46 protein-coding genes (2 of these 46 only partly in view) are annotated in these 57,671 nt (G+C 60.4%); 19 read left to right on the top strand and 27 right to left on the bottom strand.

Features of this window, described 5'->3' with window-relative positions:
* Nucleotides 1-4,131: the beginning of a non-ribosomal peptide synthetase gene (locus tag LCH65_RS14390; protein ID WP_226439568.1), read on the bottom strand. It extends 5,367 nt beyond the left edge of the window; only the first 4,131 of its 9,498 coding nucleotides appear in the window; it begins with the start codon at nucleotides 4,129-4,131; its stop codon lies beyond the left edge, outside the window.
* Between the two features lie 289 nt (nucleotides 4,132-4,420).
* On the opposite strand from LCH65_RS14390, the gene LCH65_RS14385 reads away from it, so the two are divergent.
* Nucleotides 4,421-5,194, top strand: coding sequence for a helix-turn-helix transcriptional regulator (locus tag LCH65_RS14385; RefSeq protein WP_003369600.1), 774 nt, complete (start codon nucleotides 4,421-4,423; stop codon nucleotides 5,192-5,194).
* Nucleotides 5,195-5,283: 89 nt separating this feature from the next.
* Here LCH65_RS14385 and LCH65_RS14380 read toward each other — a convergent pair whose 3' ends face one another.
* From LCH65_RS14380 to rpiB, 3 genes are all read right to left on the bottom strand, one after another.
* Complete coding sequence (locus LCH65_RS14380) at nucleotides 5,284-7,659, bottom strand: glucose/quinate/shikimate family membrane-bound PQQ-dependent dehydrogenase (RefSeq protein WP_226439567.1); 2,376 nt, start codon at nucleotides 7,657-7,659, stop codon at nucleotides 5,284-5,286.
* A 69-nt stretch (nucleotides 7,660-7,728) separates the two neighbouring features.
* Nucleotides 7,729-8,709 (bottom strand): sugar-binding transcriptional regulator, encoded by a 981-nt coding sequence (locus LCH65_RS14375; RefSeq protein ID WP_003369595.1) that lies wholly within the window; start codon nucleotides 8,707-8,709, stop codon nucleotides 7,729-7,731.
* A 67-nt stretch (nucleotides 8,710-8,776) separates the two neighbouring features.
* The gene (gene rpiB, locus LCH65_RS14370; protein ID WP_003434010.1) at nucleotides 8,777-9,238 is read right to left on the bottom strand and encodes a ribose 5-phosphate isomerase B; all 462 of its coding nucleotides are present in this window, start codon (nucleotides 9,236-9,238) and stop codon (nucleotides 8,777-8,779) included.
* Between the two features lie 278 nt (nucleotides 9,239-9,516).
* Between rpiB and LCH65_RS14365 the strand changes: the two genes are divergently transcribed.
* The 7 genes from LCH65_RS14365 to dhaL all read left to right on the top strand — a co-directional run bounded on the left by LCH65_RS14365 (nucleotide 9,517) and on the right by dhaL (nucleotide 16,836).
* The gene (locus LCH65_RS14365) at nucleotides 9,517-11,004 is read left to right on the top strand and encodes a sugar ABC transporter ATP-binding protein (RefSeq protein WP_003434011.1); all 1,488 of its coding nucleotides are present in this window, start codon (nucleotides 9,517-9,519) and stop codon (nucleotides 11,002-11,004) included.
* Entirely contained in the window at nucleotides 11,001-11,978 is a 978-nt protein-coding gene (locus LCH65_RS14360; RefSeq protein ID WP_003369589.1) for an ABC transporter permease, read from the top strand. The genes LCH65_RS14365 and LCH65_RS14360 overlap by 4 nt, the downstream gene beginning before the upstream one ends.
* Before the next feature lie 43 nt (nucleotides 11,979-12,021).
* Nucleotides 12,022-13,032, top strand: coding sequence for a substrate-binding domain-containing protein (locus tag LCH65_RS14355; RefSeq protein ID WP_003434012.1), 1,011 nt, complete (start codon nucleotides 12,022-12,024; stop codon nucleotides 13,030-13,032).
* Nucleotides 13,033-13,240: 208 nt separating this feature from the next.
* Nucleotides 13,241-13,996 carry an SDR family oxidoreductase gene (locus LCH65_RS14350; RefSeq protein ID WP_226439566.1) on the top strand — a complete coding sequence of 252 codons (756 nt, stop codon included), beginning with the start codon at nucleotides 13,241-13,243 and terminating at the stop codon, nucleotides 13,994-13,996.
* A 28-nt stretch (nucleotides 13,997-14,024) separates the two neighbouring features.
* The gene (locus tag LCH65_RS14345; protein WP_003369582.1) at nucleotides 14,025-15,140 is read left to right on the top strand and encodes an erythritol/L-threitol dehydrogenase; all 1,116 of its coding nucleotides are present in this window, start codon (nucleotides 14,025-14,027) and stop codon (nucleotides 15,138-15,140) included.
* Between the two features lie 40 nt (nucleotides 15,141-15,180).
* Nucleotides 15,181-16,182, top strand: a complete 1,002-nt coding sequence (locus LCH65_RS14340; RefSeq protein WP_010202455.1) for a dihydroxyacetone kinase subunit DhaK — start codon at nucleotides 15,181-15,183, stop codon at nucleotides 16,180-16,182.
* Nucleotides 16,183-16,185: 3 nt separating this feature from the next.
* The gene (gene dhaL, locus LCH65_RS14335) at nucleotides 16,186-16,836 is read left to right on the top strand and encodes a dihydroxyacetone kinase subunit DhaL (RefSeq protein ID WP_003434015.1); all 651 of its coding nucleotides are present in this window, start codon (nucleotides 16,186-16,188) and stop codon (nucleotides 16,834-16,836) included.
* A gap of 12 nt (nucleotides 16,837-16,848) precedes the next feature.
* Here the strand turns inward: dhaL and LCH65_RS14330 are convergent, their stop codons facing one another.
* The 3 genes from LCH65_RS14330 to LCH65_RS14320 are packed head-to-tail and all read right to left on the bottom strand — an operon-like array spanning nucleotide 16,849 to nucleotide 20,452.
* Entirely contained in the window at nucleotides 16,849-17,934 is a 1,086-nt protein-coding gene (locus LCH65_RS14330; protein ID WP_003434017.1) for an aromatic ring-hydroxylating dioxygenase subunit alpha, read from the bottom strand.
* On the bottom strand, nucleotides 17,919-19,535 hold the full coding sequence (locus LCH65_RS14325; RefSeq protein ID WP_003434019.1) for a GH3 auxin-responsive promoter family protein: 1,617 nt from the start codon (nucleotides 19,533-19,535) through the stop codon (nucleotides 17,919-17,921). Before LCH65_RS14325 ends, LCH65_RS14330 begins: the two co-directional genes overlap by 16 nt.
* Complete coding sequence (locus LCH65_RS14320) at nucleotides 19,535-20,452, bottom strand: fatty acid desaturase (RefSeq protein ID WP_003434020.1); 918 nt, start codon at nucleotides 20,450-20,452, stop codon at nucleotides 19,535-19,537. The genes LCH65_RS14325 and LCH65_RS14320 overlap by 1 nt, the downstream gene beginning before the upstream one ends.
* A 137-nt stretch (nucleotides 20,453-20,589) precedes the next feature.
* Here LCH65_RS14320 and LCH65_RS14315 point away from each other — a divergent pair, with 137 nt between their 5' ends.
* On the top strand, nucleotides 20,590-21,456 hold the full coding sequence (locus LCH65_RS14315) for a metal-dependent hydrolase (protein ID WP_003434022.1): 867 nt from the start codon (nucleotides 20,590-20,592) through the stop codon (nucleotides 21,454-21,456).
* A 24-nt stretch (nucleotides 21,457-21,480) separates the two neighbouring features.
* Nucleotides 21,481-22,428 carry a hypothetical protein gene (locus LCH65_RS14310; protein ID WP_003434024.1) on the top strand — a complete coding sequence of 316 codons (948 nt, stop codon included), beginning with the start codon at nucleotides 21,481-21,483 and terminating at the stop codon, nucleotides 22,426-22,428.
* Here the strand turns inward: LCH65_RS14310 and LCH65_RS14305 are convergent.
* Both LCH65_RS14305 and LCH65_RS14300 read right to left on the bottom strand, forming a co-directional pair.
* Entirely contained in the window at nucleotides 22,376-23,491 is a 1,116-nt protein-coding gene (locus LCH65_RS14305; RefSeq protein ID WP_003434026.1) for a hypothetical protein, read from the bottom strand. The genes LCH65_RS14310 and LCH65_RS14305 overlap by 53 nt on opposite strands.
* The gene (locus LCH65_RS14300; RefSeq protein ID WP_003434027.1) at nucleotides 23,485-24,150 is read right to left on the bottom strand and encodes a hypothetical protein; all 666 of its coding nucleotides are present in this window, start codon (nucleotides 24,148-24,150) and stop codon (nucleotides 23,485-23,487) included. The genes LCH65_RS14305 and LCH65_RS14300 overlap by 7 nt, the downstream gene beginning before the upstream one ends.
* Before the next feature lie 232 nt (nucleotides 24,151-24,382).
* On the opposite strand from LCH65_RS14300, the gene LCH65_RS14295 reads away from it, so the two are divergent.
* A complete protein-coding gene (locus LCH65_RS14295) occupies nucleotides 24,383-25,831 on the top strand; it encodes a fatty acid desaturase (protein ID WP_003434029.1) in 1,449 nt (482 codons plus the stop codon).
* Nucleotides 25,832-26,151: 320 nt separating this feature from the next.
* Here LCH65_RS14295 and LCH65_RS14290 read toward each other — a convergent pair whose 3' ends face one another.
* Nucleotides 26,152-26,565, bottom strand: coding sequence for a cupin domain-containing protein (locus tag LCH65_RS14290; RefSeq protein ID WP_226439565.1), 414 nt, complete (start codon nucleotides 26,563-26,565; stop codon nucleotides 26,152-26,154).
* A gap of 102 nt (nucleotides 26,566-26,667) precedes the next feature.
* Between LCH65_RS14290 and LCH65_RS14285 the strand changes: the two genes are divergently transcribed.
* Nucleotides 26,668-27,558, top strand: a complete 891-nt coding sequence (locus tag LCH65_RS14285; protein ID WP_054081437.1) for a LysR family transcriptional regulator — start codon at nucleotides 26,668-26,670, stop codon at nucleotides 27,556-27,558.
* A gap of 82 nt (nucleotides 27,559-27,640) precedes the next feature.
* Here LCH65_RS14285 and LCH65_RS14280 read toward each other — a convergent pair whose 3' ends face one another.
* The 11 genes from LCH65_RS14280 to LCH65_RS14230 form a co-directional block, all read right to left on the bottom strand.
* Nucleotides 27,641-28,438, bottom strand: coding sequence for a phosphodiesterase (locus tag LCH65_RS14280; protein ID WP_054081438.1), 798 nt, complete (start codon nucleotides 28,436-28,438; stop codon nucleotides 27,641-27,643).
* A 120-nt stretch (nucleotides 28,439-28,558) separates the two neighbouring features.
* Nucleotides 28,559-29,146 (bottom strand): peroxidase-related enzyme, encoded by a 588-nt coding sequence (locus LCH65_RS14275; protein WP_005743666.1) that lies wholly within the window; start codon nucleotides 29,144-29,146, stop codon nucleotides 28,559-28,561.
* Nucleotides 29,146-29,673: a CMD domain protein gene (locus LCH65_RS14270; protein WP_074807657.1), complete on the bottom strand. Its 528-nt coding sequence runs from the start codon at nucleotides 29,671-29,673 to the stop codon at nucleotides 29,146-29,148. The genes LCH65_RS14275 and LCH65_RS14270 overlap by 1 nt, the downstream gene beginning before the upstream one ends.
* Before the next feature lie 70 nt (nucleotides 29,674-29,743).
* On the bottom strand, nucleotides 29,744-31,309 hold the full coding sequence (locus tag LCH65_RS14265) for an ABC transporter substrate-binding protein (protein ID WP_054081440.1): 1,566 nt from the start codon (nucleotides 31,307-31,309) through the stop codon (nucleotides 29,744-29,746).
* A gap of 51 nt (nucleotides 31,310-31,360) precedes the next feature.
* Nucleotides 31,361-32,374, bottom strand: a complete 1,014-nt coding sequence (locus LCH65_RS14260; protein WP_003434043.1) for an oligopeptide/dipeptide ABC transporter ATP-binding protein — start codon at nucleotides 32,372-32,374, stop codon at nucleotides 31,361-31,363.
* On the bottom strand, nucleotides 32,364-33,377 hold the full coding sequence (locus LCH65_RS14255; RefSeq protein ID WP_058396947.1) for an ABC transporter ATP-binding protein: 1,014 nt from the start codon (nucleotides 33,375-33,377) through the stop codon (nucleotides 32,364-32,366). Before LCH65_RS14255 ends, LCH65_RS14260 begins: the two co-directional genes overlap by 11 nt.
* A complete protein-coding gene (locus LCH65_RS14250) occupies nucleotides 33,374-34,294 on the bottom strand; it encodes an ABC transporter permease (RefSeq protein ID WP_226439564.1) in 921 nt (306 codons plus the stop codon). Before LCH65_RS14250 ends, LCH65_RS14255 begins: the two co-directional genes overlap by 4 nt.
* Nucleotides 34,291-35,265 carry an ABC transporter permease gene (locus LCH65_RS14245; RefSeq protein WP_226439563.1) on the bottom strand — a complete coding sequence of 325 codons (975 nt, stop codon included), beginning with the start codon at nucleotides 35,263-35,265 and terminating at the stop codon, nucleotides 34,291-34,293. Before LCH65_RS14245 ends, LCH65_RS14250 begins: the two co-directional genes overlap by 4 nt.
* The gene (locus LCH65_RS14240) at nucleotides 35,262-36,722 is read right to left on the bottom strand and encodes an NAD(P)/FAD-dependent oxidoreductase (protein WP_058396949.1); all 1,461 of its coding nucleotides are present in this window, start codon (nucleotides 36,720-36,722) and stop codon (nucleotides 35,262-35,264) included. Before LCH65_RS14240 ends, LCH65_RS14245 begins: the two co-directional genes overlap by 4 nt.
* Before the next feature lie 316 nt (nucleotides 36,723-37,038).
* On the bottom strand, nucleotides 37,039-37,989 hold the full coding sequence (locus LCH65_RS14235) for a LysR family transcriptional regulator (protein WP_046235611.1): 951 nt from the start codon (nucleotides 37,987-37,989) through the stop codon (nucleotides 37,039-37,041).
* A gap of 107 nt (nucleotides 37,990-38,096) precedes the next feature.
* On the bottom strand, nucleotides 38,097-39,152 hold the full coding sequence (locus LCH65_RS14230) for a GGDEF domain-containing protein (RefSeq protein ID WP_060707738.1): 1,056 nt from the start codon (nucleotides 39,150-39,152) through the stop codon (nucleotides 38,097-38,099).
* Between the two features lie 404 nt (nucleotides 39,153-39,556).
* On the opposite strand from LCH65_RS14230, the gene yghX reads away from it, so the two are divergent.
* Complete coding sequence (gene yghX / locus LCH65_RS14225; protein ID WP_060707737.1) at nucleotides 39,557-40,444, top strand: YghX family hydrolase; 888 nt, start codon at nucleotides 39,557-39,559, stop codon at nucleotides 40,442-40,444.
* A gap of 145 nt (nucleotides 40,445-40,589) precedes the next feature.
* Here the strand turns inward: yghX and LCH65_RS14220 are convergent, their stop codons facing one another.
* On the bottom strand, nucleotides 40,590-43,637 hold the full coding sequence (locus LCH65_RS14220) for an FAD-binding and (Fe-S)-binding domain-containing protein (RefSeq protein WP_060707736.1): 3,048 nt from the start codon (nucleotides 43,635-43,637) through the stop codon (nucleotides 40,590-40,592).
* Nucleotides 43,638-43,788: 151 nt separating this feature from the next.
* Here LCH65_RS14220 and LCH65_RS14215 point away from each other — a divergent pair, with 151 nt between their 5' ends.
* From LCH65_RS14215 to LCH65_RS14200, 4 genes are all read left to right on the top strand, one after another.
* A complete protein-coding gene (locus LCH65_RS14215) occupies nucleotides 43,789-44,694 on the top strand; it encodes a LysR substrate-binding domain-containing protein (protein ID WP_096107143.1) in 906 nt (301 codons plus the stop codon).
* Nucleotides 44,695-44,718: 24 nt separating this feature from the next.
* Nucleotides 44,719-45,630 (top strand): LysR substrate-binding domain-containing protein, encoded by a 912-nt coding sequence (locus tag LCH65_RS14210; protein ID WP_003434056.1) that lies wholly within the window; start codon nucleotides 44,719-44,721, stop codon nucleotides 45,628-45,630.
* 188 nt (nucleotides 45,631-45,818) lie between these two features.
* On the top strand, nucleotides 45,819-47,129 hold the full coding sequence (locus LCH65_RS14205; protein ID WP_226439562.1) for an MFS transporter: 1,311 nt from the start codon (nucleotides 45,819-45,821) through the stop codon (nucleotides 47,127-47,129).
* On the top strand, nucleotides 47,126-48,385 hold the full coding sequence (locus LCH65_RS14200; RefSeq protein WP_096107145.1) for an amidohydrolase family protein: 1,260 nt from the start codon (nucleotides 47,126-47,128) through the stop codon (nucleotides 48,383-48,385). Before LCH65_RS14205 ends, LCH65_RS14200 begins: the two co-directional genes overlap by 4 nt.
* 7 nt (nucleotides 48,386-48,392) lie before the next feature.
* Here LCH65_RS14200 and LCH65_RS14195 read toward each other — a convergent pair whose 3' ends face one another.
* Both LCH65_RS14195 and LCH65_RS14190 read right to left on the bottom strand, forming a co-directional pair.
* A complete protein-coding gene (locus LCH65_RS14195; RefSeq protein ID WP_003434061.1) occupies nucleotides 48,393-49,295 on the bottom strand; it encodes a polysaccharide deacetylase family protein in 903 nt (300 codons plus the stop codon).
* Nucleotides 49,292-50,440, bottom strand: coding sequence for a GNAT family N-acetyltransferase/peptidase C39 family protein (locus tag LCH65_RS14190; RefSeq protein WP_226439561.1), 1,149 nt, complete (start codon nucleotides 50,438-50,440; stop codon nucleotides 49,292-49,294). The genes LCH65_RS14195 and LCH65_RS14190 overlap by 4 nt, the downstream gene beginning before the upstream one ends.
* A gap of 93 nt (nucleotides 50,441-50,533) precedes the next feature.
* On the opposite strand from LCH65_RS14190, the gene LCH65_RS14185 reads away from it, so the two are divergent.
* Both LCH65_RS14185 and LCH65_RS14180 read left to right on the top strand, forming a co-directional pair.
* On the top strand, nucleotides 50,534-52,120 hold the full coding sequence (locus tag LCH65_RS14185) for a RimK family alpha-L-glutamate ligase (protein ID WP_003369538.1): 1,587 nt from the start codon (nucleotides 50,534-50,536) through the stop codon (nucleotides 52,118-52,120).
* A 4-nt stretch (nucleotides 52,121-52,124) separates the two neighbouring features.
* Nucleotides 52,125-53,054: a magnesium transporter CorA family protein gene (locus tag LCH65_RS14180; protein WP_003434064.1), complete on the top strand. Its 930-nt coding sequence runs from the start codon at nucleotides 52,125-52,127 to the stop codon at nucleotides 53,052-53,054.
* Between the two features lie 4 nt (nucleotides 53,055-53,058).
* Here the strand turns inward: LCH65_RS14180 and LCH65_RS14175 are convergent, their stop codons facing one another.
* The 3 genes in view from LCH65_RS14175 to LCH65_RS14165 are tightly spaced (at most 55 nt apart) and all read right to left on the bottom strand, a layout consistent with a single transcriptional unit that may run on beyond the window.
* On the bottom strand, nucleotides 53,059-53,910 hold the full coding sequence (locus LCH65_RS14175; protein ID WP_003410362.1) for a DUF1989 domain-containing protein: 852 nt from the start codon (nucleotides 53,908-53,910) through the stop codon (nucleotides 53,059-53,061).
* A gap of 55 nt (nucleotides 53,911-53,965) precedes the next feature.
* The gene (locus tag LCH65_RS14170) at nucleotides 53,966-57,061 is read right to left on the bottom strand and encodes an error-prone DNA polymerase (RefSeq protein WP_226439560.1); all 3,096 of its coding nucleotides are present in this window, start codon (nucleotides 57,059-57,061) and stop codon (nucleotides 53,966-53,968) included.
* Nucleotides 57,058-57,671, bottom strand: the 3' portion of a protein-coding gene (locus tag LCH65_RS14165) for a DNA polymerase Y family protein (RefSeq protein WP_072366573.1). 802 nt of this gene lie beyond the right edge of the window; the window shows 614 of its 1,416 coding nt (coding positions 803-1,416); its start codon lies beyond the right edge, outside the window; the stop codon is at nucleotides 57,058-57,060. The genes LCH65_RS14170 and LCH65_RS14165 overlap by 4 nt, the downstream gene beginning before the upstream one ends.

The following is a 57,671-nucleotide window of genomic DNA, read 5'->3' as shown; positions in this document are numbered from 1 at the left end:
ACGAGTGTCCTGCGCCGTATCCACGCGCAGCGGCAAGGTATTGATAAACACACCGAGTGCCCGATCAGCGCCCTCACCGCCCATGCGTCCCAGCAACACAGTGCCGAACACCACGTCGCGACGATTGGCGAGCACGCCCAGAACCCGCGCCCATACGACGTGCATCAGACTTGCAGCGCTCACCCCGAGCTGGCGTGCCTGTTCGCGCAGCCGCAGCGCCAGCTCAGGGTCGAGGGCCCGTCGCTCCTCCTCGATGCCACTGCCATCGGCGTGTACGTCCTGTATGCCAAAAGGCAGGGTTGGCTCATCGACATCACCGAGCATTTCAGTGAAAAACGCTGTGTGGCTTGCCTCATCATTGGCCAGGCGTACTTGCGCGACGTAGTTGCGATACGGCACTGGCGTTTTCAAGTCATAGCGGTGGCCGAACAGCAACGCTTGCATCTCGCGGCTGACGATCTCCATCGCCGTGTTATCCAGCACCAGGTGGTGGAAGAGCAGAATGGCGACGGTTTCGCCGCTCGACGATTGCTGGGCATGCACCAGACGCATCAAGGGGGCCTGGGCCAGATCCAGTCGATGATGACGAGCGTCGAACTGGCGTTGCAGACGGTCGATGACAGCCGTTTCGGGGTCTTCGGCCTCGAACTCGATGGCTTGTACTGTAAGCTCGGCATTGCGCCAGACCACCTGTTGCGGGCTTTCCAGGCCTTGCCATACCACTGAGGTGCGCAGGATATCGTGGCGGTCGATAACCTCCTGCAAGGCCGCGGCCCAACTGTACAGGCGCTCCGGCGTGTCGAACGCCAGGCGCCATTGCAGCAGATAGGTATCGCCGTGCTCTGCGATCAGGTGGTGATAGAGAATGCCTTCCTGCAGCGGTGCCAGCGGGTAGATATCCTGCACATTGGCAGCACCGCCCGGTACGCTGGCGACGATGCGGTCAATGGCTGACTGTTCGAGCGCCACCAGACTCAACATGCCCGGAGTGATCTGCTTGCAGCCTGCCGGAATAAGGTTTGCCGGCACTTTGAAGGTGCTGACGTCCGTCTGAGATGCCGCCAGAGCGGCCAGTGTCGGCTGGCTGAGCAGCACATGCACATCCGCCTTGAGTCCAGCCTTGCGCAGTTGCTCTACCAGACTGACGGCCAGCAGTGAATGGCCGCCCAGTTCGAAAAAGTTGTCGTGCCGCCCTACGCGCTCGATGCCCAGCACTTGTGCCCAGATGGCCGCCATGGCAATTTCCACTTCGCCCTGTGGTGCTTCATAAGCGTTGCCGAGCAGGTACGCCGGGGCGGGATCGGGCAGCGCACGACGGTCAAGTTTGCCGTTGGCCGTCAATGGCAGCGACGCCAGCCGGGTGAAGGCGCGCGGCACCATGTAGCCCGGCAGACGTGCGCGCATTGCCGCTGACAGCGTGTCGGTGTCGACCGTGGCGGTTTCGGTGAACCAGGCAAGCAGATGGAGATCGCGAACCAGCACGACTGCGTCTTTCACACCGTCCAGACTGGCCAGCACCGACTCGATTTCGCCCAGCTCGATGCGCATGCCTCGAATCTTCACCTGGTCGTCGTTACGGCCCAGGTAATCCAGAGTCCCGTCGCCGTTCCAGCGTACAAGATCGCCACTACGGTACATGCGTGCCTGCGCGACATCGCTGAAAGGGTCGGCAACAAAGCGCTCGTCGGTGAGTTGCGGCTGGTTCAGATAGCCCCGCGCAACACCCTCACCGCCAATGTAAAGCTCACCGGGTACTCCGACGGGCATCGCTTGCAAGTGCTTGTCGAGTACGTAAACACGGGTGTTGGCGATGGGGCCGCCAATGTGCAGCGCGCCATTGGCCTGCACCTGACCGGAGGTGGCGACAACGGTGGTTTCGGTCGGACCATAGTTGTTGACCACGGCATAACGGCGGTTGTGAGTGAACTGGCGCAGACGATCGCCGCCGATCAGCAGCGTACGCAAGGTCGGATGGTCGTGATTCTGGCTGAAGGCGTACTCGGCCACCGGGGTGGGAAGAAAGCTCACGTCCAGCGGTTGCGCGCGCCACCAGTCGAGCATGGCTTCAATGTCCTCACCACCGTCCTGGACCGGCGCCAGATGCAGGGTTGCACCAGCACACAGGGTCGGCCAGACCTCCCAGGCCATCGCGTCAAAACCGAAGCCGGCCAGGCAAGAAGTATGACTGCCCGCCTTCACATCGAAAGCCTGACAGTGCCAGTCAACCAGATTGGCCAGGGTTCGATGCTCTACCATCACGCCTTTGGGCTGGCCTGTGGAGCCGGATGTGTAAATGACGTAGACCAGATTGTCGCTGCCCAGCCCCGCTACCTGCGGATTATTCTCGGCGCCCTGGCCGCCGGTGCAATGGTCCAGCTCGATCAGCGGCATTGCCAGCGGCGGCAGACGCTCGATCAGCGAAGACAGGGTCAGCACCACCACCGGCGCGCTGTCACTGAGCAGATAATGCAGGCGTTCACGCGGGTGCGACGGGTCGATGGGCACATAAGCCGCCCCCGCCTTGAGGATGGCCAACAGCCCTACCAGGGTTTCCAGGCCACGGCGCGAAACGATTGCCACGCGATCGTCAGGGCGTACGCCCTGGTAGATCAGACGCTGAGCCAGGGCATTGGCCTGCCGGTTGAGTTGCGCGTAGGTCAGGTGTTGCCCCTGGAATATCGCCGCCACGGCATAGGGGCGAGTACGGGCCTGCTGTTCGATGCGTCGATGAATCAGTTGCTCGTCGCCCACAGCCGTTTCAGTCTGATTCCAGGTCTGCAGTTGCAATTGCTCGGCACGTGCAGACAGGTGGAAGTCCTGAATCTTCAAAGCCGGGTTTTCCAGCCCCTGTTCCAGAACGTGCAGCAAACGTCCGGCAATCGACGAGGCCTCGTCGTCATCGATCCAGGCACGGTGGTGAACCAGGTGCAGCGAGGCATCGTCGTTGCAACTGTTGCTGCGCAAGTGGATGGCCAGCGGCGTCGCCTCGTAACCATTGGACACTTTTACCGTCCGCGCCTGCGCATCGGTGTAGCAATAACCGTGGTCCTCCAGCTCGTAGGACACCGAAACTTCGAACAGTTGCGCCCGTCCCTCACGCGACAATTCGAGGCTGCGATTGAGCTCGCTCAAGGGGAAGCGCTGATGACGGAAGTCACGTTTCAGTGCGTCACGCACCTCGACCACCAAGGCAGCGAAGTCCAGCCCGTCGTCGAAAGCCATGCGCACGGCACTGACCTGAGCGAAGTGACCCAGCGTCGCCTTGAAGCGCGCGCCGCTGCGGTTGAGCAGCGGCAGCCCGACAATCCACTCGTCGCGTTGCGCAGTGCGCGTGAAATAGACATGCAGAACCGCCAGCAGTACATGAAACGCAGAGGCGTTGTGGTGCTCGGCAAATTGTTTCATGCGCGCATGTAAGGTGCCGGGAAGCGGCTGCACCCAGGCATGGGACGGCGCCGGGTCAGTCGCCCGGCGGTTGTGATAGCGCGACACCAGCAACGGCTCCGGCAAATCGCGGTATTTCTCCAGCCAATAGGCCCTGTCCAGCGAATAGCGTTCTGACGCCTGATACCGGGCATCGTCTGCAATGAAGTCGCTGTACCCCGGTGCAACCAGTTCGAGGTCTTTACCTGCCATCAATGCGCTGTAAAGCTCACCCAGGGACTTGAACAACTGTGCGAAACCCCAGCCATCGAGAATCAGGTGGTGGGCCTGGCCTGCCAGCCAGTGGCGATCATCCGCCAGACGGATGAGGCAAAAGTCGAGTAGCGGGCTGCCGTCGAGCACGTACGGGCGGCGCATGTTGTCGTTGATCAGTGCTCGCGCTGCCTGCTCCGGCTCGGGGTGGCTGCCGAGGTCGTAAAATGGCAGTGACACCGGCATGGAGGCCGCATAAGTCTGAAGCGGCACGCCATCCGCTCCGGCACCCGGCATCAGCACCGTGCGCAGCGCCTCATGTGCACCAACCAGTTGCTCCAGCGCCTTGTGCAGGGTTGCCGGGTCAACTGCTCCGGACAGTTGCAGATAGCCGCCAATGTTATAAAGCGGAGAGTCACCGCGGCTGATCTGATCAAGCCAGACGTCGCGCTGAGCAGCGGTCAATGGGAATGTTGCGGCGCTGGAGGCGAGCATGACTCAAGGTCCTTCTTGGCAGGTAGGCAGCGGATTAAGCACTGCCGTCCCAGCTGTGTATGGCCCCTTAAACCCGGACAGTGCCGTACGGCCAAATGCCAGCGCAGATACACTTTCGGCGGATTGCAATCCTGTCCCTGTTTTTTGTTACAGACGCAGGATGAAAGCTTAGGCTGAATACCCAAAGACCAAGTGCCATCATCAGGCTTATCAGTAAGTGCAATCAGTAGTTGCCGCGCAGCAGTCGACATGGTCCGTCTTTGCGCGGTCGGAATCAGGAAAGCTCAAGATGAACACGGCGCAACATTTCGAGTACAACGACGACCCACGCTTTTATCTGCAACTGGCCAAGCTGGTCTCCAGTACAGGCGACGACACTTTTGCCGGGCACATGCTGCAATTGGTGGATTCGCTGGTGCCCATTCACGGGCTTGGCCTCAGTGAATGGACGCTGGACCTGCGCGAGAGCAGTATCAGTCGTATCAATCTGCTGGGCAGCGCGGGCCTGCAGCATGATCCTCCCCACAGCGAGGACACCGGCCATCCTCTGCTCTCGAGCATTCTGAACATGCAGGACCCGCTGCTTGTCCAGCTCAGGACCCCGCTGAGCGCGCAACACCCTCAGCACAACACCCACCAGTGCAATCTGGTGTCCAGCCACGGTGAACGTCGACTGATCATCTGCTTTTATCGGCTGACCGCGCTGCGGGCGTTTTCCCTGACTGAGCTGTCCTTGCTCAAGAGTCTCTCCGACACGCTGCTGCCACTGGTCGAGCATCACGCACAGAGTCTTGCTCAGTCCAGCAGCAACGCCGCGCGGCTCGAGCCGGAACCTGGTTCGCTGGATCAGGCCTTCAGTGGCAGGCTGGCACAGGACTCGGTCACACTTTCAGCACGCGAGCAGGAAGTCTGCCTGGGCTTGCTGACCGGCGGCACCGTGGCTGAAATGGCACAGCGCCTCAAGGTCAAGAACAGTTCGGTGGAGACCTACCTCAAGCGCGCTACCGCCAAACTGGGCGTCAGCGGACGACATGGTCTGGCACGCTGGATGGCGGGTGATTGAAGCTCGCATGTTCTGGTGCCTGACGGGCAGCGATACGCCCCACGAAAAAAGGGCCATTAGAGGCCCTTCTCGCGCATACGCCTCTGCCTTCAATCAATCCGAAAGGCAATCACGCTGTCGCCCAATGTCGTACCGAGCGATCCGTGACCGCCGGCAGCAATGACCACGTACTGCTTGCCGTCGTTGCCGGTATACGTCGAAGGAATGGATTGTCCGCCTGCGGGCAACTCATGCTCCCAGAGCATTTCGCCATTATTGACGTCATAGGCGCGGAAAAAGTTATCCGCCGTTGCACCGTGAAAGGCCAATCCGCCTGCTGTCACCATCGGACCGCCATGGGCGACCATGCCCATTGGAAAGCCAACCGGGAAACGCTCCTGCATGAAGCTGGTCTTGAGGTTTTTGGTCGTGCCGACCCGGCGCATCCATTGGGTCTTGCCGGTCGTGAGATCGACCCCGGCCATGGTTCCCCACGGTGGCGCTGTGCACGGGATGCCAAGGCTTGAGGCGAATCTGGAAATACGGATGGCATAGTCCCCGTCGAAGTTCTCGTTCCAGTAGGGTTTGCCTTCCTGAGTGAACAGACGTTTTTCCTGGGCCTGCTCGGGGCGCTTGATCAGGTTGTAGACATACGCCAGACGTACCGGTGCGGCGATCAGCACCTGGCGGTCAGGATCGACGGCCACCGAGCCCCAGTTGAACACGCCTATGTTGCCGGGATAGATCAATGATCCCGACTCGGTGGCCGGTGTCCACGGATTGCCGTCATAACGAAGTCTGTTGTAGGCGATCCGGCAAGCCATCTGGTCAAAAGGCGTAACCCCCCACATGGACTTCTCGGTCAGTACGGGAGGAATGAAGTTAAGTCGCGAGACCGGCTGGGTGGGTGCAAAGCGCTCGCCGTCGACACCACCCTCGGTGCGCACACTGACCTGATCGACAGGCACGATCGGCTCGCCGGTCAGTCGGTCAAGCACGAAAATATTGCCGACTTTGGTCGGTAATACCACCGCGGGCTGGCGGTTGCCGTCCTTTCCCAGGTCCAGCAGTGAGGGCTGTGATGGGTTATCGCGATCCCAGAGGTCGTTGTTCGAAGTCTGGAATCTCCAGCGCAGCGCACCGGTTTTCAGGTCAAGAGCCACCAGCGCATCGCGAAACTGCTCGGTATTGCTGTCAGGGTTACGCCGAGTGCCGGTTTCGTCGGGCGAAGCGTTGCCGAACGGGACGTACACCAGACCGTTTTTGACATCGGCGCTCAGGGTTGCCCAGGCGACCGGCGTGTCCTGCGGATAGCTCTGGTCAGCCGCTATGGGTTGGGTGTTTTTCGGATTTTGCGGATCGAAATTCCACACCAGCCTGCCAGTGATGACGTCGTAGGCGCGAATCACCCCGGACGGGTTGCCGTCGTTATAACCGTTATCCATGATCGAACTGCCAATCACGATCAGTTCGCCCGCAATCAGTGGCGCGGAGGTCTGCATGAGCGCGTGCGGGCGGATGGTGCCCATGTTGACGCTCAAGTCGATCACACCGCCGCTGCCGAAGTCGCTGCACAGGTTGCCGGTGTCGGCATCAAGCGCTACCAGTCTGGCGTCTGCGGTGGCGGTAATGATGCGTTTGGCGCATTGAGCAGGCTGTTGTGGCTGGCCAGTCGGGCTGGAGGCCGCAGAATAGTAGCTGACGCCGCGGCAGGTCTGGTGCTGCTGCAGGTACGAGCGTTTTTTCTCGGGGGTGTATTTCCAGGCCAGTTGCCCGGTCTGCGGGTTCAGTGCATGCACTTCGTTATGAGGCGTGCACACGTACACCCGATCGTTGATCTTGAGCGGCGTGGCTTCAAAGGTGTACTCACCGGCGTCCTTGTCCTCATCACGCAGGTCGCCGGTGTGGTATTCCCAGGCCACCGACAGCTTGCCTACGTTGTCCGGGGTGATCTGATCGAGGCTGGAGAAACGCTGGCCCGCGTTGCTTCCGCCATACGCGGCCCAATCACTGCCTGCCGAGTCGGTGTTTCGGGTGGTCGCCACGTTGTCGATCCTCCCCTGCTGCGGGTACGGATCGTGAAACATCAGCGCAATCACGATCAGCAGCATTGCGCCAAGCGTTCCGCCAAGCAACGGGTGAAAACGACGGTTATCGGTACTTGAGCGCGCCTGATAAAGCGGCCGCACTACCCAAGGCATGGCCAGCCAAAGGCCGATCAGTGCAAACAGATCGCCGCGAGGAATCCACTGCCATTTGTCGAGGCCGACTTCGTAGATGATCCAGATCAGAATCCCCCACATCATCACGGCATACAGGGTAAGCGCCGATTTTCTTTTCAGGAATACCAGGGTTGCTGTGGCCAGCAAACCCAGGGCAATCACCGAGTAGGCCGGTGAACCGCCAGCAGCCACCAATTGCGCGCCCATTAACAGCAGAATGAGGCTGAGTATCGCGATCACGATACCGGTCACTTTGAGAATCATCTTCCTTGCCCTTTATTGTTATTCAATCTTGCGCCGCGACATTTTCGACCACGGATTTCGTCCGTAGTGTCAGTTTTTGCGTGTCGCGTCATCCAGGGCAAGGATGGTGTGGGCGTTGGTGACGGTGGTTGCCAGGGTGTTGATCACGCCTGAACGCAAGGCGCCCAGCGTGGCGGCGGCCTTGGTGTTTTCGCTGGCAATGGCCACTACATCGGGGATACGAAACAATTCCTGCACGGTAAGGCCGATTACCCTGCCCTGTATGGCATTGACCGCAGGCTGGCCGTGAATGTCGATGAAGTCATAGCCCATCATGTCGCCCACCGTGCCGGACAGCCTGGCCTGAGCGATTTCCTGCGGAGAGAACCAGCCCATGCGCACCATGTTGCTGTTTTCGCTCATGTCACCAATGCCGATCAGCGCCATGTCGGCACGCCGTGCGCGGTCAAGCGTCGAGCGCACAGTGTCGTTGCTGATCAGAATACTGCGCAGCTCAGGGTTGGCGACCAGCGCCGGAGCGTACAGGCTTTCGCTTTCGCCACCGAACCGCAGCGCCAGACGGCGGCAAATGTGGTCGGGGTTCATGTACTCGCCCGCCTTGAGCGAGCCGCCAATAGCACAGACAAATGTGCAGTTGCGCGTCACCGGCAGGAACACGTTGTCCGCGACCGCACCCACATTGCGGCCCATGCCCACGGCGACGATCATGCCGTCACCAAGGGTCTTGTTGAGGTAGTTGGCAACCAGACTGGCGACCGCCGAGCGCTGAGTATCCGGGTCACTGTGGTCGACTGCAATCAACGCCCTGTCCAGCTGAAACCGTTCGACCAGCGCCAGTTCCAGCTCGTTGTTCATCGCCGGGTGCTGCAGCACCCGTACTTCGACAATCCCTTCATCGCGTGCGCGTTTGAGCAGTCGGCTGACTTTTGCGCGCGACAGGTCAAAGCGTTTGGCGATGGCTTCCTGAGTGACGTTCTCAAGGTAATAGAGCATCGCGACTTCAGTCATCAGATCGATGTCGCTGGCCATGCGCTGGGTACTGTCACTCATGTGGACGGGCTTCCGTTTCGGCGTCAAAGGCACATTCTCCCTACTCGCGCCCTGTCCCGTCCACTGACTATTGATGCCCGTCACGCTCTATCGCGTTGATGCGCTCGACCTTGGCGCCGGAGCGCGCGGCTTCGAACTCCGACTCCAGGAACGATTTGACGATGCTTTTCGCCAGTTCCGCGCCGATCACCCGTGCACCGATGGAAAGAATTTGCGCATCGTTGCTCTTGCGCGCCCGCTCAGCCGAGTAGGTGTCGTGGGCCTGGGCCGCACGAATGCCTAAGACCTTGTTGGCGGAGATGGCCATGCCTATTCCGGTCCCGCAGACCAGCACGCCAAGCCGCTGCTGCCCGGCATTAATGGCTGTGGCCACGGCCAGGGCGATGTCCGGGTAAAGCACCGGTGCCGTGGAATGAGTACCGAAATCGGTCACCGGATAACCCAGCGACTCGATATGGCGCTTCAACAATTCCTTGAGTTCATAACCCGCTTCATCACATCCGATAGCCACCGGGAAAGGTGTGTTCATGGCATCAGGCTCCGCTGCCGAGGTCTTATTATCTGACCAAATGTTCAATCGGTGAAATTCCGATCAGTCATTTCTGAAACATTAGCCTGGTTCTGTCAAGCAAGTTTTCCAACGAATCCTGAACAAAAGCTCAGAACTGCCGCAGGATTGCCGTTAAACGAACACTTGAAAACTTTTACAGGAAACAGATTGACTGATCAGAATTTCATTTGGTACACATATGCTCACTGAGCAACGCATCAGCACCTAATAAGAATTCACAGCACGAGGACACGCCAATGGCCAAGCCATTACTGCTCCAGGCTGAACACGTCACCAAGGCTTACGCTGGCATCCCCGCCTTGCGTGACGGGCGTCTCTCATTGCGAGCCGGAAGCGTGCACGCCCTGTGCGGCGGCAATGGCGCGGGCAAGTCCACTTTTCTGAGCATTCTGATGGGCATCACCCAGCGCGATGCCGGGACCATCCTGCTCAACGGCGAGCCAGTGCAGTTCAATCGCCCCGGCGATGCCCTGGCTGCCGGGATTGCGATGATCACCCAAGAGCTGGAACCCATCCCCTTCATGACCGTCGCCGAGAACATCTGGCTGGGCCGCGAGCCGCGTCGGGCCGGGTGCATTGTCGACAGCAAGGAACTGAACCGACGCACCCGTGCACTGCTGGACGAACTGGAATTCGACGTCGACGCCACCAGCCCCATGCATTTGCTGAGTGTGGCGCAGATACAACTGGTGGAAATCGCCAAGGCCTTCAGCCATGACTGTTCGGTAATGATCATGGACGAGCCCACTTCGGCCATCGGCGAGCGTGAGGCGCAAACACTGTTCAAGGCCATCCGCCGGCTTGCCGCCCGGGGCGCGGGCATCATCTATGTTTCCCACCGCCTCAGCGAACTGGCACAGATTGCCGACGATTACAGCATCTTTCGAGACGGCGCCTTTGTCGAAAGCGGACGCATGGCCGATATCGACCGGGCCCACCTGGTGCGCGGCATCGTCGGCCAGGAATTGCAGCGTATAGATCACAAGGTCGGCCGAGAATGCGCGGTCGAATGCTGCCTGAAGGTCGAGGGCCTGAGCCGCAACGGCGAGTTCGAAGACATCAGCCTGCAAGTGCGTCACGGCGAAATTCTCGGTATTTACGGGCTGATGGGCTCGGGTCGCAGCGAGTTCCTCAACTGCCTGTACGGCCTGACCACCCCTGACGCCGGCAGCGTCACCCTGCAAGGCAAGCCAATGCCGGTCGGACTGCCCAAAGCGACCATTCGCGCGGGCGTCTCACTGGTTACCGAAGACCGCAAGGACAGCGGCCTGGTACTCAGTGGCAGCATCCTGTCCAACATCGCGCTGTCGGCTTACCGGCAGCTGTCGAACTGGTCGCTGATCGATGCCCGCAAGGAACACAAGCTGGCCGAAGACATGGTCAAGCGCCTGCAGATCAAGACGACGTCGCTGGATCTGCCCGTCGCGTCGATGAGCGGCGGCAACCAACAGAAGGTCGTCCTCGCCAAATGCCTGTCGACCGAACCGGTGTGCCTGCTCTGCGACGAGCCGACCCGGGGCATCGACGAAGGTGCCAAGCAGGAAATCTATCACCTGCTGGATCAGTTCGTACGCGCTGGCGGAGCCGCCATCGTGGTCTCTTCAGAAGCGCCGGAACTGCTGCGCCTGAGTGACCGAATCGCCGTGTTCAAGGGTGGCAGGCTGGTGACTATCAGCAGCGATGCCGATCTTTCCCAGGAAGTCCTGTTGAGTCTTGCCTCATGAATGCCAAAACCATCATTGCCCCAGCCTCCACGTCTCCACGCAGCCGCCTGCGCCTGTCTCTCGACCGTTTCGGGCTGCCGCTGGTGTTCATTCTGTTGTGCCTGGTACTGGCGTTTGCCAGCGAATATTTCATGACCTGGCGCAACTGGATGGACATCCTGCGCCAGACCTCGATCAACGGCATTCTCGCGGTCGGCATGACCTACGTGATCCTGACCAAGGGCATCGACCTTTCGGTCGGTTCGATTCTGGCGTTCGCTGGATTGTGCAGCGCCTTGGTCGCCACCCAGGGCTATGGTTTGCTGGCAGCAGTCAGTGCGGGCATGTTCGCCGGCGCCATGCTCGGCGTGGTCAATGGCTTCATGGTTGCCAATCTTTCGATTCCACCGTTTGTAGCCACCCTGGGCATGCTCAGTATTGCCCGCGGCATGACCTTCATCCTCAACGACGGCAGCCCGGTGACCGACCTGCCCGAAGAATACCTGGCGCTGGGTATCGGCCGCGTCGGCCCGATTGGTGTGCCGATCATTATCTTCGCGGTGGTCGCGCTGATTTTCTGGATGGTACTGCGCTACACCACCTACGGCCGTTACGTGTACGCCGTCGGCGGCAACGAAAAGAGCGCACGCACCTCTGGTATCGGCGTACGCAAGGTGATGTTTTCGGTGTACGTGGTTTCCGGGCTGCTCGCCGGACTGGCAGGTGTAGTGCTGTCCGCCAGAACCACCTCCGCCCTGCCCCAGGCTGGCATGTCCTACGAGCTTGACGCCATCGCAGCAGTGGTCATCGGCGGCACCAGTCTGTCCGGAGGCACCGGCAGCATCGTCGGCACGCTGTTCGGCGCACTGCTGATCGGCGTAATCAACAACGGCCTGAACCTGCTCGGCGTGTCCTCCTATTACCAGCAGGTCGCCAAGGGCCTGATCATCGTGTTTGCAGTGTTGATTGATGTGTGGCGCAAGAAAAAACGCTAAACCGGCATGAACGACTGACTACAACAATAACGAGGTTCTCATCATGAAATTCGGTACATCCCTGGCCGCGGTCGCGGCGTTCTCCCTGCTTGCCAGCAGTATCTCCATGGCCGCCGATGGCAAGACCTACAAGATCGGCGCGGCGGTGTATGGCCTCAAGGGCCAGTTCATGCAGAACTGGGTGCGTGAGCTCAAGGAGCATCCGGCGGTCAAGGATGGCACCGTGAAAATCACCGTGTTCGACGGTAACTACGATGCGCTGACCCAGAACAATCAAATAGAGACCATGATCACCCAGCATTACGATGCGATCATTTTCGTGCCCATCGACACCAAGGCCGGCGTCGGCACTGTGGCCAGGGCAATGGAAAACGACATTCCGGTCATCGCGTCGAACACCCGGGTTGCCGGCAACAAGGTGCCTTATGTCGGCAACGACGATGTCGAGGGTGGTCGGCTGCAGGCGCAGGCCATGGTCGACAAGCTCAAGGGCAAAGGCAATGTGGTAATCATCCAGGGACCGATTGGCCAATCGGCGCAAATTGATCGGGAAAAAGGCGAACTGGAGGTCCTGAGCAAACACCCGGACATGAAGATCATCGAGAAGAAGACCGCCAACTGGTCCCGGGCCGAAGCCCAGACCCTGACTGAAGACTGGCTCAACGCGCATCAGAACGGCGGCATTTCCGGGATCATTTCGCAAAACGACGACATGGCTCTCGGCGCCCTGCAAGCGGTGAAATCCCGCAATCTGAAGCCTGCCGATGTGCCGATCACCTCCATTGACGGCATGCCTGACGCCATCCAGGCGGCGAAGAAAAACGAAATCACGACCTTCCTGCAAGACGCCCAGGCTCAGTCCCAGGGTGCCCTCGATGTCGCGCTTCGCACCCTGGCCGGGAAGGATTACAAGCCGCAGTCAGTGATCTGGGAGCGCTATGCCAAGGACGTCAAATGGGGCGATGGCACCGACAAGAACTACATCCTGCCGTGGGTGCCGGTCACCGATGCCAACGCCGACGCGCTGTACAAGCAGGTCAGCGGCGGCAAGTAACCGGTCTGAGATTCCCGCTTCTGCCCGAAGGGCGTGGGAGCGAACCGGGCGACGCTTCGCTTGTTCGCGAAGACAGTATTTCAAACGACGCATTTTCGGCGGTCATACCGGCCTCTTCGCGAACAAGTTCGCTCCCACGGCCTTCGGCCAGAATCAAAAGCTAACGTGTTTGAATCTTCAAAAAAACAGCGCTACAGGAGTCATCTTCATGTCTGAATTCTGGAACAAGGCGTTCGATCTCAATGGCCGTTGTGCGGTCATCACCGGCGGAGCAGCCGGGATTGGCCTTGCCTGTGCCAGCCTGCTGGTCGCACGCGGCGCACGGGTCGCACTGCTGGACCGTGACCCGGCAGTGGCAGAGATTGCCGCCGGCCTGGGCAGCGGGCACCTCGGTATTGCCGTCGACCTGCGCCGGATCGATCAGGTCAACAGCACCATCGACAGCGTCTTCGAGCATTTCAAGCGCATCGATTATCTGGTCAACAGTGCCGGAGTTGCCCTGCTGGACAAGGCTGTTGACGTCAGCGAAGAGGCCTGGGACACGACGCTGGACATCAACCTCAAGGCCAGTTTCTTCGTCGCCCAGGCCTGTGCGCGACACATGCTCGGCCAAGGCAGCGGACGCATCGTCAACCTTGCCTCGCAGGCCGCGGTCATTGGCCTGGACAGGCACGTCGCCTACTGCGCGAGCAAGGCCGCAGTGGTCGGCATGACCAAAGTCCTGGCCATGGAGTGGGCGCCGCACATCAACGTCAACGCCATCTCGCCCACCATCGTCGAGACCGCGCTGGGCAAAAAAGCCTGGGCGGGCGAAGTCGGAGAACGGGCCAAAACGCAGATCCCGGCGGGCCGCTTCGCCCAGCCGGAGGAAATAGCCGGGCTGGCCCTGTACCTGCTCAGCGACGCCGCCAGCATGATCACCGGCGAAAACGTAGTGATCGACGGCGGCTACAGCATCCAGTAATTCATTTTCTGTCGTGAGGTTCATCGTCATGTCCACCGTTACCGAACGCACTGCCGAACAACTTTCACCGGTCATCCCGAAAACCATGCAGGCCGTGGTCTGCCACGGTCCGGAAGACTACCGGTTGGAAACCGTGGATGTGCCGACTCCCGGCCCCGACGAAATCCTGACCAAGGTCGAGCTGTGTGGCATCTGCATGGGCGACATCAAGACCTATCGCGGCGCACCCTCGTTCTGGGGCGATGCCGAGCAGCCTCGCTACGTCAAACCACCGATGATTCCCGGCCATGAATTCGTCTGTCGCGTGGTGGCGCTAGGCCCTGGTGCCGAAAAGCGTGGCGTGCAGATTGGCGACCGGGTGATCTCCGAACAGATCGTGCCGTGCTGGGGCTGCCGCTTCTGTAACCACGGACAGTACTGGATGTGCCAGAAGCACGACCTTTACGGCTTTCAGAACAACGTGCAGGGTGCCATGGCCCAGTACATGATTTTTACCAGGGAAGGCATCATTCACAAGGTGCCCGACTCGATCGCCCCGGACGAAGCCATTCTCATCGAACCTCTGGCCTGCTCGTTGCACGCAGCCGAACGGGCCGATGTCGACTTCGACGACATTGTAGTCGTCGCCGGTGCCGGCACACTGGGCCTCGGGATCATTGGCGCAGTACGCATGCGCAACCCGAAAAAGCTCATCGTTCTCGACATGAAGCCCGAGCGCGCTGCCCTCGCCCTGCGCATGGGCGCCGATGAGGTGTGGAACCCGGCCGAGGTCGACGTGCAGGCGAAAATCCGCGAGATAACCGACGGCTACGGCTGCGACATCTATATAGAGGCCACCGGGCACCACAAGGCCGTCAATCAGGGCCTGGCGATGCTGCGCAAACTCGGACGCTTTGTCGAGTTCAGCGTATTCAACGATGAAGCCACGGTGGACTGGTCGATCATCGGTGACCGCAAGGAACTGGACGTACTCGGCTCTCACCTCGGCCCCTACATGTACCCGCGCGCCATTGATTTTATTGGCAACCGCAAGATCGACATGCGCGACGTCGTCACGCACAAATTTCCCCTGGCGGAGTTCAAGGAGGCGTTTGCCGTCATGGAGCGCGGCGATAAATCATTGAAGGTGGTTCTGGAACCCTGATCCGCCCGATCCTTATAAAAAGAACACAGGAAATCGCGTTATGAACCGAGTGATAAACGATCCGGACCAGGTGGTCGAGGACATGCTGCGCGGCATTCTGGTAGCGCACCCCGAACTGTCGCAAAGTGACGGTAATCCACGGGTCATCAGCAAAACCCGGCCTTCGGAGCAAGGGCGCGTCGGTATCGTTACCGGCGGCGGCTCGGGTCATGAACCGGCCTTTCTCGGCTATGTCGGTCCAGGGCTGGTAGATGCGGTAGCGGTCGGCGAGATTTTTTCCTCGCCTACTGCCAAGAGCTTTTTCGACGCCTTTCGCGCGGCCGATCACGGGGCAGGCATCGCCTGCCTGTACGGCAATTACGCGGGCGACAATATGAACGTGAAGCTGGCGATGAAAATGGCCGCCAGCAAAGACCTGCAAGTGCGCACCGTGGTAGCCAACGACGATGTGGCCTCGGCGCCGAAAGCCGATATCGCCAAGCGACGCGGAGTGGCCGGGGAAATTTTCATGTGGAAGGTCGGCGGCGCTGCGGCCGCGCACGGTTACGATCTGGACGGTGTGATCCGTGTCGCGCAAAAGGCCGTGGATCAATGCCGATCCATCGGTATCGGCCTGACGCCCTGCACCATCGCGGCGGTCGGCAAACCCAACTTTCAGATCCCCGACGGCAAAATGGAGCTGGGCATCGGTCACCATGGCGAACCGGGTATCGAAGTCATCGACATCGAGTCTGCGGCGGCCATGGCAGAACGCATGCTCGCGCCGATTCTGGCCGACCGGGATTTCAGCGTGGACGACAGCGTAGTCGTGCTGGTTTCAGGCCTCGGAGCAACACCGGTAATGGAACTCTACGTGTTCTACGCCGAAGTGGAGCGTCTGCTGAAGGCTCGGGGCTTGAAAATCCATCGTTGCTACGTGGGCAATTACTTCACGTCGCTGGAGATGATGGGGGTAACCCTGACGCTGCTTGGCCTGGACGCCGAACTGAAAACCCTGATCGACCACCCTTGCCGTTCCATCGGCATGACCCAGGCGGAGTGAACCATGAGCGAGCAATTCTCTACCCAACATGGCACTGCCATCGTTGCCGACCTGGTGAGCGTGATCGTCGCCAACCGCGAATACCTCAGCGAAGTGGATGGCGCGATCGGTGACGGCGACCATGGCATCAATATGGCCAAGGGCTTCGCCCACTGCGGCCGTACCATCGAAGACCGCCAATTGAGCCTCGCCGAGGCGCTGGATGAGCTGACCCTGAGCCTGATGGAAGGCATCGGCGGATCCATGGGCCCGCTGTATGGCAGCCTGTTTATCGGCATGGCCGATCAGGTACGCGGCTGCGAGGAGATCGATGCCGCGGCCTTCGCCAAACTGCTGCGTGGCGGCCTCACTTCACTGCAGGACATCACCGAAGCCGGCGTCGGCGATAAATGCCTGATGGATACACTGATTCCGGCCGTCGAAGCCTTCGAGCAGGCCCACGCCCGGGGTGAATCATTCAGTGCAGCGCTCGATGCAATGAAAAGCGCAGCATCACAAGGGCGCGATTCCACCCGCGATCTGATCGCGAAGATAGGCCGGGCGAGTCGCCTCGGCGAACGCTCGCTCGGCGTGCTGGATGCAGGCGCGGTGTCGTGCTGCCTGATACTGACGCAACTGGCGGATTCAGTGCAGCCGAGGCTGAAAGACCGTTAAAACACCGCACTATCAAAGCTCGAATCGAATCCGCCGCTCGCGGCGCTGTGCTTCCGGCAGCGCCTCGCCGCGCCGGACCGCAGCAAGCAGTTGCTCGACGCCCACATGGATTGCATCGGCAGGCACATTGCACGGCTTGAAACCAGACGCATTGTCGAGCCCTTCGCGATGCGCCCGAATGATTCTGACGTCCTGTTGAATCACAATGTGCGTGTACAGATGGATAAAAGGACGCAATATCCTCAGCACCCAGGCTGGAATCGGAAAACGATAGGCAATGTAGGTGTAGACGCGCGACTGGCGATCATCGACAGGCGTGATCTGGCTCACGATCAGGAAGCCTGAGCGCACTCCCCACAGGTAATCACAAAACGTCACGTTAGGCGCCAGAAAACGATCCGTATGCACAAGCGGCTCGGCGTCCGGGTTGGTCAGCCATTGCATCATCCCTATCTCGTCGACTTCGTCGTGATAGACAACCTCGATGCTCTGAGCCTTACAGGAGAGCGTCGCTTCCATGGCTCGACCACTGCTGGAGCGAAAAATACCCTCGTGAACGAACACCGTGTGCGGCACGTCCAGAAAATTCTGCACCAGACTGCCGACATCGGCGTCGAAGGTGTTGATCATGAAATAGGATTGCCACGGCCGTTCGCCATAAGCAGGCAGCCGGAATATCGGTGTTTGGCGAGCATCGCGCGCGCCGGTGTAAACCCAGACCAGGCCATCCTGTTCGCAGACGGCAAAATGGCGCTGTCGGTAGCGATACTCAGGCGACTTCGCTGCGCCCTGCTTGGCGTCTACGCTGGGAATATGCACCACCTGACCGTTCGCGTCATAGCGCCAGCCATGATACGGGCACACCAGACAATCATCGGTGATTTTGCCAGCTGACAGCCTTGTGCCACGGTGCACACACTGGTCCAGCAATGCAGCGGGCTGCCCGTCGCGCTGGCGAAACAGAACGATATTCAGGCCGAGTATCCTGGCCCTGTATGGCTTGCCTTTGCGCAACTGTTTCTGCGTGCACGCCACATACCACTGCTCACGCGTGCCGTCGTCACGGGTATCGGTTTCACTGATCAAGGTTGCGGGCATTCAGATTCTTCCGTGATTGCAAGAAGCGCGTCAGCCGTGTCCAGACGGCTGATCAATGCACGCGGCTTGACGTCGCCTGCACGAATACCCGTCGACTCCGCAGCGCGCTGCAGCAATTCTGCGAGTTTTTGCGCCCCCCCACAGACAAAACGCAGACGCACCGGGCCCAACTGACCCAGCGTGCGCGCATGTGCATAGTGAAAGGAGCGCTGCAGGACCATTTCAATATTGTTGGCCAACGCATTGCGGCAAATGCTTGCCAGTGTCGTGGTTGAGGTACACAGCAGCACCACATAATGCGGCAGTGTACTGCTGGAGTCGGGTATCAGGCATGCGCTGTCGGCTACGTCTATGCATTGCGCAAGGGCTCGCTCGACCAGTTGCTCATCGAGCTTCTCGCCCACCAGGTCACAGGCACTTGCGCAACGCCCGACAAATTCCACACGCGGCGTCCCGGCGAGCTTACCGACTACGCGCACCCGATCACCCAATGCATACCGGTAAAGACCTGCACCGGTAGTCAGCAGCACTTGCGCGGTTTCACCCATGCGCAGGGAGTGAGCCTCTTTTGACAGCCCGTCGTCCCCGATGAATTCCAGATAATGACTGCCTATCGCCAACGGGCAGCCAGCCCCTTCGCCAAACGGGAGGCTGACCACGCCTTCGGTCGCGAACAATCCTTTGGCTAACCAGCGTGCCTGAGGGAAAAGCGAAGCCAGTTGCTGGGCGTATACTCGACTCGGCCCGTCCATCCAGCAACTTACCGCCGCCAGACCAGGCCACAACTCGGTGAATACTCCGTGAGTAAGGGCGTGACGCAAGGCTTTCTGGCGATTTGCCGGCAACCTTTTTTCAAGCCAAGCAACTATCTGCCTACTTTTAGGCGATTCAGTGTCGAGCAGTGGCTGTAGCAGGCTGGTCAGAAACGTCGGGCTCCACACGCTGATAAAGCTCAGCCCGGCATCTGCAATCAGGGCGAGCAGCGTTTGTCTGCGCCAGTGCGCCACGTCGCTGGCCAGTTCAGGAATCAGCAATGTGCCGGCCAGCCCGGCGATTGCGCTGCCTTGCAGATATTGCAGATCGCTGACACTGCCGATCGGTATGCCATTGGCCGTCATTGCCGGCTGCTGCATGGGCGGCGACATGGACCAATACCCGCTGCCATGGCTAATTTCCGGGACCTGGCGGTACATATCGGCCAGCCATACCGTCAGGGAAGCCTGCAATTGGCCAAGGAATTCCTGCGTATAAGGGATGTGTTTCTGCAGTGCACTATTGCCGCTGCTGCGCTCGAAGAATAACGGCGCACTGGCGGTCAGTATCGGCCCTTGTTGATGCTGCGCACGCTCGATCCAGGGTTGCAATTGGGCATAGCTGTGTAGCGGCACCCGCTTGCGAAACTCTTCGGCATCGCGGATTCCGGCAAAATCATGGGCTTGGCCGAAGGCGCAGTCACGGTTAGCCGACAGCATACGCAGCAGTAAACGCTGCTGAGACTCCTCAGGCTGCTCGAACAGACGCTGCCAGTGATCGAGCGTGGCGTTAGCACTGCCCATGAACGAGCGCCACAAGGCCCTTTTCACATCATCACCCACAAGCATCAAAAGTAGGTCTTGTCGAGCTGGGTCAGGTCATCGGGCAGTCGCTGCGGAGGCATGAACACCTGCAGCCAGCCGAACCACAGAGGTCGGGTTTCCTTTGGATTGGATGCCGCATGCATGTGCTGCCAATGCATCTGTGAATGGCGGTGGTGAGTCAGGTTGTAATTGAAGTTGAGGAAAGCCCAGCGGACCATGCGCGGCGCGCGCATGTTGTAGGCACCTTCCACGACATCTATCGGGGTGCGCATGTGATAGACCCATTGCAGCGATGACCAGGAAAAACCGAACGCGATATAGGCAATCAGAACCACTTCCCAAGACCAGCCAAACAGGTAAGCACACGTCAACCAGACGATAATGCCGATGATGACTTCCTTACGGATGCGCCGAAAGTCGCTGATCGAGAAATCCCTGAATGCTGCGGCGTAAGTATTGACCTCACCGCTCTGCGACCATCGATCAGCTATACGTGGCGGCAGCAAAGGCAGCAGCAGGCTGCCGACGAACGCCGCCAACCAGATACCACCGAGCACCGCAAAATAGTATTCCAAACGTTTACGCAGCAGCGATTCATCCGGCATCGCAAAATCGGCCAGTTCGGCACGTGTGCGGTTGCGTGAGTGGTGCCCGAGGTGATTGATGTGGATCAGCGTCGCGGATGCCCCAAACAGGGTCGAGGCCCACCACATCATCAGGTAATTGACGGTTTTGTCGCTGTGCGCAAGGCTGTGAAATGCCTCGTGCATCATCGAGAACACACCCTGCATGACCAGACAGAACGGAATCAGGATCAGCCATTTCCATGGACCTGCGCCGGTGTTGGACAGCCAGGTAAGCGTAGTGCCCCAGAACAGCGTCTGCAGCGCCAGCACAGCCAGGTTGGCCTTGTCGAAACGGCGTGCCGGGTGAATATCCATATATAACTGCGCCTGAATGACCACATTCGAAAGCACGGAAGTATACCTGCCCTAGCGCCAGTATGGTTATTCGGCAGTTTCAAGCCTGCCGGAGTCTGGCACACTGTGCACCTTGATATCACGGTAAGCCGAGCCCCATGTCGCTCTTCAAACGCATCCTGTCCAGGCGCTCGGCGGCCATGCTCTCCCCGCAGGCGATCAGGCACCGATCAATACGCTTCACCTTCGATGACAGTATCCCGCGCTACTGGCATGGCGGCCGGACGCATACCACGCGCTTTTTCGATTGTCTGTCGTTCATGTTTCCTCAGGGGGAAAAAATCTTCATCGAGAGTGTGGTGCACTTTCGCCACAAGCTCGACAAAGGCAGCGCTCTGGATAAGGCCGTCGACGATTTCGTCTATCAGGAGGCGTCGCACATCCGCGAACACCGTGCCTATAACCTGCTTCTGGGCGCACAAGGCGCGCCGGTCGAAAAACTGGAACGCATGCTGCTGCGACGCAGAAAGGAAAGCGAGCGATTACCGGCCAGCTTTCGTCTGGCGTTGACGGCCAGCCTTGAACACATCACCGCAATACTGTCCGAGCAGATTTTGCGAAACCCGGCATTCATGGCAGGCGCCGACCCGACGATGGCGCGCCTGTGGCGCTGGCACGCAATGGAGGAGATCGAGCACAAGGCGGTCGCCTATGACGTGCTGTGCAAAGTGGAACGTAACCCGCTACGGCGTTACCTGCTTCGTTGGGTGGCGATGACGAGCCTTTCGGTGTATTTCACTTTCGACCTTACTTACTTTACCTATTACCTCGTGCGCGGGGACCGGCAACACCGCAACTGGCGCGAATGGCTGCGCCTGCAGTGGTGGTTGTTCGTCAATCCCGGCCTGCTTTCGCGCATCGTGCCTGCCGGGCTGTTCTGGTTCGTGCCTGGCTTCCATCCTGACCGAATCGACACACGCGAACTGCTCGACAACGCTCGCCAGGCACTTGATGAACAGCGCTGAAGGCAGCTTTCGGGGCCGGCTCGCATGAGGACGATCTGGAAACCCGAGGGCTTCGAGGAATGGCAAAGGCATTTCCCGGCTACTGCGTTCGTGCGTCATCCTGCGGAGCTGGACTGGACCGATCTGTTCCTGCAGCGCTGGCAAGCGCCCTTGCCCGCTCTGCCAAAGGACACCCTGGTCGTGCTGGTTGCAGGTCTCTACTCGGAATTCATCCTCTACTGCAATCGCGCCTGCGCCCGGTCCCTCACCTCTGCGGGCCACGATGTCCTGCGTATGCCGGTGCGTTCCTCTCGCGGTGTGATCGCGCAAGGCAGGCACATCGCGACCCTACTCGGCAACCGACTCAAACCAGGACAGCGTTTTGTGGTGCTGGCTCATAGCAAGGGTGGCCTGGATACACTGGCAGCGCTGTCACAGAACAAGCATCTGCTCGACGCCTGTGACGGCATCGCTCTGGTGCAGCCGCCCGCTGGGCCATCGCCGATCATCGATGCGCTGCTGGGTCACGGCGCCGCTGGCGCTGGCCGAGGCTATCGCATGGACAGGTTCCGTCAAGTGATGATCAACAGCGCTCCGCTGGCTGCGGGTACCCGGGACATCAGCAGCCGCCGCGACCCACAGGTTGCCAAAATGCTCTCCGCCCTGCCCGACACGCTGCACTGCCTGCATGTCGTCAGTTGGTCCGCTGCGCGGCGCTCACATTTCGATACTCATCATCAGCGCCTGAATGCATTGCGTCCCGGGCATGCACATGACGGTCAGTTCTACATGGAACACCTGGCATTGCCAGGCGTCCCGCAGGTCTGCCTGCCGGACCTGGATCATGGTCAGCCAATACTGGGCGGCCCCGGCTTTGACCCGGCGAGATTCTGGCGGACATTGCTCGACATCCTTCACCAGACACGTGCGCCAGAAGGCTCTACACCAGATAGATTTCGAAGCCCGGAATACTCGCCGCACAAGCCTCGGTAAACTCGGCTGCGTGGCCACCGCAGGGTGCCGTGTAAAGGTCCATCGGCAAGGAAAAGGCGTGATACCGATGCATTGCCTTCCACAGCGGGTCCTGATCGTACAGGCATAATTGCATCAGCGAGTAGTCGTTGCGTACCTGCTTCCAGGCAATATCCATCAGTGCGCAAAATACCTCGGGGTCACGCTGGCGAACCTGCAGGTGGGTCAGGTAGATATCCCGCAGTGCCTGGCCAGGCGCGGCGATACCCGGTCGGCCTGCCAGAGGGGCGAGCGCATTGTAGCCAAGGCGCAGTAACTGCTGCGTCAGGGGCATCTGTTCGACGACGATACGTTTTATCTTCCCGGCGTCCCAAGGCGCGACGCAGCCAAGCAGGTTGTCGCGGTCATCGACAGCCAGCAGAAACGAGTCAATGCCGAAATCCGGCCACTGGCTGAGCCTGCGCTCAAATTCCGCCTCGGTGAACACACAGCCGAACGATTGTCGGGATGACTCGCTATCGAGAAACGCCCTCAGCGCATCCAGATACCGGGGAGCTGCCCGTACCACCCTCACCTTGGCGCTCGTACGGGGAACGCTACTCAAGCCACGCTGGCCGTACACTGAGACATTACTGTAGCCACGCCAGTGTGCGAGTTTCAGCGGGTTTGCTCGTCGTCTTCCCAACAGTGACTGGGTTGCCAGAGCGTTATTGCGGATGATGCAGCAATAGGCATGCTGTGCGCCTGTTTCACGGGAAAGATCCGCCAGACGCGCCTCTACCTCAGCCATCCATGACCGGGACAACCTGCGATCGGGCGTCAGTCGGAGATCGCCCAGATACGCGACCGGCTCGACACCACCGTGCAGGTAACCATCACGTACCACCAGACTGGCCGAGCCGCGCAGCTCGCCCTCCGGACCTTCTGCGATCCAGGTGCGCTGATCGTCGGCATGACAGCGATGCAGGGCGAAATAGTCCGGGCTACGATCAAAACGCAGCGGCATGCTCCCGCGCATCGTGTGCCGCCGTTGAAAGTCGAGAAGTTGCGAATTGTCCGCCGCACCGGCCCGACGAATCAGCACGTCGAATACTGCTCGCTCACAAACAGCCGTCGAGCCAGCGGTCGCAGGTTTTCGGGGTCAAGACGACACAGGCAAACCAGTTCGTCGCCCTCGGCGTAACCAGGGTTCTTTTGCAGGAAGTACTCGACTTCCGGCAGCTTCGCGTGATTTTCCGAGATCAGTGCAAGCTCCGCGCTGAGGCGCCCCTGCGGTGACTTGAATGACAGCACGCCGGTGGCCGGGTCGTAGGCATCGCCAAAACGCGCATGTGCCAGGTGATCCATCAGGGCCTGAACACGAGGCGCTGTCGAATGACCCGCACGCGGTGCGTAATCCAGTACCATTGCCCGCAGATAGCGATAGGTTCGATGCCCCTTGCAGATCAGAAACCAGTACAGGGGGACATCGGGAGACTGACGCCACAGGTCGCCCACCAGTCGTGACCAGGCGAAGGCGAGTTGTTGGCTGCCCCAGTGTTCAGGGGTGATGATAGTGTCTCCGGAAAAGACGAATTTGCAGGGCTGGTTGTCCCAGCTCATTTCAAACAGTTTCAGCGTCGTGAAGCCCATGATCGTGTCATGGGTGTCACGCAAAACGACACAATGCGTTTTGTCATCCAGATCCTGCTCGAATCGAACCCGGCAGGTATCCTGATAGCAGGCAGAATAAATCTCGAACATCCGATCGATATCGACCGATCGTAAATCGGGGCGCCCAACGGCGGTCGCGCACAAACTCATGGAGGCCTTCGATGTATGGAAACACAATGACCGGATTCTGAATCGCCGGGCCGCCAAGGGCAACCAGTCTCTCGGCACAATGTCCCGATTCTTCTGAAAACATCGCTGCGCATAGTCTGGCCTGTCCGGGTGTTCGCTTGCGCACGTATCGAATGAACCAGGCTTCGCACCCATGTATCCTCATCACTGCGCCACGTCCAGCACTGATCGTCCCGTCACGTGGCTGTTGGCCTACCTGCTGGTCACCGGCCTGCTGTACTTTCTGGTCACACACGTTCCAATGGGCGCTGTAAGACTCGTCGAGCCTGGCATTGTCGACGCTCATATGCCCTTGCTGCCGTTCACGCTGCCGCTGTATCTCAGCTATACGCTGGTGATGCCAGTGCTTGTGTACATGGGGCGCCAGTCATCATGGCTGTTGCCGGTGTTTTTCGCTGGTGCCCTGGCCGCCGGGCTGTGCCTGGTCAGCCACCTGTTCTGGCCGACCATGATCCTGCGTCCTGAAACCGGTTCCGCGTGGCTCGACAGGCTGTACCGGCTCGATGCGCCACTGGCGGCCTCACCCAGCGGGCATGTGGCGTTACCTGTTGCAATCAGCATGGTCATGGGCGGGTTGCGGCTGCGATCGGCCTGGGTATTTGTCCTCTGGAGTGCAGTGCTCATGCTGACGGTGATGACCACCGGGCAGCATGTCTTCACCGACATGGTCTCAGGCTTGGTCATTGGCGTGGCCTGCGGTATCACGACTCTGGTCCTCAGGCACTGTGCGGTGGACATGCGCACTCTATCGGCACTGCTGCTCGAATGGCTGTGCATACTGGTCACGATTCGTGTCGCGATTTACCTCGCAGACTGGCGCTTTTATCTGCTGGCTGTGCTCGTCGTGGCAGCAAGGCAGCACGCGTTGTTCGTTCTGTATCACGATGCGACCCATTACCACCTGACTCGACAGCGCAGTACCAATGACTTCCTGATCAACCTGGCTATCGGTGTCCCGGGCCTGGTGCCGATCGAATTCTACCGCCCCCTGCACCTAGACCATCACCAGCACGCGGGTACCGAACAGGACCCGGAACGACGCTTTCTCTATTACCGCCAGCCTTGGCATTTCCGGCCGTTAACCACGAAGCTGCTGGCCAGACAACTGCTGGGCGACTTGCTGCTGATCAATACGCTGCGCAATATTGCCGCCTACAAGGCCGCAGGAGGCGCGCCGCCAGCGATCACCCGCCCGCTGATTTCGGCAGCGCTGGTCTGGCTGGTGATTGTCGCCGCGCTCATCTGGCAATGCTCGGCGCAAACGTTCGGTTTGGTGGCGATGCTGTGGTTTCTGCCCCTGATAACGGTCGGCACCCTGCTACAGAAAATTCGCAGCATGGCCGAGCACAGCGGCGGCCCCGGCGTCACGCCTGGCTGGGAAGATTGGACATACGCCTGGCGCGTCGGCTGGCTGGGACGATTTTTCATCTGGCCCTACCACATCAACCTGCACTTGCAGCACCACCGAACCGCCAGCATACCGTGGCATGCCCTGCCCTCTGCAGTTCGAGCCGAGGAACAGCTCATGGCATCCCGCTCGCTTGCCTCGCTGATGTGGTCGAGGCTCAAGCAGAAATACTGATGCCTGATTGTATGGACGTCCTCTTCAATGTTTACTCATGAGCTGAATTCATGAGCCTATCCGATCACGCTCTATTGTTGACGAAATGACAGGCCTATAAGGTAATCCGGTCATCACGAGGCGGATTTGCACATGCGGATTCGCTCGAGTTTTACCGAGAAACTGTTCATGCGAAACCCGAAAAAATTATCTTGGTCATCGGTGCAGGCTCCACAGGGCAAGCCATCGCCCGCGGTGTCAGCGCGGGCAGACCGTTGGCGAAGTGATCGCCGAAGGCGATTCGGGCCTCGTATTGATATGGCGACCTGGCCCCGGCATGGTTACTCGCCGTTATTGGCGGCGTGGTAGTCGACATCCGAGACCTGCTCCATCCAATCAACCACCTCGCCTTCCAGCACCTCAGCAATGGCGATGTGGGTCATGGCCGTCGTTGCGGTTGCGCCATGCCAATGCTTGACGTTGGGCGCGATCCACACAGTATCGCCGGGCTTGATCATACGAACCGGCTGGCCTTTTTCCTGCACCAGCCCCGCGCCTGCTGTGACAATCAGCGTCTGCCCCAAGGGATGGGTATGCCAGGCCGTGCGTGCGCCAGGTTCGAAGGTGACGGTAGCACCGCTGATTCTGGTGTCTTGCGACCCCTTGAATGGCGCATCAACACGCACTGTGCCGGTGAAGTAATCGGCCGGGCCGCTGGCTGATGGCTGTGAGCCGCTGGAATTGATGACAATCATGGCAAATCCTTAAGCGTTATTGGAGAGTGCTCCAATCTACCCACCGAGAACTATTGCGACTATCCACTACAATTCGAAAATACTTATCGACAGGACTCATCAATGCTTCGGGAAAACGCCGCCGATCTGCTTGCCTTCCTCGCAGTCGCTAAAGAGCGAAGCTTTACCAAGGCAGCTGCCAAACTGGGTGTTTCACAATCAGCATTGAGTCATACCGTTCGCAGCCTGGAAGCGCGCCTTGGCCTGCGTCTGCTGACACGTACGACGCGTAGCGTATCGCCCACGGAGGCTGGCGAACGCCTGATCCAGAAAGTCGGCCCGCACTTCGATGAAATTGAAATCGAGCTGGCAGGACTGAGCGACTTGCGCGACACCCCTGCCGGCAAGATCCGTATCAACGCGATGGATCACTCACTGGACCTCATCATCCGGCCAGTGCTCAACACCTTTCTGCCCAAGTACCCTGACATCAGTGTTGAAGTGTATTGCGACTACAGCTTCGTCGACATCGCCGCCGAGGGGTTTGATGCGGGGGTGCGGCTGGGTGAAGCCGTAGCAGACGGAATGATCGCCACCCGCATAGGCCCGGACATGCGTCTGTCGGTAGTCGGCTCTCCAGCCTACTTCGAAGGCCGCACGAAACCCGAGACGCCCAGAGACCTTACAGCCCATCGTTGCAATAATCTGCGACTGCCTACCAACGGCGGGCTGTACGCCTGGGAGTTCGCCAAGGATGGTGAGAGCCTGAACGTGCGTGTCACCGGTCAGGTCACGTTCAACGGGGTCTATCCACTGCTGGATGCTGCACTCGATGGCTTCGGCCTGAGTTACATCCCGCATGACCTTGTCGCCCAGCATATCGAAGCCGGACGCCTGATTCAGGTGCTGGAAGACTGGTCACCGACCTTTGCCGGCCTCCACCTCTACTACCCGAGCAGACGCCAGGCATCACCCGCATTTGCCCTTTTGCTGGAGGCATTGCGCTACCGGTGATTGATTGCGGCCGTCATTCTGTTCAATCTCATTAACGACCAAGTGGCCTGACGGCGCTTGGCTGCCAGGCTGATGCGGCGGCTCAGGCGAAGGCGAACGGTCCTTCAAATCGGCCTATCGGCACCCAGTGGGTAATAAGGCCGGTGTCGGCCTTCCAGTGGTGCAGCAACAGCGCGGGAGGCTCGACATAGGAAGCGTCGGCAGCATCCGGGCGCAGTTGCAAGGCAATGGCCGTCGTCGTGCTCGGGGCCGTGCACATCAGCGTGCCGCCAAAGCGCAGCTGCATGAAACGATGAATATGACCGCAGACGATTCGCTCGACAGCCGGGTATCTGGAGACCACCTCGGCCAGCCGCTCGCCCCTTTCACAGCGATAGGCGTCGATGCAGTGAATGCCACTTGAAAACGGCGGCTGATGCATCATGATCAACGTCGGTTTGTCAGGCTCCAGCGCCAGTGTACGATCCAGCCATTGGGTGGCGGTATCGGTCATGTCGCCGTGGTGCTGGTCGGGCACGCTGATATCCAGCCCGATGATGCGCATCGGCGCGGAACCCGAGTCGACGAAGCTGCAGTTTTCCTCATTGATGAAGTAATCGTGCTCCGGGAAGGCACTACGCAGGTTCTGCCGATGATCATGGTTGCCCGGTATCATCAAAAGCCTCTGGCGCAGCGGCTGCAGCAGCTCTCGGGCCATTGCGTACTCCTCGGGTCGCCCCTCGTCCACCAGATCACCGCTGAACAGGATCAGATCAGGCGCCGGATCCAGGGCGTTTATCGTTTCGACGGCAGCCGCCAGCATTGCATTCGAATCGACAACGCCTTGATAGAGTAGCCCTCTGGGTCGTACATGCGTGTCAGAAATGTGCGCTATCAGCATTCCATTACCTCAATCGTGACCAGGTTGCTTATCCACTAGTACAGCGAACCTGCAACGACCGGGCCAGACTTCGCCCCGGCCATTACTGAAGCGCGGCAGCGATTGAGAACACCGCAGTCTTTAAACCTCTGGAAACACTGGTTCTCCCAGATTGAGCATGAGCCGATTGGCCCAGGCGAATATCGAGATGGCGTGAATCAGGTCCAGCACCTGCGCATCGTCCAGCCCTTGCTCGCGCAGTGCATTGATGTGCCCGGCGTTGAGCGAGGCCGGTTCGAGCGTCAGGTCGATGGCGAACTGCACGATAGCTTTTTCACGCGCGGTCGTACCTGCCGTATGGGGGTCGGCAAATACCTGGGCGATAACATCATTGCGCTTGGCCAGTTGTTCGAAGCGTTGCGCGTGCACTGACGCGCAGTACACGCAGCGGTTGATCCGCGACACGACAGTGCTCGCCAGCTCCCGCTCGGCGCGCGACAGGCCACCCGGTGCGTACATGATCGCGTTGAACGCCTGTGAGCGCTGACGAAGGATGTCAGGGTGATGTGCCAAGGTCAGATAGTAATCCGAGGTCTTGGCCTGCGGGTGGCTTTCTTCAAGCACCGCAACCTGCCCGGCGGTCGCGCTGTTCAGGTCCACGGTTGGCAGCCAGGCTTTCCAGCCCAGTACCTGATTGGTGAAACCTTCAATTTCAATCAGTTCGCTCATCAGGCTGCTCCGGCAGACTTTAACGCACCCAGCCCTGCGGCCAGACGCACTTGATAGGACAGGAATGCGATCAGTTGTGCCAGCACTACGATTTCAGCGGTGCTCAGGCCCTGATGTTGCAGCGCCTGCAACGCGCTTTGATCGCCGTGTACCGGAGACTCGATCAAGGTCCGCGTGAAGCGCAGGATCGCCGCCAGACGTGGGTCTTCCAGCAGATCGATTCGGCTGGCGTCCACATCGGCCAGCACATTTGCCTCGGCGCCTGCCGTCTGCAACTGCGACAGGTAATACCCGCTCAGAGTCGGCTGCGCGCTCAGCAGCGTTGCGTAATACGCCACCCAAAGGCGTTCGCTCAGTGACAGGTTGTGTGCCAGTGCCGGGTCGAAAAACAAGTCCTGACTGCCCTGGGTTGCCAGGGCCACCTTGTCCCGCGCATGACGAACCGCGTGCAGCGGACTGCCGGGTGCAATGCCCAACAGGCTATCGAGGGTGTCCGGAGTCGTTGAATGTTCAGTGGTCGATGTCATGACAGGTCCTGCAATGCTGTGGTTGCATTCGCGCAGCCGCTGGCAAAAGCGGCGCGTTCATGAAAGAGAATCAAGGCTGCTCGGTGACCATGGTCGCTGCAGTGCGGTCGCTGACCAGCGGCTCGACCTTAAGGCCTTTGCGCGCTGCCCAGATGTTCTGGTAATGGAACAGCGGGATGATGCCGACGTCGTCACTGACAATCTGCACCGAGTCCTGGAGAATCTTGCGGCGCTTGGCCTCGTCGAACTCAGCGGTCGAATCAGCCAGGGCCTTGTCCACCAGCGGATTGCTGTAATGCCCCCAGTTGGAAGCGCCCTGCCCTTTGCTGCTGTCGACCGTGGTCAGAATATTGGTCAGGGCATACGCCGCCTCGCCGGTGCCATTGCCCCAGGCAATCACGCTGATCGCCAGTTCATTCTTGTTGGCCTTGCCCGCGTACACCGCCCACGGCAATACCTCCAGCTGAACCTTGACGCCGATCCGTGTCCAGAACTGCGCCACCGCCTGCATGACCTCCGGTGCCTGCGGATAACGGTCACCTGGCACATGCACAGTCAGTTGGAAGCCTTCGGGAAAGCCTGCCTGCGCCAGCAGATCCTTGGCCTGCTTGACGTCATAGGGAATGTTCTTGATCTGCGGGTTGTAACCGAACGTATTGGCCGGCATCCATTGATTGGCTTCGGTGACGGTGCCCTGCATGATGCGTTCGTTGATGGCCGGGCGGTTGATGGCCAGGGACAGCGCCTTGCGCACCCGCACATCCAGCAGCGGGTTTTCGGCCAGCGGCTTGCCCGCGTTGTCGCGAATGAACTCGTTCGGGCCGGCGCGGAAACTCGGCTGAACGATCAGCGCACGCAGCCCCTGATAGGCGAAGACATTGACGTTCGGCGTTTTGCGCAGGCGCTCCACATCAGTAGGCGATACCTTGTCGATCACGTCGACATCGCCCGCCAGCAAGGCTGCAGTACGGTTGGCGGCGTTGGCGATGAAACGGAAATCAACCTTGTCCCAAGTCGGTTTGCCACCCCAGTAACTGTCATTGCGAGCGAATATCGTGCGATCACCCGGCACGAACGAGACAAGCCGGTAAGGTCCGGTGCCAATCATCGCCTTGCCCGAGTTGTAATCGGCACTGCTGGCTGCCGCACCGGCGTGGCGACTGACGATATAGATCGAATCGACGTCCGGCAGCAGATTGGCGTTGGGCGAACGGGTCTTGATGATCAGTGTGTGATCGTCCTTGGCCTTGACCGATTCCACGGTACGCATGGCCCCTGCGTAAGAGGCCACGCTGCCGGGTACGTTTCGCGCGCGCTCGAAGGAGAAGACCAGATCATCGGCGGTCAGCGGCGTGCCATCCTGCCATTTGACGTCATCACGCAGGGCGAACTCCCAGGTGGTGTCGTCCACGACCTTCCAGCTCTTGGCCAAGCCTGGCAGGGTCTTGTCATCACGGCGGCTGACCAGCGATTCGAAGGCATGCAACGCTACCGAACGGTCTCCGGCATAGTTATTGAGCTGTGGATCGAGGGACGAGACCGGGTCGGCATAGCCGATGCGCAAGTCCTGTGCCGTGACACTGCCGGCGGCCAGCAGCAGGGCCGACGCTAACAACGAACGAACGAGTGGTTTCATGGGTGATTCCTTGTACGCAATGGCAGAAGGTGACGGGTTTGAGGTGCCCGTTCAGCGTTGGTCATTCAGGTGACAGGCGCTCTGGTGATTCGGCGAAACCTCCCGCAGCGCTGGAACTTCCTCGCGACAGCGCGCCATGGCGTGCGGGCAGCGAGGGTGGAAATGACACCCGGCAGGCGGGTTAAGCGGGCTGGGGATTTCCCCTTGGATCGCGTCATAACGGGTACTGCGAATATCGAAGCGCGGGATCTGCGCCAGCAAAGCCTGGGTGTACGGGTGATTGGCCCGCGCGAACAGGTCATCGACCGATGCTGTCTCGACCACACGACCCAGGTACATCACGACGACGCGGTCGCAGAGGTGCTCGACGACGCCCAGGTCATGGCTGATAAACAGATAGGTCAGGCCCAGTTCGTCGCGCAGGTCCATGAACAGATTGAGGATCTGCGCCTGAATCGACACGTCCAGCGCCGCCACCGACTCGTCGCACACCAGCAGTTCCGGTTGCACCGCCAGCGCACGGGCAATCCCGATGCGCTGACGCTGGCCACCGCTGAACTGATGCGGATAGCGCTGACGCAATTGCGGGCTGAGCCCGGCACGCTGCAATTGCGCACTGACGTAATCATCTGCGCCCTTGCGGTCGGTCAAGCCGTGCAACAGCGCACCTTCGCCAACGATCCGGTCGACCCGCAGACGCGGGTTGAGGCTCGAAGACGGGTCCTGAAAAATCATCTGCACTTTCAGGCGCAGCGCCTTGCGCTCACGTGTGGTCAGGCTGTCCAGCGGCCTGCCGTCCACCGACGTGGTGCCTGAAGAGACCGGCAGCAGCCCGGCAACCATGCGCCCCAGGGTCGATTTGCCACAGCCTGACTCGCCCACCAGCCCGACCACTTCACCGCGCATGATGCGCAGATCGACACGATCCACCGCATGGGTCAGCGGTTTTGCACGGGTAAGGTGCAGCCGTTGCAGGAGCCCCTGAAGGGAGCGCTTATCCACGGCTTTGCCGAAGGTCTTGCTGACCTGATGCAGCTCGATAAGGGGAATCTGATCACTGGGCATCGGCCGCTCCTGGGTGAAAACAGCGAACCATCTGGCCCGGTCGTGCCTCGTGGGGTTGAGGCTCCTGCGCACAGACCTGCGAGGCTCTGGGGCAACGCGCCGCGAAAGCACAACCGACCGGCATCGACAGCAGGTCGGGTGCCATGCCCGGGATCTGCCGCAGGCGCTGACCGCGCTGGTTGCGACTTGGCAGGCTGTCGATCAGCCCTTGTGTGTAGGGGTGTTGCGGGCGATCCAGTACATCGGCGACCGAACCCTGCTCGACGATGCGTCCGGCGTACATCACCGCCACATCGTCAGCCAGCCCCGCGATCACGGAAAGATCATGGGTGATCCAGATCAGCGAGGTGCCCTGCTCGCGCACCAGCTTCTGCACTTCACTGAGAATCTGCGCCTGAATGGTCACATCCAGCGCCGTGGTCGGCTCATCGGCAATGACCAGGTCCGGTGCATGCAGCAGCGCGATGGCAATCGCCACCCGCTGGCGCATACCGCCAGACAACTGATGCGGATAGGCGCGCAGCCGCTCTTCCGGGCTGGCGATGCCCATCAGCGCCAGCGTGCGGCTGGCATGTTCGCGGGCCTCGCGCTTGCTCAGCGGGCTGTGCGCACGTACGGCCTCGATCATTTGCGTGTCGACCCGCAGCACCGGATTGAGGGTCATCATCGGGTCCTGAAAGATCATCGCTACCCGGTTGCCCTGAATGTCACGTAGTTGCGAGGCAGACAGTCTGGTCAGATCGCGCCCCTTGAACAGCACCTGGCCGCCGCTGATGCGCCCAGGTTCATCGACAAGACCGAGGATCGAAAAGCCGGTGACCGACTTGCCCGAACCGGACTCACCCACCAGGCCCAGAATGCGTCCCGGCTGTACCCGCAGCGAAACGTTGCGCACCGCTGGCAGCACACCGGCGCGGGTATGAAACGAAGTGCACAGGTCGCGCACATCGAGGGTCGGCTGTTGGGCTGCGTCAGGTGCAGGCGACATTTCAGACACGCTCATCGCTGTAACCTCGGGTTCAGGACATCGCGCAAACGGTCACCGACCAGATTGATCGCAACGATAGTGATCAACAGCGCCAGGCCCGGAAACAGGCTGATCCAGTATTCATTGCTGAGCATGTATTGAAAGCCGTTGGCAATCAGCAGCCCCAGAGACGGCTCGGTGACCGGTACGCCCAGGCCGAGAAACGACAGGGTTGCTTCGAGCGTGATGGCGCGGGCGATCTGCAAGGCACCGATCACGATCAGCGGTGGCAGGCAATTGGGCAAAATGTGGCCAACCACAATACGCAGCGGCCCCACGCCCTGCCCGCGCGCCGCATCGACGTATTCACGGCGGCTTTCGGTCAGCGCCTGACCGCGTGCGGTGCGCGCGTAATAGGCCCATTCAAGCATTATCAGAGTCAGCATCACGTTGCCGACGCCCTTGCCCAGCCAGGCAAGAATCATCAGCGCCATGAGAATCACCGGGAACGACAGCAGCAGGTCGACCAGACGCATCAGCAAAGCATCGAGCCAACCGCCGACATACGCAGACACCAGCCCGAGCAGCGTACCGATCACTGCCGCAATCAACGCCGAGCCAATGCCGACCCACAGGCTGATGCGCAGGCCATAGATAATCGCCGAGACCAGATCGCGGCCCTGCCCGTCGGTACCCAGCCAATAGGTGTAACCGCTGTCCCCATTGAGGCTGCCAGGCGGCATGCGCGCGTCCATGACGTTAAGCTGCATCAGGTCGTAGGGGTTCTGCACCACAATCCACGGAGCCAGGGCTGCAACCAGCACAATGATCAGCAGGACCACCAGGCCCGTCACCGCCGTGGGCGAGCTGAAGAACTCGGTCAGCACTCGTCGCCAGGGTGACTGGGCCTGCAACAGCGTGCTGCCGATCGGGGCTTTTTGAATGACATTCATCGGGAGGCCTCGATGCGTACACGTGGGTCCAGCAGGTAATACAAGCCGTCGACGATCAGGTTGAGCACCACGAAAATCACCACGACCACCATCAGGTAAGCGACCACCACCGGGCGGTCAAGCATGTTGATGCTGTCGAGAATCAGCTTGCCGGCACCCGGCCAGGCGAAAATGCTTTCAGTCACCACGGCATAGGCGATGGTCGAGCCCAGTTCCATGGCCAGCACCGTCACCTCCGGAATCATGGTGTTGCGCATGACGTGCATGCACATCACGCGCATCGGTGACAGGCCCTTGGCGCGGGCGAATTTGACGAATTCCTGGGGCAGCACTTCGCGCACACCGGCTCGGGTCAGACGCAGCACCAGGGAAATCTTGAACAACGCCAGGTTCAGCGCTGGCAACAGCAGGTGCTGCAAACCGTCCAGCGTCAGCCATGACCATTGCACGCCCAGCCACTCACGGGTCTCGCCCCGACCGCTGGCCGGTAGCCAGCCCAAGGTGATGGAGAAGAGCATGATCATCATTAATGCGACCCAGAAGGCTGGTAGCGAGAAGCCGACAATGCTGGCGGCCATCATCAGCCGGGACAGCGGATGCTCGGGGTACATGCCGGCAAACATTCCCAGCGGCACACCGATGACCACTGCCAGAAACAGGGCACTGAACGCCAGTTCGAAGGTTGCAGGCAAACGCTGCAGAATCAGGCGCATGGCGTCCTCGTGATACACGAAGCTTTGCCCCAGATTGCCGTGAACCGCACCCTTGAGAAAAATCAGGTACTGCTGCCACAGCGGCTGGTCCAGCCCCAAATGCGCGATGGCCTGCAGACGCTCAGCCTGATTGAGGTCTTCACCCACCAGAATGTCCATCGGGTTGCCGATGGCATTGAGGCCGACGAACACCACCAGCGTCATCAACAGGATGACCAGCAATGATTGAGTCAGCCGACGCAGCGCCCAGCCGATCATTGGCGCAGCTCTGCAGCGCCTGGCTGGCTGGCGACCCACTCATCGCCCAGCAGCTCTGGCTCGGCGTAATCGAGCATGGTGTCGAAATGCAGGGCGATGTCCTCGTTGAACAACTGCCCGACCAGGGCATGGGCCAGACGTTTGGAGCCCTCGCTGATAGCAGGAATGTCACCGGATACCGCGCCGTAGCTCAATGCTGCCGGATAACTGAAGCAGTGAATGTGGTTCAGCCCCGGGCAGGCGCCTGGGGTCTTCTCCTGAAATTCGAAGCAGTTGCCCAGATCCGGCAGCGCAGCCAGTTCGGCATCGGTTTCGCCGCTCGGTGCCTGGAAGCGATCCTGCCAGACGCGGATCTGCGCAGAGAATGGCGCAAATTCCGGGCGCTGCCGGAAGTCGGTGCGAAACCCGGTGGCAAATACCACGAAATCTGCTTCGATACGGGCCTTCGGCGTATTCAGCCAGACGCCTCCAGCAGCGCTCTCCTCGACGGAAAGCACCGGACTGTCGAGCATGAACCGCGCCTTGCCGGAAGCGGATACTCTGAGGGTACTGCCGCGCGGCGGTGGGACCTGCTGGGTATTGAGGTAGTGGCGAATACGCCATTTCCAGACGTCGGGCAGGCGCCAGTAGCCATGGACCATGCCGGGATTGCCGACGCCCTTGCCTTTGTTGATGCGCGGCAGCTCGGCACGCCGGATCAGCAGATCGACCCGCGTTGCGCCAGCCTCCAGCGCCGTGGCAGCGCTGTCCATCGCCGAGGCGCCACCACCGATGACCGCAACGCGTCTACCGGCGAACCAGCTGTCCTGCAAACCCGCCGCCGAGTGTGTCCACAAGTGCTGCGGCAACTGCCGGGCAAAATCCGGCACCCAAGGACCGCCCAGACCGTCCCGACCCGTGGCGAGCACCACATGGCGGGCCAGCAGGAATTGCGTCTGCACCGGCGTGACGACATCCAGCTCAATCAGACCGTCCGTTCTGGGCGCTACCCGGCTTATGCGGTGCTCATTGCGTACGTCCAGGGCCAGCACCTTGCGATACCAGCGCAGGTACTCGGCCCATTGCAGACGTGGAATCTTGTCCAGCAACGCCCAGCCGTCGACACCGAATTGCGCTTCGTACCAGGCGCGAAATGTCAGCGCTGGCAAGCCCAGCGCCGGCCCGGTCAACTGCTTTGGCGAGCGCAGGGTCTCCATCCGTGCGGTGGTGGCCCAGGGGCCTTCGAAACCTGCTGGTGACTGATCGAAAATGACCGCCGCTACGCCGAGGTTGCGCAGCTCTGCGGACAGCGCAAGACCGGCCATGCCTCCGCCGATGATCGCTACGTCGAGCACGGCCTGCCCTGCGCTGATCCTGGGCTTGACCCATGGCTTGGCGGGCAGATCCAGCCAGGCCAGATCCTGCTGCAAGCGAGCTTCCAGAGCGGCCAGGCCAGTGGGTGCGTTCACATCGGACATTGATCGGTACTCGAAAAAATGATCGGGCTACAAGCCCGAGCCTTGATTCAAAGCACTTCAAGAATCATTCCAATATTGTTTTAAATGAATTCTTAAAGCCTTTGAATGCTTAATTCGAATAGTAAAAGCCAGTTTTTATTCTCGCAACGCGCAAAAAAGCATATTTATATTCCCAAATGGAATTTGAGCGAGCTTTGTGTGCCGAGAAACAAGGCGTTACGGAGGCTATTCATGGACGCGCTGCGTCCGGCTTTCAGTCTTGTGCGACGACAGGCGTTATCAGCAACCGGGCCTGAATGCTGCCTGCATGGCCCGCTCACTCGGCATAAATGCTCTGTAACAGGGCATCGTGCGCGCTGGCTTCGTGCATGATCATTTCCGGCAGCAGGATTTTTGCGCTGTCGGCAATTTCATCGATCAGCGCGCTCGCCACATCCGACAACGGGCTGGCGAAGGCTGAAATCAGCCCGAAGAAAAACGGAATGTTGCAGGCGATCGGTCTGACGACCAGGCCTTGTACCGGCACCCCCAGCGCTGTGAACGGATCGACCAGTGCAACGCCCAGCCCGACCCTGGCCATCTGCATGGCAATCAGCGACGTATTGGTGTCCAGCATGCGCGGCGGCTGACCACCCGCCTCCTGAAACGCCTTGTCGATGCGTCGACGAAAGCGATACGGGTTGGCCATGGTGATCAGCGTTTGCTGACGCAGCAGCTCCATCGACAGCACCTCATGAGCGGCCAGCGCCGAATCGGCTGGCAATACCGCCACACAAGGCGCCTCGCCGATCCAGTGGATTTCCAGACCACGATGCTCCAGCGGCAGGCTGACCGCGCCCAGGTCCATGGTTTTCGACAGGACAGCCTGAACCACGTTCTCCGGAGACATGCTCTGCAGCTGAATCTGTTGCGGACGCAGGTGCGCGGGCAGGCGCGACAGTGCAGCAGGCAGCAGGCCAGCCGCCAGGGCCGAGATCGCCACCAGCTTGATCTGATGGTTCTCCTCCTGGGCAATGTGCTGCGCGCGCTGGCGGATGTTGCGCACCCCCAGCAGCGCACTCTCCACTTCGCCATACATCATGAATGCCTTGTGGGTAGGCGTGACCTTTGGCCCGCTGCGCTCGAACAACGCAAAGCCCAGTTCCTGCTCGAGCTCCTGAATGGCCCGGGTGACCGAGGGCTGAGATCGGCCGAGCATTTTCCCTGCCGCCGTGACACTGCCTGCCGACATGACTGCCGCGAAGGCTTCGAGCTGACGCAAATCCATAAGCATGCCTTGATCGATACACCGCCGATGAGGAAGCACGACGCTGTGCTCCCCGGTTCAAAGCGCGAAAGTCTACACGCTGGTAGCGCCTGACGTGAGCCAGCACCTCATCCGGCGATCATTACCCGGTTTCGGCCCTGCTGTTTGCCCATGTACAGCGACGTGTCGGCGCGATTGAGGGCCAACTGAAACGCCTCGCCCGTCGCGATGGTCGCCACAGCGACTGTGGCGCTGACGGCGATGATGCGCTCGTTGATCAGACCGGCCTCTTCGGCGATACGCCGCCAGATACGTTCTGCCGCGCGCAGTGCGTCTTCGGGCGTAGTGTCAGGCATAAGCACCAAAAATTCCTCGCCGCCCCAGCGCGCTGCCATATCACTGCTGCGCACGCTCGAACCGATGATCTCGGCGACCCGTTGCAGAACCACATCGCCGGTTTCATGCCCGTGGATATCATTGATCTGTTTGAAATGATCGATGTCGAGCAGGATCAACGAAGCCGACAGCCCCTGCCGTCGGCCTTCCAGCTCGCGTATGCGATGCAGCACTCGTCTGCGCGTATAAAGATTGGTCAGGCTGTCGCGGCTGGCGATATGAAACAGGCTCAGTTGCATCGACGAGGTGAAACGTACCGACAGTGCAGTGGCGTAAATCGACAGAGTGGTCGCAGAGAGTACGTTGACGATACCGAACGCATCGAGCACGTTCTGGCTGAGACCGGATCCCTGCCCCGTGTATCGGCGAAAGGCAAAGCAGCCCACCAGCGACAGCAGAATCGCCACGCTGTAGGCAATGCGTCTGATGACGTTCAGTTGAAACGTGAAGGCAATGACGGGAATCACGCAGAATAGGTAGAAACTGAAGTTGCTTTCCCAGCCCAGCTGCCACGTCGCGAGCACGGCATGGCCGATGATCTCCAGGCACATCAGTTGTCCGGCTTGTCGATGCCGACGCCTGCGGATCAGGTAGATGCAGTTGACGTAAACCAGCGTGCTGACGATGTTCGCCATCCACATGATCTTCATGCCCAACCCCAGGAACACTGTCAGCCACACACAGTGAATGCCCAGAGCGACATAAACGATCGGGGTGATGTGTTTCCAGAACTGGATAGCCGTGTCCTTGAACAGCTGGGTGCGGTCTTCCGTCGGAAGGCTCATCATCACGTTATCTCGAAATGCAGGTGGAATATGACCATCAGCGTAGGGGCGAGATCATGATGTATTGTCGGCCTGAACCGACGCCGCTTTATACAGCGACTGGATAATATATTTGTCTGCAGCGCCCGAACCCCGTGAATGCCGGAAGGACTCAAATGGACATCATTGAGACCGTGTAGTGCAATCCCGTGCCTGACTTTTTCATAGTCCGATGGGCCGTCGGCAGCGTCCGGCAATATGCAGTGAGCTTGCACTCCGGGCAGCGTATGGCGGTTTTTCGTCGCTTTACGGTAGCGATCCTGATGCTCCGGAAATACTATCGGGAGCGGACCTTGTGTTGATCACGTATTGCTCGTCAGCCCGCCAAGATGCAGGCAGCCCTGAATGATTCGGAAGGAAGCTTACCGATGGAACGTCTCACCGCAAAAGACTTTGCTCCTGAACTGCTTGAGCTTTATGACTACTACGCACACGGCAGGATCAATCGGCGCGAGTTTCTCGATCGTGCAGCGATGTTCACCTTTGGCGGCCTGACCGCCAGTGCGCTGCTTGCCTCGCTGAGCCCCAACTATGCGCTGGCCGAACAGGTGGAATTCACCGACCCGGACATCATTGCCGAGTATGTCTCCTATCCTTCGCCCAAGGGGCATGGTCAGGTTCGCGGCTATCTGGTACGTCCGGCCAAAGCCGCCGGAAAAGTACCCGCAGTGGTTGTGGCACACGAGAATCGCGGCTTGAACCCTTACATCGAAGACGTGGCGCGCCGCGTTGCCAAAGCCGGTTTCATTGCGTTGGCACCTGACGGGCTGTCGTCGGTCGGCGGCTATCCGGGCAACGATGACAAGGGCCGTGAGCTGCAGCAGACGGTCAACCCGGAAAAGCTCATGAACGACTTCTTTGCCGCCATCGAGTGGCTGATGAAGCATGACGCGACCACCGGCAAGGTCGGCATCACCGGTTTCTGCTACGGCGGCGGTGTGGCCAATGCCGCGGCGGTTGCGTACCCGGAGCTGGGCGCTGCGGTGTCGTTCTACGGGCGTCAGCCCAATGCCGAAGACGTGGTGAAGATCAAGGCGCCGGTGATGATTCACTACGGCGAACTGGATACCCGCATCAACGAAGGCTGGCCGGCTTATGAAAAAGCCTTGAAAGCTTCGGGAAAGACGTACGAAACGTACATTTATCCGGGCGCCAATCATGGTTTTCATAACGACTCCACCCCACGTTACGACGAAGCCGCGGCCAAACTGGCCTGGGACCGCACATTGGGATGGTTCAACAAGTACCTGGTCTAAGTTCTGGCCGAACGGCGCGGCACAGATCTGTGACGCGCAGCATCACGCACGGCATTCCCACGCTGGAGCGTGAGGAACGATAGTCCTGTAACTATCGTGCCCATGCTCCGCGTGGGCATGCCGTTCTGGACGCTCTGCGTCCTCTCTATAGCGCCCTCACCCGTTCCAGCAGTACCTGTAGTGGATGCTGCACCACTTTGCCATCCTGGCGCTTGACCTGGCTGCGGCATGAGTAGCCATCGGCGACCAGTCGACCTTCACCGCCATGCCGCGCCACCAGTGGCTGCCAGGACTGACGATAGATGATGTCGCTGGTTTTCGCGTTTCGGGTTTCATGCCCATAGGTGCCGGACATGCCGCAGCAGCCGCTGGCCAGCACTTCCAGCTTGAGCCCGGCGCGGGCGAAGGCTTTCTGCCAGAGGCCGACACTGGCGGGCTCGTTGGTCTTTTCAGTGCAATGCGGCAGGAAGTAGTACGTCTCTTCCGATGCCCCATCACGACCTTCCTCGACCGTGGACGCCAGCCATTCCTGCGGCAGCATGACCTCGGGTACATTCTCGCTGCCCAGCGTCTTGCTGTACTCCTGGCGGTAAACCAGGGTCATGGCCGGGTCCAGACCGATCAGCGGGATGCCGTACCCGGCCAGCTTGCCCAGCGACTGGCTGTTGAAACCGGCAGCCTTCTCGAACGCCTGCAGAAAACCCTGCACCTGCAGCGGCTTGCCATTGGGCGCAAACGGTGCGAGGTAGACCTGATAACCGAGACGCGAAATCAGCTCCAGCCAGTCTGCCGCCAACGGGGTTTCGAAGTATCGGGTGAATGCATCCTGAACCAGCACCACCGTGCGCTTGCGCTCCTCCTCGCTCAACGCGGCCAGGCGCTGCGGCGTAGCGATGCCGACATTCCAGCGAGCGCAGGCCGCGCGGAAATCGGTCAGGCTCAATAACGGGCTGTCGACCATACCGGCTACATGCTCAAGCAGGTAACGCACCGGCCTTGCGCCCATGATCGCGTTATACAGCTTCGGAAAGCGCGCCAGGTGCGGGATGCTGAACTCCAGCGAGCCAATCAGGTAATCCTTGATCGGGCGCAGGTAGCGGCTGTGGTACAGCTCGAGAAAGCGCGAACGGAACTCGGGCACGTTGACCTTCACCGGGCACTGTCCCGCGCAGGACTTGCAGGCCAGGCAACCGGCCATGGCGTCGTAGACTTCATGGGAGAAATCCTTCTGCCCCGCAACTCTGGCGACGCTGTTGACGGTTCGCTCGGCAAGGCTTTTCAGCACATTGGCACTGCGCGCCCTGGCGCTGGCGGTGAGGACATTGACGTCCTGCTCGCCTTGCAGACGCAGCCATTCCCTGACCAGCGAAGCGCGGCCCTTGGGTGAGTGAATACGATCACGGGTGGCTTTCCACGACGGGCACATGGCATCGTCGGTGTCATAGTTGTAACAGGCGCCGTTGCCATTGCAGTGCAGCGCGCTGTCGTAGCTTTGCCAGACGCGTTCATCGATCGTGCGATCCAGGTCACCACGCAGTGTCACTTCATCCACCAGCGTCAAGCGCGATTCCGGCACTGTCGCAGGCGTTGCGATCTTGCCGGGGTTGAGCTGGTTGAACGGGTCGCAGGCGGCTTTGAGGGCCTGCAATGCGGGATACAACTCGCCGAAATATTCAGGCACGTATTGCGAACGCAAGCCCTTGCCATGCTCGCCCCAGAGCAGCCCGCCATAGCGTTTTGTCAGCGCGGCGACGGCGTCGGAGATTGGCCGAATCAACGCCGCCTGCGCGGGGTCCTTCATGTCCAGAATCGGTCGCACGTGGAGCACGCCGGCATCCACATGGCCAAACATGCCGTATTGCAGCCCGTAGCTGTCCAGCAGCGCACGGAACTCCTGAATGTAGTCGGCGAGATTTTCCGGAGGCACGGCAGTGTCTTCGACGAACGGCTGCGGCCTCGCTTCACCCTTGACGTTGCCGAGCAGCCCCACCGAGCGCTTGCGCATGGTGTAGACGCGGTTCACCGCTGCACTGCCAGCCGCCAGCGTGTGGCCGAGGCGCACCACCGATGTGTCAGTCTGCAAGTGCGCAACGAACGCATGAACGCGCTGTTCCACCTCACTCAACTCATCGCCGCTGAATTCGATCAGGTTGATGCCCAGCGTCGGCGTCGCAGGGTCCTGGGGGAAATACTCGGCGACGCCATGCCAGACGATATCCTGCATGGCCAGCATCAGCACCTTGGAGTCCACGGTCTCGATGGACAGCGGTTTGTGCGCCATCAGCGCCTTGGCGTCCCGCAGGGCGTCCATGAAACCGGCATAGCGAACATTGACCAGAATCGAATGTTTGGGGATCGGCAGGACGTTGAGTCGGGCCTCGACGATAAACCCCAGTGAACCTTCGGAACCGCAAAGTACGCTGTTGAGGTTGAAACGCCCGTCTTCCTCGCGCAGGTGCGCCAGATCGTAGCCGGTCAGGCAGCGGTTAAGCGGCGGAAAGACATCCTTGATCAGTTGTGCCTGCGTATCGGCGATCTGCTGCGCGCAACGATAAACGTCGCCCGCGCGGTCGACGCGTGCCTGCTCGCTGGCCAGTTGTTCGACATTCAGCGCATGGCTGTTGACGTACGAACCGCCCAGCAACACCGTGGACAGTTCAAGGACGTGGTCACGAGTCTTGCCGTAGGTGCAACTGCCCTGCCCGCTGGCATCGGTGTTGATCATGCCGCCAATCGTGGCGCGGTTGGAAGTCGACAGTTCCGGCGCGAAAAACAGCCCGTGCGGCTTGAGCGCGGCATTGAGCTGGTCCTTGACCACACCGGTCTGCACGCGCACCCAACGTTGCTCAACGTTGATCTCAAGAATAGCGTTCATGTGCCGCGACAGGTCGACCACCACGCCGTCGGTCAGCGACTGCCCGTTGGTCCCGGTGCCGCCGCCACGCGGGGTCAACACCACCTGTTTGTGCTCGGGCCGCGCCGCCAGCCGGGCGACGATTGCGACGTCATGGCTGTCCATCGGGAACACGGCAGCCTGCGGCAGGCGCTGGTAGATGGAATTGTCAGTGGCCAGCACTGTGCGCGAACCGTGGTCACGGGCTATTTCGCCACGAAAGCCGCCCTCCGCCAAGGCATTGAGGAAACGGTCATAGTGACCGACCTGCTCGGAAGTCGGTTTCAACAGCGCAATCATGGGTGGTGTTCCTCGCTAGGCGTTTTATATGCAAAGCACGTATGCTTCGAAACGCTCGAATGCATGGCGTTATCAACGGTTAGCGTGATTCTCCGGCCTGTCATGCTTCAGTGCAAACGTAAAACCTGCCGTTTTTCCATGAGCTTTATGAATGAACACCCGAAGACTGACGCCCTCCATGTCGCTGCTGCTTGCCTTCGAGGCAGCCGCCCGGCATGGCAGCTTCACCAAGGCCGCAGATGAACTGGCCCTGACCCAGAGCGCCGTCAGCCGGCAGGTGCAGGCGCTGGAGGCACAACTGGAAGTCGAGTTGTTCAAGCGCGATGGCAGACGCATCGAGCTGACCACCGCAGGCGCGCTGTATCAGCATGAGCTGGCTGCCGCACTGGGCCGCATCCGCAGTGCAACTCTGCAAACCATCGCGCACAAGGCCGAAGGCGGCACGCTGCATCTGGCCGTGCTGCCCACCTTCGGCTCGAAGTGGCTGCTGCCACGCATGAATGACTTTTACACCCGGCATCCGGGCTATGTGGTGCACATCCATTCACGCATCGTGCATGCCGACCTGACGCCCGCGGCCAGCGAAATGAACGCGATCATCTGTGCCGGCAACGGCAACTGGCCCGGTTACATCGCTCATCCGCTGGTCAGTGAAAAACTGGTGGTCATTGCCAGCCCGGCAGCCCTTGCCGGCTACCAGTCGATGACTCCGGCGCAGGTGGCCCAGCATGCGTTGCTGAGCGTGGTGTCGCGGCCCAATGCCTGGTCGGACTGGTTCGACAGTAATCGGCTGGACCACCACATCATGCGCCCCGGCCCGAGTTTCGAACTGACCTCGCACCTGATCCAGGCCGTCGCGGCCGGCATTGGTATCGCACTGGTGCCGCGCATTCTGGTGCAGGACGAAATCCACGGCGGCGAACTGGTCACCCTGTTCGAGCCTCTGGACAGCGGACGCAATTACTATCTGGCCTACGCCACGCGCTTTCAGAACCTGCCCTCGCTGTGTGTGTTCAGGGACTGGCTGCTGGCGACGCCGTTTCCCGACCCTTTGTAAAACCTGCCCGCAACAGGAGCCACTGTGCGTATCGAGCCCCTTCCGCCGCTGCAGAACCTGATCGCTTTCGAAGCTGCCGTCCGGCATGGCAGCTTCACGCGTGCCGCCACCGAACTGAACCTGACTCAGAGCGCGATCAGCCGTCAGGTCGCGCAACTGGAGGAATTTCTCGGCCGCGCCCTGTTTCGTCGCGAGCACAAGCGCATTCATCTGACGGTGGCCGGGCAGATTTACGCCGAGCAGATCCAGCGCGTACTGACCCTGTGCGCCGAGGCCACCGCACAGGTGATCACTCACAGCGGTGATCAGCAACTGACCCTGGCCTGCTCCAGTGGCGTGGCGGCCTTGTGGCTGGGGCCTTTGCTGGGACGTTATCGCGATGCCTTTCCGGCCGTGGATATCCGACTGCGCGTGGTCGATGGGCTGGATTCGCTGATTCGCGCCGAATTCGATCTGGCACTGTATTTTCTGCGTGAAGTCTCACCGGCAGGTCTCGACAGCCGTCTGCTGTTCGCCGAATCGGTCAACGCCTATTGCTCGCCCGACTACCTCGGCGGGCGCCTGCTGGAGCCCGCGCAACTGCTGGATCATTGCCTGCTGATGCTCGAAGACGGCCAGCGTCAATGGCTGTCCTGGGGTGACTGGTTCGGCCGCCAGGGTGTCGATGCCTCGCTGATCCGCAAGCGCATGACCGTGAACCTGTATCCGGTGCTGGTCGATCTGGCGGTCGCCGGGCATGGCATCGTGCTCGGCTGGCAGCCGATGATCGACCGCCACGTACAGTCCGGCGCGCTGGTGCCCGCGTGCCGCAAAAGCGTCGGCGCGGTAGGCGGCTATTATCTGCTGACACCCAACGACAAGACGCCTCGGCGTGCCGCGCGTGCCTTCGAGAAATGGCTGGCAGACGAAATAGCCACACTGGCTCCACCGCTCTGAATCCTGCATGCGTTTGGCGCATGCAAATCTGCGTAATAAGCGTTTTGTTAAAATCGGCCCAGCGCCTACTCTCGACTGAAACGGGCAAAAAGACCTGACTCGGCCGCACACACACACACCCTGCCCCTCAATCAATGCAACCGATGCAGGGGGTTTCCCTGCGTGTATCGCATGCAGGAGCCTATCCAGTGAGCACACCACAATCCTCTGCTTCACGCCCCCATGAACAAAAGGCACGCCGCGCGTTGGTTGCCACGGTCATCGGCAATGGCCTTGAATGGTTTGACTTCACGGTCTACAGCTTCTTCTCGGTGATCATCGCCAAGGTGTTCTTCCCCACCGGCAGCGAACTGACCTCTTATCTGCTGGCGCTGGCGACCTTCGGGGTCGGCTTCTTCATGCGTCCGGTGGGTGGCATTGTGCTGGGCATCTACAGCGACAAGCGCGGGCGCAAGGCGGCATTGTCGCTGACCATCCTGCTGATGGCGCTGGGGACACTGATCATCGGGCTGACACCCGGCTTTGCGCAGATCGGCTATCTGGCACCCCTGCTGATTGTCCTGGCGCGTCTGCTGCAAGGCTTCTCTGCCGGTGGCGAGATGGGCAGCGCCACGGCGTTTCTCACCGAGCATGCGCCTGAGGGCAAAAAAGCCTTCTACTCCAGCTGGATTCAGGCCAGCATCGGCGTCGCGGTACTGCTGGGTTCCGCGCTGGGCGCGGTGCTGTCCAGTTACCTGACCCAGGCACAGCTCGAAAGCTGGGGCTGGCGGGTGCCGTTTCTGATCGGCACGCTGATCGGGCCGGTCGGCTTCTATATTCGCAGCCGGGTTGACGAGACACCTGCCTACAAGGCTGCAAAACCGGTCGAATCGCCGCTGCGCGAAGTGATCAAGACCTACCCGCGACAGACCCTGATCAGCTTTTCGCTGGTCGTGCTGTGGACCGTCTGCACCTATGCCATCCTGTTTTACATCCCCTCCTACGCCCAGCGCGTGCTCGGCCTGCCGTCATGGATGGGCTTCAGCGCCGGCATGATGGGCGGCGCGGTACTGATCGTCGCCACACCGATTGTCGGCGCCCTGGCCGACCGCAGCGGGCATCGCCCGTGGCTGCTGGGCTCGGCCATTGCCATCTTCCTCAGCGCCTACCCGATGTTTCTGTTCATCAACCAGATGCCGGGGCTGTTTTCACTGTTGATCTTCGAGCTGGTGCTCGGCCTGCTGATTTCCGCTTACATCGGCTCGATCCTCGCAGCCTTCGGTGAATTGCTGCCAACCCACGTACTGTCCACCGGGCTTTCGGTGGCCTACAACTTCGCCGTCACGATCTTCGGCGGGTTTGCCACCTTCACCATCACCTGGCTGATTGCCTCGACCGGCAGCAACCTGGCGCCGGCCTTTTACATCATGTTCGCCGCCATCGTCAGCGGTATTGGCGCACTGCTTTATCGCGACCGTGCGCCCGCGGCTCACCCCCCCTTGTCTGGAGCTTACCAATGAGTACCACTGAACCCACACGCCTGATCCTGCGCAACGGCCGCCTGCTGGACGTGCAACGCGGGCAATTGATTTCGGGCCAGGAGGTCGTGATCGAGGGTGAGCGCATTGTCGAAGTACGTGCCGAGGGTGAACCGGCCCCGGCTGGCGCTCAGGTCATCGATCTGGGTGGCAGAACACTGATGCCCGGCCTGATCGACTGCCATGTGCACGTGCTGGCTTCCAACGCCAACCTGGGCATGAACGCCCTGCAACCCAACGCAATCATCATGTACCGCGCCTTGCCGATTCTGGCGGCGATGCTCGACCGTGGTTTTACCACCGTGCGCGATGCCGGGGGCGCTGACTGGGCACTGGCCCGTTCGATTCAGATGGGGCTGATTCCCGGCCCGCGCATCTTCGCATCGGGCAAGGCACTGTCGCAGACCGGCGGCCATGGCGACATGCGCGCACGCGGCGAATTGCTGCTCAACGAGCCCTGCTCCTGTTGCTTCCGCGCCGGGGCCATCGCCCGCGTGGTGGATGGCGTCGACAACGTGCGCCTGGCGGTGCGCGAGGAGCTGCAGCAAGGCGCCAACCAGATCAAGATCATGGCCTCGGGCGGTGTGTCCTCGCCAACCGACCCGATTGCCAACACCCAATACAGCGAAGCTGAAATCCGCGCCATCGTCGACGAGGCCGCCGCCGCGAACACCTACGTCATGGCGCATGCCTACACCGCTCGGGCGATTCGCCGTGCCATCGAGTGCGGTGTCAGAACCATCGAACATGGCAACCTGGTCGATGCCGACACCGCGCGGCTGATGGCCGAAAAAGGCGCATTTGCGGTGCCCACCCAGGTCACTTACGAAATGCTCGCTGAATACGGCGAACGCTTCGGGCTGCCGGCTGACTCGGTCGCCAAGATCGAGGATGTGCGTCAGGCCGGGCGCAATGCCCTGCTGCTGTTCGCCGAAGCGGGTGTACCGATGGGCTATGGCTCGGATTTGCTGGGGGAAATGCATGAGTACCAGACTCATGAATTGAAGATTCGCGCCGAACTGCTGGGTAATCTGGCAGCGCTGCGCAGTGCCACAAGCGTGGCAGCGCAGATCCTTCAGCGCGAAGGCGAACTGGGCTGTATCGCCGCCGGCGCGATCGCCGATCTGCTGGTGGTGGATGGCGACCCGCTGAGCGATATCAGTTGCCTGGTCGGTCAGGGCAAACACTTGGCAATGATTGTCCAGGGCGGTCATGTGCGCAAGAACACCCTGGTCTGACGCCTGGTCAGTGCGCGTTGTGGTCCCAGATCCAGTTCCACACACCGGGCAAGCTGACAGGCTCGCCCGCCTCCTTGACCGTCCTGGCCAGTGCTGCGCGCTGCAACTGCGCACTGTCGTCGTAGAACGGCTTGTCGGCGAGCCTTACGCCAGTCTGCCCGGCACTGTCGACCAGAATCTGCAGGTACTCCCGCGCATGCCGCGCGGTGTAGCGGTTCAGGTCGTGGAAGGTCACCACCACCGGAATCACGCCATCCACCGCTGGCAGCTCTCCGGCGGCAATGCGTTCGCGCACCTGCGAGAGCTGGCTGACCATGTTGGAACGGCGGCGCAGGCTGAAGTTATAGCCCCAGATCTTGCCGTCATTGGCACTCAGGTCAGTGAGCAGTACCTGCAGATGGTGGCGCTGATAGGCGCTGAACGTGCGTTTGTCGTAGTTCCAGAACGGCGGACGCAGCAAGGTGGTCGGCACACCGGTGATAGAGGCGATGATCGCGCAGCCCTGGGTCAGGGATTGCTCCAGTTCCTCATCGCTCAGTGAACGGTGGTTGGTGTGGTGCGGCGTGGCGGTGTGAAAGCCCAGCAGGTGCCCTTCTTCATGCTGACGGCGCATGATCGCCCGGCCCTGATCACTGTTACCCGCACCGGTTGCGCCGGTCTGCACGAAGAACACCGCCTTGATGCCCGGCTGCAGCGGATTGTCCGCCAGGCTGTCGAGCACGGTGATGCTGGGGTTGTAGAACGTCGAGGCGCTCGGGCCATCGTCGAAGGTCAGCAGAAAGCGCACCGGTGGCTGTTGCTGCAGCTGCGCGGCGGTTTTCGCGGTCAGCGGGATCGGCGCGCTGATGCAGGCCGACAGGCTTGCAGCGATGGCCAGTACGCAAAAAGCCTTGAGCACGAACTTAATCACGATGGGGAATCCTGTGGCCGGTCTGCTGAAGCGCCCGCATGATCATCCACAGGCGCGGCAAACACAATCACTGCCGCCCGAAGTTTATCGGCACCGAAACAACTCATGCGATTGAAGTCGGCATGGCTTACCGGCATATGCTGGCAGTCAATGGCTTGCCGATGCAGGCTGTGATCAATATCGGGATCGTGCAGGTAGACGAAATCGCTGTCGCAATCGGTGACCATCACCCAGTGCGGTGCCTTGGAACGGGTCAGGCGGTAACTGCTGATCAGCACCAGCGGCTTGCCGCCGTCGGCCAGTAAGCGCGGCAGGTTCAATGAGCGGTTGGGCAGCGTCTCTACACCGCAGGTTCGCAGCTCATGACAGAACTGCTCATGAACCAGGCGAATCACCTGTTTCTTGTTGTCGCTGCGCACGCCGCCCAGAAACAGCGGGCCCGAGACCGACACCAGCAACTTCACGGCAAAGCCCCGTCGCCGGGCAGCCAGCGCCAGCCCCTGAGGACTGCAGCCGCCGTGGCCGGAGGTCATAAACACGGTGGTCGCCTCGCGCCAGATCTGCAGCTCTTCGGCACGCCCCATCGAACGCGCAGGTTGCAGGGCTTTCATGGCCATCAACAGGCAGGCCGGGCCGCAGGTGAACTCCAGAGTCTGCTGGTAGTAAGGCACTGAGCGACTGTCCAGCCGGGCGTGCTCAACGATACGTTTCTCGTAGCGCAAGGCCGGGGCATGGTCCTGGTAATAGTCGTCGACCTGAGCGAAACGCCGGTAACCATTGCGTTCGTACAGCCCGATAGCCGCGTGGTTATCAGGGCGCACCTCAAGGCGCAGGTAAGCGCAGTCGCGGCCCACGGCCTTCTGCTCGGCACGTTGCAACAACTGCTTGCCCAGCCCCTTGCCCCGCGCCGCATCGGCAATCGCCAGCGAATACAAACGCCCCAGCGAGGTGCCCCGATGAAACAGCACCAGCGCATAGCCGGTGAGCTGTCCGGCCTGCTCGGCGACGATCAGGCTGGCATTGGCGCGGCGAATCATCCAGTGAAAGCTGCGCTCGGTCAGACGGTCGCCGTCAAAACACTGGTTCTCCAGAAGCAGCAAATCATCGACATCGGTTTCAACTGCATCTCGAAATATAAAGTCCATCTCCACCGCCGTAAAAGTTGTGTAACGAAACGGGACATTTCAAAAAGCACATGCTTAATAGAAAGGACTTGTTTCCCATCGGATCGATTACACATGTCAGCGGCACAGGTGAAGATGAACGAAGTATCTGCGCAACTTGCGCTTTCAGCAACAACCCGGCGAGCAGACCCCACAACACTCTTTGCAGCGCAGAGGCAACTGGTGATTATTGTCGAACGGCTCGAAGACTGGGCATCGTACTTCCCCAGCGAAGACTTGATCAGCGCCCAGGACTATCTGGAAAAACCGCTGAAAGCCACGGCAGGCAAGCGTGTGCAAGTCATCAACCTGTGCCGCAGCTACAAATACCTGGGCCATGGTTATTACTGTTCCCTGCTGGCCGAAGCGCGCCAGCACAATGTCATTCCCTCGGTAAAGACCATCAGCGAATTGACCCGAAAGTCACTCTACGGCCTGGCACTCGATGACCTGGACAAGTTGCTGGAGACCGCACTTGAGGACCATCCCTATGACGACACCGAAGGGTTTACCCTGACACTGTACTTCGGTCAGACCACACTTGAGCCGTTGAAGGATCTCGCCCGTCAATTGTTTGAAGTCTTCCCCTGCCCGATCCTGATGGTGGAGTTTCGCAAGCGCGACAATTGGCACATTGCCGGTATCAAGGCCGGAGCTCTGCCGCGTCTGCGCGAGGATCAGCAGGATGAGTTCGCCACGGCGCTGGAGGGCTTCAGCCGCAACGTCTGGCGCCAGCCCAGTTCGCGGCGAATGGCCCGCTACGACCTGGCGATTCTGCATGATCCGCAGGAACAGCTGCCGCCCTCCAACCCTGAGGCGCTGGCCAATTTCATCCGCGTCGGTCAGCGCCTGGGCATCGATGTCGAGCTGATCGAAAAGAAAGACTACGCCCGACTGGCCGAGTACGACGCGCTGCTGATTCGTGAAACCACCAGCGTTGACAACCACACCTATCGCTTTGCCAAGAAAGCCGAAAGCGAGGGGCTGGTGGTCATGGATGACTCAACCTCGATCCTGCGCTGCACCAACAAGGTGTACCTGACCGACCTGCTCAAAAGCCATGATCTGGGCATGCCGCGAACGGAAATCCTCTACAAGGACCGCCCGGAAGAACTGCAACACGTGGCCACACGCCTGGGTTTCCCGCTGGTATTGAAGATTCCCGATGGCTGTTTTTCCAGAGGCGTGATCAAGGTCAGCACACCCGAGGAAATGCACACGGCAACGACCCAGTTGTTCGAGCACTCGGTATTGCTGCTGGCTCAGGAGTTTTTCTACACCGAGTACGACTGGCGCATCGGTATTCTCAATCGCAAACCGATATTCGCCTGCCAGTACTTCATGTCCAAGGGGCATTGGCAGATCTACAACCACAAGGCGATCGGTGCCGAGGTGATTGGCGAATGCCGCACGCTGGCGGTGCACGAAGCGCCGCGCGCCGTGGTCGAACTGGCGCTCAAGACCGCCAACCTGATTGGTGACGGCTTGTATGGCGTGGACCTGAAACAGTCAGGCGATCACGTGGTGGTGATCGAGGTCAACGACAACCCGAACCTGGATGCCGGCATCGAAGACGCTTATCTGCAGGATGATCTTTACAGCCTGGTGCTGGAAGAGTTCGTCCGCCGTCTGGAGCTCAAGCGCCTCGGTCAGGCATGGTGAAACGATGATTCAGGGCCTGAAACTCGACAACAACCAGTTGCTGGCATGTGATCCGCAAAAGGCTCAGGTGCTGTGGTTCAGCAAACCGAATGCCGGGGAACGCAGATTATTGCTGGAGCGATTTCACCTTGATGAGCATGCCGTTGCCTCGGCACTCGACCCGGACGAAATTTCGCGCATCGAGTTTCACCCTGATGCGTTGTTCGTCATCTGGAAACGTCCCGAGAACTATTCGGGCAAGGACAGCTTCTCGTTCGACGTTTCGTCCTTTGGCGTGCTGTTGAGCCGGGACCAGTTGGTGCTGATCTGCGATGACGAGCAACCCTTGAGCGCGCTGGGGGCTCACCGCCCGTTGGACCAGCCGCTGGATATCCTTCTGGAGCTGCTGTTCAACAATATTCATCACTATCTGGGCCATTTGAAAGTCATCAAGATGGTCGCCCGGGAATTGCAGCAGAAATTCAACTCTTCCCTGGAAAACCGCCATTTGCTGCAGATGTTCAACCTCAGCGAAAGTCTGGTGTATTACATCAATGCCATCCACAGCAACGGTGCGGTCCTGACGCGTCTGCGCAACCATGCGCAAGGCCGGCAATACGCAGCCGACAGCCTGGCGCTGATCGACGACATGATCATCGAGAACGATCAGTGCTACAAACAGGCCGAGATCTATTCCACGGTGTTCGCCGGGTTGATGGATGCGCGCGGCAATCTGGTCAACAACAGCACCAACACCCTGCTGCGCAAACTGACCTTGATCAATGTGGTGTTTCTGCCCCTGAACCTGATTGCCGGGATCGGCGGCATGTCGGAATTCAGCATGATGACCGCCCCGCTGCACTGGTGGGTGGCTTACCCGGCACTGCTGCTGGCGATGCTCGGGATGGGGGCGGTGATGGTCTGGGGACTGCGCAGAATGGCGCGCGCAGCCTGAGCGGTTATTGCTCCCACTCGGCCTTGGCGATCTGCAGACCATGCAGGCCGTTGTAAGCTGCGCGCTCGGGGGACTGCCAGCCGTCCAGCAGCGACGCGTCGAGGTCGTAGATCTCGACGCCCAGCGGTCGGCAGACGCTCAGCGGGTCCTGCGCATCAGGCCCCCACATCGGTAATGACAGGTCGCCACCCGGACACGTCGACAAGGCGCATAGCAGGTCGATTTCCGCGAAGAACTCCAGATAGTCGCCCTTCTGCGCCGGGCAGGCTTTCATGAAATACAGGTCGTCATGGTTCAGGCCGGTGCACTGGAAGATGTTCAGCACATCGTGCACATCGAACTCGGTCAGCCCGTGCGGCAGCACTGCGCGGGTCAGGTTGGAATGGCAGTGATGGTGAAAGTCTTCGCCGGTCAGCATCTTGTTGACGTAGGGATCGCAACGCGTGCCGAGCAGGTCATGCAGGCGGCCGCCGTGCTCGTCAGTTCCGTAACTGGCCAGACTGTCATCGGTGATGGTTACCATTGGCCGTAAAAACGGCAGATTCGACCACAGCCGATCGTGGGTGCTGACATGCGCACCCTGCAACTGCCGCGTGCGCGCAGCCCACAGGCGCTCGCGGGGGTCGTTGGCGTTCCAGACATTGAAATCACCCACCTGCGGGCCCACCGGTGTGGTGACCCGAAACACCTGACCGGCCTTGACCTTCCAGGCCCGCCCGGTACGAATCGGTACTTCGAACTGTTCGACGAGGGTGCGTTGCTGCGCATTCGTGCGGATGCGCTCATAAAAGGCAGTGTCCACTTGCAGCGCCGCGCCTTTGCTGACCTGGTAAGCGGCTGGGTAGTCTTTGTACATACAGGGCTTCTCGGTGGCAGGATGTACCGATTGCTACTGCAAATTACAGGCCCGATTACTGGAAGTCCCGACTGCGCACATCCAGTCCGGTCAACAGCGGCGTCAGGTCATACAGCCGCTGGGCGATCAGGTGCCGCACGCCGCTTTTCGATTCCAGTCGCCCGAACACCTGCAGCAGTTGCGAGCCCACCAGCACCTTGCGCTGACGCTCGGCCAGGTCGCGCCAGACCACGACGTTGACCATGCCGAATTCGTCTTCCAGCGTCACGAAGGTCACGCCACTGGCGGTGCCCGGTCGTTGACGGCCAATGACCAGCCCCGCCACGCTGAGGGTCCGGTCGTTTTCCAGGTGTAACAAGTCTTGTGAGCTGCGAAAGCGCTTGGCAGCCAGTTGCCGGCGCAGCAAGGCCAGCGGGTGCGGGCCCAGGGTAGTGCCCAGCGTTGTGTAGTCGGCCACCAGGTCTTCGGCCACAGTCGGCAGTGGCAAGATCACTTGGGTTTCTTCGCTGGGCAGGTCGTCGAACAGCGGGCGCTGGGCCTCAACCCCGGCCACTTCCCAGCGCGCCCGGTGCCGATGGCCGATCAGGCCGCGCAAGGCACCGGAATCCGCCAGTGCTTCGGCGGCGCGCGAGTCCAGTTCGGCGCGCAACGTCAGGTCCGTGGCATCGACAAACGGGCGTTTCGCGCGCGCGACTTCGATGCGCAAGGCATCTTCCTCACGAAAGCCACGGACCATGCGCAGCCCGAGGCGAATCGCCAGATTGCGTGTGCGGTCGGGATGATCGAGCGGCTCCAGCGAACAATCCCAGTCGCTGTAGCGCACATCCACCGGGCGGATTTCAATGTGGTGGCGACGTGCGTCTTGTAACAATTGATCCGGGCTATAGAACCCCATCGGCCAGCTGTTGATCAGTGCGCAGGTGAACGCTGCCGGTTCATGGCATTTGAGCCAGCAACTGGCGTAGGTCAGCAAGGCGAAACTGGCGGCGTGGGATTCGGGAAAACCATAACTGCCAAAACCCTTGATCTGTTCGAAAATCCGGTCGGCAAAGTCCGCTTCATAGCCTTTTTTCAGCATGCCCGTACGCAGCCGTTCGCGATGCGGCTCGAGCCCGCCGTGACGTTTCCACGCAGCCATCGCGCGACGCAGCTCGTCCGCTTCGCCCGGCGTGTAGTCGGCGGCCAGAATGGCCACTTCCATGACCTGCTCCTGGAACAGCGGCACACCCAGGGTGCGCTTGAATACGGATTCAAGCTTGGGCGGATAGGTGACTGCCTCTTCGCCATTGCGCCGCCGCAGGTACGGGTGAACCATATCGCCCTGGATCGGCCCTGGCCGGACAATGGCGACTTCGATGACCAGATCGTAGAATTTTTCCGGCCTCAGGCGCGGCAGCATGGCCATCTGCGCACGCGACTCGATCTGAAACACGCCGATGGTGTCGGCGCGGCTGATCATTTCGTAGGTTTTCCGGTCGTCGCCCGGCAGACTTGCCAGGGCCCAGCGTTTGCCCCGGTGCAGATGCACCAGATCGAACGTGCGGCGCAAGGCACTGAGCATGCCCAGCGCAAGAATGTCGACTTTCAGCAGGCCGACCAGGTCCAGGTCGTCCTTGTCCCACTGGATGATGGTGCGGTCGGCCATCGCGGCGTTCTCCACCGGCACCAAGGTCTCCAGTGGGTGTTCGGAAATCACGAAGCCACCCGGGTGTTGCGACAGGTGCCGGGGAAAACCGATCAGTTCGCCGGTCAGCGCCAGCACGCGCTTGAGGATCGGCGTGTCGGCATCGAAGCCGTATTCGCGCAAGCGTTCAGGCGACGGCAATGAATCGCTCCAGCGGCTGAAGGCTTCGGCCAGGGCATTGATCTGGTCTGGCGGCAAGCCCAGCACCTTGGCCACGTCACGCATCGCGCCGGAGCCGTGATAAGTGCTAGCGACAGCAGTCAGCGCCGCCCGGCCCCGGCCATAGCGCCGAAAGATGTACTGAATGACTTCTTCGCGGCGGTCATGCTCGAAATCCACGTCGATATCCGGTGGCTCGTTGCGCTCTCTGGAGATGAAGCGCTCGAACAGCAGATTGCTCTTTTCCGGATTCAGCTCGGTGATCCCCAGCGCATAACACACTGCCGAGTTGGCCGCCGAGCCGCGTCCCTGACAAAGGATGTGCTGGCTGCGGGCAAACTCGACGATGTCATGCACGGTCAGAAAGTAGCTGTCGAACTTCTTTTCCGCGATCAGCGCCAGTTCCTTCTCGACCTGCGTACGGGTAGCTGGCGTCAGCCCCTTCGGCCAGCGTTTTCGGACACCGCGCTCGGTCAGTTCACGCAGCCACGACGTAGGTGTCTGGCCTTTGGGGACCAGCTCGTGCGGGTATTCATATTTCAATTGTTTGAGATCAAACGTGCAGCGCCGGGCAATACGCACCGATTCGGCCAGCAGCCAGTCCGGGTAATGCTCGGCAAGCGCATCCAGTGGCCGTAAATGGCGCTCGCCGTTGGCAAACAACAGGTGCCCTGCTTCGGCCACGGTCGTGTGATGGCGAATGGCAGTCATGGTGTCCTGCAGGGCACGCCGGCCGCGTGCGTGCATGTGCACATCACCACTGGCTACTGCCGGGATACCCAATGATTGAGCCAGCGCCAGCAAGTCGGCCAGACGCTGCTCGTCATCCGCGCCGCGATGTAACTCCACGCCGAGCCAGAGGCGCTCGGCAAAGCGCTCACGCAACCAGCGTCCATGCGCCAGACAGGCTTGAGCGTCACCGTCGAGGTCCGGCAGCCAGAGGGCCAGCAACCCGTCCGGCGCAGGCTCGAAATCTTCACGCAACAACCGGTATTCACCTTTTTTGGCTCTGCGGCGTGCCACCGTGATCAATTTGCACAGCGCCTCATAGCCTGTCTGGCTTTCCACCAGCAGCACGGCTTTCGGCCCGTTCTCGATGTGCATTTCGCTGCCGATGATCAATGGCAGGCCGGTGCTGATGGACGCCTGCCAGGCACGTACGATACCGGCCAGCGTGCACTCGTCAGTGATGGCCAGCGCCTGGTAGCCGTGGCGCAAGGCTCGTTCGAACAGCTCACGGGCGCTTGAGGCGCCGCGCTGAAAACTGAAGTTGGACAGGCAATGCAGCTCGGCGTATTCGCTTGTCATGCGAACCAGCCATGCAGCAGCAGTTCACCCTGCTCGCCCACGCTGCGATAGGCCCAGGCGCGCTGGCCGCTGGAGGTTTCGACCAGATAGTAGTCGCGACGTACATCGCCGCCGTCCCACCAGCCTGATTCGATTCGCTCGGGCCCCGCCACGATGCGCGTGGCATGAAGTGGCAGCGGCTGGGGTTCTCGCAGCAACCAGCCCGGGCGCGTACAACCCTTGCTCGGCAAGACCGGTTTGCTTGTGCTGTGCGGTTGCCAGGCGCATTCAGGGCGGTGATCGGCCTGAGCGCGTAAGCCATTGACCGACTCGTCGCCCAGACGCGCCCGCAGGCGCTCGCGCAGTTGCTCCCAGGGCAAGGTTTGCTGCACGCGCTCATCGAACAACTGACGGTGCGCCGGGACAAAATCCGGCAAGTCTCGCGCCAGCAGGCGCACGGCACGTACCGGCGACGCGACCAGCACCTGCTCCAGCCTGCCGCGGGCCAGTTCGAACAGCATCGAAGCATCGCGCTCGGCACTCAGCAGTCCGACGGGTACCACAGTCTCCGGACCTTCAACATGCTCCAGATGCAGGGAAAATCGCTGCACACCGCTGTCGCGTCCGGCCA

Origin of the sequence: Pseudomonas sp. MWU16-30316 (assembly GCF_020515645.1) — a bacterium.
Taxonomy (GTDB): Bacteria; Pseudomonadota; Gammaproteobacteria; order Pseudomonadales; family Pseudomonadaceae; genus Aquipseudomonas; species Aquipseudomonas cerasi.
Note: the sequence above shows the minus strand (reverse complement) of the source record. Positions and strands in the feature narration are given on the sequence as shown.

Bases quoted from the DNA above. Each gene is read 5' to 3' on its own strand.
- LCH65_RS14385 (WP_003369600.1), top strand. From the start codon at position 4,421: ATGAACACGGCGCAACATTTCGAGTACAACGACGACCCACGCTTTTAT.
- LCH65_RS14380 (WP_226439567.1), bottom strand. From the start codon at position 7,659: ATGATTCTCAAAGTGACCGGTATCGTGATCGCGATACTCAGCCTCATT.
- LCH65_RS14375 (WP_003369595.1), bottom strand. From the start codon at position 8,709: ATGAGTGACAGTACCCAGCGCATGGCCAGCGACATCGATCTGATGACT.
- rpiB (WP_003434010.1), bottom strand. From the start codon at position 9,238: ATGAACACACCTTTCCCGGTGGCTATCGGATGTGATGAAGCGGGTTAT.
- LCH65_RS14365 (WP_003434011.1), top strand. From the start codon at position 9,517: ATGGCCAAGCCATTACTGCTCCAGGCTGAACACGTCACCAAGGCTTAC.
- LCH65_RS14360 (WP_003369589.1), top strand. From the start codon at position 11,001: ATGAATGCCAAAACCATCATTGCCCCAGCCTCCACGTCTCCACGCAGC.
- LCH65_RS14355 (WP_003434012.1), top strand. From the start codon at position 12,022: ATGAAATTCGGTACATCCCTGGCCGCGGTCGCGGCGTTCTCCCTGCTT.
- LCH65_RS14350 (WP_226439566.1), top strand. From the start codon at position 13,241: ATGTCTGAATTCTGGAACAAGGCGTTCGATCTCAATGGCCGTTGTGCG.
- LCH65_RS14345 (WP_003369582.1), top strand. From the start codon at position 14,025: ATGTCCACCGTTACCGAACGCACTGCCGAACAACTTTCACCGGTCATC.
- LCH65_RS14340 (WP_010202455.1), top strand. From the start codon at position 15,181: ATGAACCGAGTGATAAACGATCCGGACCAGGTGGTCGAGGACATGCTG.
- dhaL (WP_003434015.1), top strand. From the start codon at position 16,186: ATGAGCGAGCAATTCTCTACCCAACATGGCACTGCCATCGTTGCCGAC.
- LCH65_RS14330 (WP_003434017.1), bottom strand. From the start codon at position 17,934: ATGCCCGCAACCTTGATCAGTGAAACCGATACCCGTGACGACGGCACG.
- LCH65_RS14325 (WP_003434019.1), bottom strand. From the start codon at position 19,535: ATGCTTGTGGGTGATGATGTGAAAAGGGCCTTGTGGCGCTCGTTCATG.
- LCH65_RS14320 (WP_003434020.1), bottom strand. From the start codon at position 20,452: ATGGATATTCACCCGGCACGCCGTTTCGACAAGGCCAACCTGGCTGTG.
- LCH65_RS14315 (WP_003434022.1), top strand. From the start codon at position 20,590: ATGTCGCTCTTCAAACGCATCCTGTCCAGGCGCTCGGCGGCCATGCTC.
- LCH65_RS14310 (WP_003434024.1), top strand. From the start codon at position 21,481: ATGAGGACGATCTGGAAACCCGAGGGCTTCGAGGAATGGCAAAGGCAT.
- LCH65_RS14300 (WP_003434027.1), bottom strand. From the start codon at position 24,150: ATGTTCGAGATTTATTCTGCCTGCTATCAGGATACCTGCCGGGTTCGA.
- LCH65_RS14295 (WP_003434029.1), top strand. From the start codon at position 24,383: ATGTATCCTCATCACTGCGCCACGTCCAGCACTGATCGTCCCGTCACG.
- LCH65_RS14290 (WP_226439565.1), bottom strand. From the start codon at position 26,565: ATGATTGTCATCAATTCCAGCGGCTCACAGCCATCAGCCAGCGGCCCG.
- LCH65_RS14285 (WP_054081437.1), top strand. From the start codon at position 26,668: ATGCTTCGGGAAAACGCCGCCGATCTGCTTGCCTTCCTCGCAGTCGCT.
- LCH65_RS14280 (WP_054081438.1), bottom strand. From the start codon at position 28,438: ATGCTGATAGCGCACATTTCTGACACGCATGTACGACCCAGAGGGCTA.
- LCH65_RS14275 (WP_005743666.1), bottom strand. From the start codon at position 29,146: ATGAGCGAACTGATTGAAATTGAAGGTTTCACCAATCAGGTACTGGGC.
- LCH65_RS14270 (WP_074807657.1), bottom strand. From the start codon at position 29,673: ATGACATCGACCACTGAACATTCAACGACTCCGGACACCCTCGATAGC.
- LCH65_RS14265 (WP_054081440.1), bottom strand. From the start codon at position 31,309: ATGAAACCACTCGTTCGTTCGTTGTTAGCGTCGGCCCTGCTGCTGGCC.
- LCH65_RS14260 (WP_003434043.1), bottom strand. From the start codon at position 32,374: ATGCCCAGTGATCAGATTCCCCTTATCGAGCTGCATCAGGTCAGCAAG.
- LCH65_RS14255 (WP_058396947.1), bottom strand. From the start codon at position 33,377: ATGAGCGTGTCTGAAATGTCGCCTGCACCTGACGCAGCCCAACAGCCG.
- LCH65_RS14250 (WP_226439564.1), bottom strand. From the start codon at position 34,294: ATGAATGTCATTCAAAAAGCCCCGATCGGCAGCACGCTGTTGCAGGCC.
- LCH65_RS14245 (WP_226439563.1), bottom strand. From the start codon at position 35,265: ATGATCGGCTGGGCGCTGCGTCGGCTGACTCAATCATTGCTGGTCATC.
- LCH65_RS14240 (WP_058396949.1), bottom strand. From the start codon at position 36,722: ATGTCCGATGTGAACGCACCCACTGGCCTGGCCGCTCTGGAAGCTCGC.
- LCH65_RS14235 (WP_046235611.1), bottom strand. From the start codon at position 37,989: ATGGATTTGCGTCAGCTCGAAGCCTTCGCGGCAGTCATGTCGGCAGGC.
- LCH65_RS14230 (WP_060707738.1), bottom strand. From the start codon at position 39,152: ATGATGAGCCTTCCGACGGAAGACCGCACCCAGCTGTTCAAGGACACG.
- yghX (WP_060707737.1), top strand. From the start codon at position 39,557: ATGGAACGTCTCACCGCAAAAGACTTTGCTCCTGAACTGCTTGAGCTT.
- LCH65_RS14220 (WP_060707736.1), bottom strand. From the start codon at position 43,637: ATGATTGCGCTGTTGAAACCGACTTCCGAGCAGGTCGGTCACTATGAC.
- LCH65_RS14215 (WP_096107143.1), top strand. From the start codon at position 43,789: ATGAACACCCGAAGACTGACGCCCTCCATGTCGCTGCTGCTTGCCTTC.
- LCH65_RS14200 (WP_096107145.1), top strand. From the start codon at position 47,126: ATGAGTACCACTGAACCCACACGCCTGATCCTGCGCAACGGCCGCCTG.
- LCH65_RS14190 (WP_226439561.1), bottom strand. From the start codon at position 50,440: ATGGACTTTATATTTCGAGATGCAGTTGAAACCGATGTCGATGATTTG.
- LCH65_RS14185 (WP_003369538.1), top strand. From the start codon at position 50,534: ATGTCAGCGGCACAGGTGAAGATGAACGAAGTATCTGCGCAACTTGCG.
- LCH65_RS14180 (WP_003434064.1), top strand. From the start codon at position 52,125: ATGATTCAGGGCCTGAAACTCGACAACAACCAGTTGCTGGCATGTGAT.
- LCH65_RS14175 (WP_003410362.1), bottom strand. From the start codon at position 53,910: ATGTACAAAGACTACCCAGCCGCTTACCAGGTCAGCAAAGGCGCGGCG.
- LCH65_RS14170 (WP_226439560.1), bottom strand. From the start codon at position 57,061: ATGACAAGCGAATACGCCGAGCTGCATTGCCTGTCCAACTTCAGTTTT.